The sequence below is a fragment of the Exiguobacterium sp. genome (assembly GCF_020832205.1).
Lineage (GTDB): Bacteria > Bacillota > Bacilli > Exiguobacteriales > Exiguobacteriaceae > Exiguobacterium.
The window spans coordinates 1-44027 of sequence record NZ_JAFIFD010000009.1; the positions used below are offsets into that span (position 1 = coordinate 1).

The 44027-nt window shown below is 52.8% G+C and carries 49 protein-coding genes; 9 read left to right on the forward strand and 40 right to left on the reverse strand.

Annotated features, from left to right (window positions below):
* The 12 genes from JJU47_RS01535 to JJU47_RS01590 all read right to left on the reverse strand — a co-directional run.
* The coding region (locus JJU47_RS01535; RefSeq protein ID WP_228615797.1) for a UDP-N-acetylglucosamine--N-acetylmuramyl-(pentapeptide) pyrophosphoryl-undecaprenol N-acetylglucosamine transferase at nucleotides 1-526 on the reverse strand (526 nt) is incomplete at its 3' end.
* Complete coding sequence (gene murD / locus JJU47_RS01540; protein ID WP_228615798.1) at nucleotides 523-1860, reverse strand: UDP-N-acetylmuramoyl-L-alanine--D-glutamate ligase; 1338 nt, start codon at nucleotides 1858-1860, stop codon at nucleotides 523-525. The genes murD and JJU47_RS01535, both read right to left, overlap by 4 nt.
* 15 nt (nucleotides 1861-1875) lie before the next feature.
* Complete coding sequence (mraY, locus tag JJU47_RS01545) at nucleotides 1876-2835, reverse strand: phospho-N-acetylmuramoyl-pentapeptide-transferase (protein WP_228615799.1); 960 nt, start codon at nucleotides 2833-2835, stop codon at nucleotides 1876-1878.
* Nucleotides 2836-2857: 22 nt separating this feature from the next.
* Nucleotides 2858-4162, reverse strand: coding sequence for a UDP-N-acetylmuramoyl-tripeptide--D-alanyl-D-alanine ligase (locus tag JJU47_RS01550; RefSeq protein ID WP_228615800.1), 1305 nt, complete (start codon nucleotides 4160-4162; stop codon nucleotides 2858-2860).
* A gap of 58 nt (nucleotides 4163-4220) precedes the next feature.
* On the reverse strand, nucleotides 4221-6329 hold the full coding sequence (locus tag JJU47_RS01555) for a penicillin-binding transpeptidase domain-containing protein (RefSeq protein ID WP_228615801.1): 2109 nt from the start codon (nucleotides 6327-6329) through the stop codon (nucleotides 4221-4223).
* Between the two features lie 38 nt (nucleotides 6330-6367).
* Entirely contained in the window at nucleotides 6368-6730 is a 363-nt protein-coding gene (gene ftsL / locus JJU47_RS01560) for a cell division protein FtsL (protein WP_024370022.1), read from the reverse strand.
* A gap of 23 nt (nucleotides 6731-6753) precedes the next feature.
* Nucleotides 6754-7686, reverse strand: a complete 933-nt coding sequence (gene rsmH / locus JJU47_RS01565; RefSeq protein ID WP_228615802.1) for a 16S rRNA (cytosine(1402)-N(4))-methyltransferase RsmH — start codon at nucleotides 7684-7686, stop codon at nucleotides 6754-6756.
* Nucleotides 7687-7853: 167 nt separating this feature from the next.
* Nucleotides 7854-9410, reverse strand: a complete 1557-nt coding sequence (gene bshC, locus JJU47_RS01570; protein ID WP_228615803.1) for a bacillithiol biosynthesis cysteine-adding enzyme BshC — start codon at nucleotides 9408-9410, stop codon at nucleotides 7854-7856.
* 24 nt (nucleotides 9411-9434) lie between these two features.
* Complete coding sequence (locus JJU47_RS01575; RefSeq protein ID WP_228615804.1) at nucleotides 9435-9794, reverse strand: DUF3397 domain-containing protein; 360 nt, start codon at nucleotides 9792-9794, stop codon at nucleotides 9435-9437.
* Nucleotides 9788-10627 carry a ketopantoate reductase family protein gene (locus tag JJU47_RS01580; protein WP_228615805.1) on the reverse strand — a complete coding sequence of 280 codons (840 nt, stop codon included), beginning with the start codon at nucleotides 10625-10627 and terminating at the stop codon, nucleotides 9788-9790. Before JJU47_RS01580 ends, JJU47_RS01575 begins: the two co-directional genes overlap by 7 nt.
* A gap of 103 nt (nucleotides 10628-10730) precedes the next feature.
* A complete protein-coding gene (gene rpmF / locus JJU47_RS01585; RefSeq protein ID WP_081338944.1) occupies nucleotides 10731-10904 on the reverse strand; it encodes a 50S ribosomal protein L32 in 174 nt (57 codons plus the stop codon).
* Nucleotides 10905-10926: 22 nt separating this feature from the next.
* Complete coding sequence (locus JJU47_RS01590) at nucleotides 10927-11454, reverse strand: YceD family protein (RefSeq protein WP_228615806.1); 528 nt, start codon at nucleotides 11452-11454, stop codon at nucleotides 10927-10929.
* Nucleotides 11455-11611: 157 nt separating this feature from the next.
* Between JJU47_RS01590 and JJU47_RS01595 the strand changes: the two genes are divergently transcribed.
* Entirely contained in the window at nucleotides 11612-12742 is a 1131-nt protein-coding gene (locus JJU47_RS01595) for a tRNA(Met) cytidine acetate ligase (RefSeq protein ID WP_228615807.1), read from the forward strand.
* Here JJU47_RS01595 and JJU47_RS01600 read toward each other — a convergent pair.
* Genes JJU47_RS01600 through JJU47_RS01620 form a run of 5 tightly spaced genes read right to left on the reverse strand, consistent with a single transcriptional unit; the run spans nucleotide 12721 to nucleotide 15535 of the window.
* Nucleotides 12721-13713 (reverse strand): SepM family pheromone-processing serine protease, encoded by a 993-nt coding sequence (locus JJU47_RS01600; protein ID WP_228615808.1) that lies wholly within the window; start codon nucleotides 13711-13713, stop codon nucleotides 12721-12723. The genes JJU47_RS01595 and JJU47_RS01600 overlap by 22 nt on opposite strands.
* The gene (coaD, locus tag JJU47_RS01605) at nucleotides 13710-14207 is read right to left on the reverse strand and encodes a pantetheine-phosphate adenylyltransferase (protein WP_228615809.1); all 498 of its coding nucleotides are present in this window, start codon (nucleotides 14205-14207) and stop codon (nucleotides 13710-13712) included. Before coaD ends, JJU47_RS01600 begins: the two co-directional genes overlap by 4 nt.
* A gap of 6 nt (nucleotides 14208-14213) precedes the next feature.
* The gene (gene rsmD / locus JJU47_RS01610) at nucleotides 14214-14780 is read right to left on the reverse strand and encodes a 16S rRNA (guanine(966)-N(2))-methyltransferase RsmD (RefSeq protein ID WP_228615810.1); all 567 of its coding nucleotides are present in this window, start codon (nucleotides 14778-14780) and stop codon (nucleotides 14214-14216) included.
* 55 nt (nucleotides 14781-14835) lie between these two features.
* Nucleotides 14836-15099, reverse strand: a complete 264-nt coding sequence (locus JJU47_RS01615) for a DUF2129 domain-containing protein (RefSeq protein WP_228615811.1) — start codon at nucleotides 15097-15099, stop codon at nucleotides 14836-14838.
* Nucleotides 15083-15535, reverse strand: a complete 453-nt coding sequence (locus tag JJU47_RS01620) for a YlbF/YmcA family competence regulator (protein WP_024370011.1) — start codon at nucleotides 15533-15535, stop codon at nucleotides 15083-15085. The genes JJU47_RS01615 and JJU47_RS01620 overlap by 17 nt, the downstream gene beginning before the upstream one ends.
* Nucleotides 15536-15647: 112 nt before the next feature.
* Here JJU47_RS01620 and JJU47_RS01625 point away from each other — a divergent pair, with 112 nt between their 5' ends.
* On the forward strand, nucleotides 15648-16421 hold the full coding sequence (locus JJU47_RS01625; protein ID WP_228615812.1) for an ATP-grasp domain-containing protein: 774 nt from the start codon (nucleotides 15648-15650) through the stop codon (nucleotides 16419-16421).
* Nucleotides 16422-16521: 100 nt separating this feature from the next.
* The gene (locus JJU47_RS01630) at nucleotides 16522-16881 is read left to right on the forward strand and encodes a YugN family protein (protein WP_228615813.1); all 360 of its coding nucleotides are present in this window, start codon (nucleotides 16522-16524) and stop codon (nucleotides 16879-16881) included.
* Nucleotides 16882-17010: 129 nt separating this feature from the next.
* Here the strand turns inward: JJU47_RS01630 and JJU47_RS01635 are convergent, their stop codons facing one another.
* The 10 genes from JJU47_RS01635 to cyoE form a co-directional block, all read right to left on the reverse strand.
* Nucleotides 17011-17502, reverse strand: coding sequence for a cysteine hydrolase family protein (locus tag JJU47_RS01635; RefSeq protein WP_228615814.1), 492 nt, complete (start codon nucleotides 17500-17502; stop codon nucleotides 17011-17013).
* A 131-nt stretch (nucleotides 17503-17633) separates the two neighbouring features.
* Nucleotides 17634-17906 carry a hypothetical protein gene (locus JJU47_RS01640; RefSeq protein WP_228615815.1) on the reverse strand — a complete coding sequence of 91 codons (273 nt, stop codon included), beginning with the start codon at nucleotides 17904-17906 and terminating at the stop codon, nucleotides 17634-17636.
* 5 nt (nucleotides 17907-17911) lie between these two features.
* Nucleotides 17912-18526 carry an SCO family protein gene (locus tag JJU47_RS01645; protein WP_228615816.1) on the reverse strand — a complete coding sequence of 205 codons (615 nt, stop codon included), beginning with the start codon at nucleotides 18524-18526 and terminating at the stop codon, nucleotides 17912-17914.
* A gap of 20 nt (nucleotides 18527-18546) precedes the next feature.
* On the reverse strand, nucleotides 18547-19008 hold the full coding sequence (locus tag JJU47_RS01650; protein WP_024370005.1) for a DUF420 domain-containing protein: 462 nt from the start codon (nucleotides 19006-19008) through the stop codon (nucleotides 18547-18549).
* Nucleotides 19009-19031: 23 nt separating this feature from the next.
* Nucleotides 19032-19955, reverse strand: coding sequence for a cytochrome c oxidase assembly protein (locus JJU47_RS01655; protein WP_228615817.1), 924 nt, complete (start codon nucleotides 19953-19955; stop codon nucleotides 19032-19034).
* A gap of 133 nt (nucleotides 19956-20088) precedes the next feature.
* Entirely contained in the window at nucleotides 20089-20418 is a 330-nt protein-coding gene (locus JJU47_RS01660) for a cytochrome C oxidase subunit IV family protein (RefSeq protein WP_228615818.1), read from the reverse strand.
* Nucleotide 20419: 1 nt separating this feature from the next.
* Nucleotides 20420-21046: a cytochrome c oxidase subunit 3 gene (locus tag JJU47_RS01665; protein WP_228615819.1), complete on the reverse strand. Its 627-nt coding sequence runs from the start codon at nucleotides 21044-21046 to the stop codon at nucleotides 20420-20422.
* Nucleotides 21047-22885, reverse strand: coding sequence for a cytochrome c oxidase subunit I (ctaD, locus tag JJU47_RS01670; protein ID WP_228615838.1), 1839 nt, complete (start codon nucleotides 22883-22885; stop codon nucleotides 21047-21049).
* A gap of 68 nt (nucleotides 22886-22953) precedes the next feature.
* Nucleotides 22954-23931, reverse strand: coding sequence for a cytochrome c oxidase subunit II (gene coxB / locus JJU47_RS01675; RefSeq protein ID WP_228615839.1), 978 nt, complete (start codon nucleotides 23929-23931; stop codon nucleotides 22954-22956).
* A gap of 110 nt (nucleotides 23932-24041) precedes the next feature.
* The gene (gene cyoE, locus JJU47_RS01680) at nucleotides 24042-24971 is read right to left on the reverse strand and encodes a heme o synthase (RefSeq protein WP_228615820.1); all 930 of its coding nucleotides are present in this window, start codon (nucleotides 24969-24971) and stop codon (nucleotides 24042-24044) included.
* A 332-nt stretch (nucleotides 24972-25303) separates the two neighbouring features.
* Between cyoE and JJU47_RS01685 the strand changes: the two genes are divergently transcribed.
* The gene (locus tag JJU47_RS01685; RefSeq protein ID WP_228615821.1) at nucleotides 25304-26203 is read left to right on the forward strand and encodes a COX15/CtaA family protein; all 900 of its coding nucleotides are present in this window, start codon (nucleotides 25304-25306) and stop codon (nucleotides 26201-26203) included.
* A 52-nt stretch (nucleotides 26204-26255) separates the two neighbouring features.
* On the opposite strand, the gene JJU47_RS01690 is transcribed toward JJU47_RS01685, so the two are convergent.
* From JJU47_RS01690 to JJU47_RS01705, 4 genes are all read right to left on the reverse strand, one after another.
* Nucleotides 26256-27611, reverse strand: coding sequence for a cryptochrome/photolyase family protein (locus JJU47_RS01690; protein WP_228615822.1), 1356 nt, complete (start codon nucleotides 27609-27611; stop codon nucleotides 26256-26258).
* Nucleotides 27612-27665: 54 nt separating this feature from the next.
* Nucleotides 27666-31115, reverse strand: a complete 3450-nt coding sequence (locus JJU47_RS01695) for a pyruvate carboxylase (protein WP_483298111.1) — start codon at nucleotides 31113-31115, stop codon at nucleotides 27666-27668.
* 21 nt (nucleotides 31116-31136) lie between these two features.
* A complete protein-coding gene (locus JJU47_RS01700) occupies nucleotides 31137-32372 on the reverse strand; it encodes an FtsW/RodA/SpoVE family cell cycle protein (RefSeq protein WP_228615824.1) in 1236 nt (411 codons plus the stop codon).
* Between the two features lie 86 nt (nucleotides 32373-32458).
* Nucleotides 32459-32737, reverse strand: coding sequence for an Fpa/YlaN family protein (locus JJU47_RS01705; protein ID WP_034805704.1), 279 nt, complete (start codon nucleotides 32735-32737; stop codon nucleotides 32459-32461).
* Between the two features lie 172 nt (nucleotides 32738-32909).
* On the opposite strand from JJU47_RS01705, the gene JJU47_RS01710 reads away from it, so the two are divergent.
* Nucleotides 32910-33377 carry a hypothetical protein gene (locus JJU47_RS01710; RefSeq protein ID WP_228615825.1) on the forward strand — a complete coding sequence of 156 codons (468 nt, stop codon included), beginning with the start codon at nucleotides 32910-32912 and terminating at the stop codon, nucleotides 33375-33377.
* A gap of 95 nt (nucleotides 33378-33472) precedes the next feature.
* The gene (locus tag JJU47_RS01715; RefSeq protein WP_483298112.1) at nucleotides 33473-34669 is read left to right on the forward strand and encodes a multidrug efflux MFS transporter; all 1197 of its coding nucleotides are present in this window, start codon (nucleotides 33473-33475) and stop codon (nucleotides 34667-34669) included.
* Nucleotides 34670-34697: 28 nt separating this feature from the next.
* Here JJU47_RS01715 and JJU47_RS01720 read toward each other — a convergent pair whose 3' ends face one another.
* A complete protein-coding gene (locus tag JJU47_RS01720) occupies nucleotides 34698-36014 on the reverse strand; it encodes a PhoH family protein (protein ID WP_228615827.1) in 1317 nt (438 codons plus the stop codon).
* 32 nt (nucleotides 36015-36046) lie between these two features.
* The gene (locus JJU47_RS01725; protein WP_228615828.1) at nucleotides 36047-36496 is read right to left on the reverse strand and encodes a PNPOx family protein; all 450 of its coding nucleotides are present in this window, start codon (nucleotides 36494-36496) and stop codon (nucleotides 36047-36049) included.
* A gap of 110 nt (nucleotides 36497-36606) precedes the next feature.
* On the opposite strand from JJU47_RS01725, the gene JJU47_RS01730 reads away from it, so the two are divergent.
* Nucleotides 36607-36807: a YlaI family protein gene (locus JJU47_RS01730; protein WP_228615829.1), complete on the forward strand. Its 201-nt coding sequence runs from the start codon at nucleotides 36607-36609 to the stop codon at nucleotides 36805-36807.
* Between the two features lie 38 nt (nucleotides 36808-36845).
* On the opposite strand, the gene JJU47_RS01735 is transcribed toward JJU47_RS01730, so the two are convergent.
* Both JJU47_RS01735 and typA read right to left on the reverse strand, forming a co-directional pair.
* On the reverse strand, nucleotides 36846-37190 hold the full coding sequence (locus JJU47_RS01735; protein WP_228615830.1) for a YlaH-like family protein: 345 nt from the start codon (nucleotides 37188-37190) through the stop codon (nucleotides 36846-36848).
* 85 nt (nucleotides 37191-37275) lie between these two features.
* Complete coding sequence (typA, locus tag JJU47_RS01740) at nucleotides 37276-39120, reverse strand: translational GTPase TypA (protein ID WP_228615831.1); 1845 nt, start codon at nucleotides 39118-39120, stop codon at nucleotides 37276-37278.
* A gap of 162 nt (nucleotides 39121-39282) precedes the next feature.
* Here typA and JJU47_RS01745 point away from each other — a divergent pair, with 162 nt between their 5' ends.
* Nucleotides 39283-39459 carry a DUF5325 family protein gene (locus JJU47_RS01745; RefSeq protein WP_228615832.1) on the forward strand — a complete coding sequence of 59 codons (177 nt, stop codon included), beginning with the start codon at nucleotides 39283-39285 and terminating at the stop codon, nucleotides 39457-39459.
* A gap of 39 nt (nucleotides 39460-39498) precedes the next feature.
* On the opposite strand, the gene JJU47_RS01750 is transcribed toward JJU47_RS01745, so the two are convergent.
* From JJU47_RS01750 to JJU47_RS01760, 3 genes are all read right to left on the reverse strand, one after another.
* Nucleotides 39499-40752 carry an inositol monophosphatase family protein gene (locus JJU47_RS01750; protein ID WP_228615833.1) on the reverse strand — a complete coding sequence of 418 codons (1254 nt, stop codon included), beginning with the start codon at nucleotides 40750-40752 and terminating at the stop codon, nucleotides 39499-39501.
* Between the two features lie 78 nt (nucleotides 40753-40830).
* Nucleotides 40831-41019, reverse strand: coding sequence for a hypothetical protein (locus tag JJU47_RS01755; protein ID WP_015881266.1), 189 nt, complete (start codon nucleotides 41017-41019; stop codon nucleotides 40831-40833).
* Between the two features lie 245 nt (nucleotides 41020-41264).
* Nucleotides 41265-41531: a UPF0223 family protein gene (locus JJU47_RS01760; protein WP_228615834.1), complete on the reverse strand. Its 267-nt coding sequence runs from the start codon at nucleotides 41529-41531 to the stop codon at nucleotides 41265-41267.
* A gap of 185 nt (nucleotides 41532-41716) precedes the next feature.
* On the opposite strand from JJU47_RS01760, the gene JJU47_RS01765 reads away from it, so the two are divergent.
* Entirely contained in the window at nucleotides 41717-43198 is a 1482-nt protein-coding gene (locus JJU47_RS01765) for an aminotransferase class I/II-fold pyridoxal phosphate-dependent enzyme (protein WP_228615835.1), read from the forward strand.
* A gap of 107 nt (nucleotides 43199-43305) precedes the next feature.
* On the opposite strand, the gene JJU47_RS01770 is transcribed toward JJU47_RS01765, so the two are convergent.
* Together JJU47_RS01770 and JJU47_RS01775 are read right to left on the reverse strand one after the other, a co-directional pair.
* On the reverse strand, nucleotides 43306-43629 hold the full coding sequence (locus JJU47_RS01770; protein WP_228615836.1) for a DUF3055 domain-containing protein: 324 nt from the start codon (nucleotides 43627-43629) through the stop codon (nucleotides 43306-43308).
* 118 nt (nucleotides 43630-43747) lie between these two features.
* The coding region (locus JJU47_RS01775; protein WP_228615837.1) for a transposase at nucleotides 43748-44027 on the reverse strand (280 nt) is incomplete at its 5' end.

The window sequence follows — 44027 nt, forward strand, 5'->3', positions numbered from 1 at the left end:
CCGGGTCCACGACAGTCTTCAACACTTCACTGCCGCGCGGGTTTCCGATGACGCGGACGTTCGCCCCAGGGAAATGCGATTCTGACCCCGCGAAAGACAAAGCGACCCGGTCTGCTTTTTTCGATAAGAACTTGTTCGTCAGTCCCGGGATGCTGTTTTGTTCATGCAAGATGGTCGGAATCCCAAGTTGTTGGGCCGTAAAGACGACCGGACCGGAAACGAAACCGCCCGTGCCGATGACGACGTCCGGACGGAACGCCTTCATCTCTTTTCGAAGCTCCAGGACCGCTTTCAAGAACCAAAAGCCTGTCTTGACGTTCTCGAGCGATAACGACCGTTTCAAACCCGCGATTCGAATCGATTTGAACGGAATGCCGGCCCGAGGTACGAGATCAGCCTCGAGACCGTTCTCCGTACCGATATAGAGCACTTGTAAATCAGGATGGCGTTCTTTCAACGTGTCTAGTAGCGCGAGGGCCGGGTAGATGTGTCCACCCGTCCCGCCGCCTGAAATGATGACTTTCATCGGTTCGCCTCCTCGTATTTGCGGACGAGGTCCACGAAATGCTCGCCCCGCTCCTCGAACGTCTTATACTGATCCCAACTCGCGCATGCGGGTGACAGCAAGAGCACATCATCTTCTGCCGACTGTCGAAATGCGAGCGGCACTGCCGCCTCGAGCGTGTCGACTGCGAAAGATGGGATCCCTTGTGATTCGCCGAGCGTCTTAAACCGTTCAGCCGTCTCTCCATAGGCGACGACCGCTTTGACACGCGCCATCGCCGGGATGAGTGAGGCGAGATCGGCGCCGCGCTCAAGTCCGCCGCAAAGCCAGACGATCGGCGATGTGAAGCCGGCCAGCGCCGCTTCTGTCGCCACGTTGTTCGTCGCTTTCGAGTCGTTGTAAACATTGCGGCCGAGGATGCGACCGACATTTTCCGTGCGATGGGCCACGCCGCCGAACGTCCGTAAGACGCGCTCGACGTGCGAGCGTGGGATGTCGAACGGCTCAATGAGTAGTAGCGCCGCCAATACGTTCTCGACGTTATGGGCGCCGCCTAAGGCAAGCTCTGACACCGGTATGACGGCGTTCCCGTGCAACGTGATCCAGCCGTCTGTGACGCATGCATCTCCGGCCTCATAACCGAACGTTTGCGCCGTCAACTGTTCCGGCACTCGTTTCATCACTTCCGCATCGGCTCGCTTGACGACGAGTCGGTCGGCATCGGTCATATTGCGGAACAAGTTCCCTTTTGCGTCGGCGTATGATTCAAAGTCGCCGTGGTAATCGAGGTGTGCTTCTGACAAATTGAGAAGCGCCGCCGCTTTTGGATGGAACGCCTCGACACCCATCAATTGAAAGCTCGAGAGTTCGATGACGATGATGTCATCCGCTTGCGCTTTCGACGCGACTTCGATTGCCGGGAACCCGATGTTTCCGGCCACATGCACAGGACGCGTCCCACCTTTTAACAGCTCGTGTACGAGTGTCGTCGTCGTCGTCTTTCCGTTCGAACCGGTGATGCCGACGAACGTCGCATCTGTCGCCAAATAAGCGAGCTCGACTTCGGTATAAATCGGCATGTGACGTGTCAACGCTTCTTGGAGCAACGGGATGTGATACGGAATCCCTGGGTTTTTGACGATGACGTCCGTCTCATCCAACAACGTGAGCGGGTGAGACCCGAAAATCGACCGGACTCCGAGCGTCTCGATTTTTGCCCGTTCTTCCGCTGTCGGCTCGGAGCCGGCATTGATCGTCACGATCGCTCCGACGTCGTTTAAGTAGGCGGCCGCGGCGATTCCGCTACGGGCGGCGCCGAGGACGAGGACGCGCTTACCTTTCCACTGCTTTTGCATCTGTTCCACCATCCATTACATGAGTAGTAACGACAAGACTGCCGTGATCAAGCTGATTCCACCAAACGTCAAGACGATGCGCCATTCCGACCAACCGACCATTTCGAAATGATGGTGAATCGGGCTCATCTTGAAGATGCGTTTCCCAGTCGTTTTGAACGAGAGGACTTGCAAGATGACACTGAGCGTCTCGATGACGAAGATGATACCGACGAAGACGAGCAACAGCTCGAGCTTCAGCATGAGTGCAAGTCCGGCGACCGCACCGCCAAGGGCGAGCGATCCCGTGTCACCCATGAAGATTTTCGCCGGGTATTTATTGAAGACGAGGAATCCGAGAAGTGCCCCGACCGCACTGAAAGCGAACCAGGCGACACCGACCTCGTCTTGCCCGAGCGCGTAAATTCCGAAGAATGCGAACGTCGGGATGGCCGAAAACGACACGAGGCCGTCGAGGCCGTCCGTCAAGTTGACAGCGTTCGAGAAACCGACAAGCCAGAAAATGACGATAGCGACATACAACCAACCCGTATCAAACGCAATCGAAGTGAACGGGATTTGAATCGTCGTGTCCAACCCTTCTCCGAGTGAAAGGAACCACACGAACAAGACCGAGACGACAATTTGTCCAATCAATTTTTGAAGCGATGTGAGACCGAGGTTTCGTTTGTTCACGACTTTAATGTAGTCGTCTAGGAAACCGATCACCCCGAATGCGAGCGTGACGAACAAGAGTGTCCCGAAGCCCGCTACCGCGTCCCCGAAGATGAGGGAGACGATGAAGCCGATGACGAGCGCGAGCAAGATGACGATGCCGCCCATCGTCGGCGTCCCAGATTTCTTTTGATGCCAATCCGGGCCTTCATCGCGGATTTCTTGTCCGAATTTCAATTGGCGCAATGCGGGAATGGCCCGCGGCATGACGACCAATACGGTCAATAATGAACTGATTAAGACGATTAAACTGATTAACATGTTCGTACCTCACTACTCTTTATTATTGAACTAGACGCTCGAGCGCCAGTCCTCGCGATGCTTTTAACAATATCACAGTCTGTGGTCGTTGATAACTGCCAAGGAGCGGTTTCGCCTCCTCGACCGTGGCGACGCAAGTCACGTTGACGCCGTCGTCCGTCACTCCGTCTCGGATCCATTTCGCTTTGTCTCCGATCAAGATACAGTCTGTGACCGGTGCCGTGATGACGCGGCCGACTTGAACGTGTTGATCGACCTCGTCGGCGCCAAGTTCGTACATGTCCCCAAGGACGAGCACACGGCGGCTGAACCCCTCGAGCGATTTCACGGTCTCGATGGCAGCGATCATCGATGTCGGACTCGCGTTGTAGGCGTCGTTGATCAAATGCGCGTCGCCGAACATTTGCTTTTCCATCCGCATCGTCGTCAGCTTGACGCGGTCGAGACCGCGCTGGATTGTCGCCTCGTCGAGTCCGAAATGGCGTCCGCAGGCGATGGCGTAGGCCGCGTTTCGGATTTGATGGGCGCCGAGCACTTTCAGCTCAAACAACTCGCCGTCGTAACGGAAGATGGACGCATCGAACGTCGTCTCGACGACCTCGATTTTCCCGTCAGCGTCCGCGGCGTAGCCGACACGGAAGCCTTCCCCGGCAAGAAGCGGCTCGTCCGCATCGACGATCAGCACGCCGTCCGGTTTCAAACCGGCATTAATTTCAAGTTTCGCCTTGGCGATGCCTTGACGTCCCCCGACTTGCTCGCCGTGCGATTCACCGATGTTCGTGACAAATGCGACGTCCGGTTTGGCGATCTTCGATAACAATTCGATTTGACCGAAGCCGTTCATGCCCATCTCAAGGACCGCAACTTCCGTATCGCGCGGCATGCGCAACACCGTGAGCGGCAATCCGACGTCGGAGTTGAAGTTTCCGGCCGTCTTGTGCGTCTTGAACTTCTCTTCGAGCACGACCGCGACCATGTCTTTCGTCGACGTCTTTCCGTTCGATCCCGTAATCGCGACGACGAGCGGGTTGATGTCCGCCAAGTAACGGGCGGCCGCCTCTTGAAGCGCCTTGAGTGGAGACGGCACCGGAATCGTCACGATCCCTTCCGGCTGTTCACGCCCTTCTTCCCAAAACGTGACGATGGCGCCTTGCTCGATCGCCTTGTCGATGTAATCATGTCCGTCGACACGCGCCCCGATGATCGGGACGAACAACCCGTCTTGATTGTCGTCTCGTGAATCCGTCGCGACGTTCCGCACTTCCCGCACGTCGTCCGACTCGATACCGAACCAGCTTGCCAATGTTTGAATCGTCAATTGTTCCATCCGTTATTCCTCCTGTGACAAAGGAAAAGAGAGCCGAGGCCCTCTTTATCCCTTTGCGTTAGTTCGACGGAGACTCGAGTCTCACTTTCAACGTCGCCCCGGTTTTGACTGGCTTGTCTTTCCCGATCGACTGGGAAGTGACAAATCCGGTCCCGTCTATCTCTAAATTCAATTGGTACAAAGTAGCCAAACGTTTCACGTCACGCAGCGACCATCCGGACAAGTTCGGCATTGCGAACGTATCCGCCGTTTTTAACAGCAGCCGCTCGCCGACGACGTACGATTGTCCTTCGACCGGGCTTTGAGCGGACACCGCCGCCCCTCCGCCGAGTAAGATCGGGGCGAATGAGGCCGTTTTCGCTTTCATGACCGCTTCGTCACGACCGAGGTCGACGTAAGACTCCGTCGTCTTCGTTGACGCGTCGACCGCCTTCTCTTGCTTTTCAGGTTCGACGCTCCGGTAACGGAGCGCCACGTCCATCACGTCTTTGAACAGCGGTGCCATGATGCGCGGCCCTGTCGTCGACGAGTCGCTGTTCGGACGGTCGACGGCGATATACATGACGAGCTCCGGGTCGTCTTCCGGCGCCATGCCGACGAACGAGTGAATGTACTGACCGCTCAAATATTTGCCGTTTTCAGCGATTTGGGCCGTACCCGTTTTTCCGATGACCCGATAATTCTCAAGGGCGTACAGTTGACCGGTACCGAGGTCGCTGTTGACGACCCCGTCGAGTGCCTCACGCGTCAATTTGGCCGCTTCGGCGGTGATCGGTTGACCGACGACTTTCGGATTCGTCGTCCGAATCGTCTCGCCGGTCTCTCGGTTGACAACTTTTTTAATGACGTGCGGTTGCTTCATCGTCCCATCCGTCGCGATGGCTGACGTCGCTTGCAAAATTTGCATCGGCGTCACCGCGGTCGATTGGCCCCATGCCGTGATGAGCACGTTGAGCGGGCTTTCAAAGTCGTATTGACTGTTGACCTCGCCCGGCAAATCGACGCCGGTGCGTTGGTCGAATTTAAATGCGTTGAAATAGTCTTCATACCGGCTCAAGCCGAGACGTTCATTGGCCATGATGGAGAACGCCACGTTTGACGAATGCCAGACGCCTTCTACCATAGGAATCGTACCCCATCCGGTAATGTTGTAATCATTGAACGTCGTCCGTCCATACGTATAGGAGCCCGACTTGTACAGTTCGTTCGGGTCGAATACCCCTTCATTGATCGCCGCGGCGAGCGTAAAGATTTTCATCGTCGACCCCGGCTCGAAACGAGACGAGACGGAGAAGTTGCTATACGACGTGATTTCGCGTGTGTTCGGGTCAAATGACGGCCGATCCGACAGCGCCACGATTTCTCCCGTCTTCGGGTCCATGATGATCGCCGTCGCATTTTTCGGCGCATACTCTTTATACATCTCGTCCATCTTCGTATCGAGCAGCTGTTGAATGCGGTGATCGATCGTCAACTGGACGTCCGCGCCGTCTTCCGGCTCGATGCGCAACTGTTCATCGCTCGCGATGAGCTGACGGCCGGCGAGGTCTTTCTCGAACCGGTTCAAGCCGTACGATTCACTTAAAATATCGTTTAACGACTTCTCGATCCCAAGTTCTCCGACGAGCTCGATCCGTCCGTTCTGGTCAATCTTTTGGGCGTAGCCGATGACGCTTGAGGCGAACACTTTATTCGGATAATACCGCTTCGGTTCTTCGACGAACGTGATGCCCGGCAGTTCGAACGCCTCGATCTCTTCTTTTTGTTCAACCGTCAAATCGCGTCCGGGGACACCGAATTCGATTTGACCCCGGTCGACGTTTTGCTCGAGCCGCTTCAAAATATCGGCTTCCGTCATTGGAATGACGGTCGCAAGCTCGCGTGCCGCTTCCGGAAACTCTTCCGGCAACAGCGTCTTCCCTTCGACTCGCTCACCCCCGAGTTTTAAGACGGCGACGACGCGATACGACGGAATGTTGATGGCGATCGGTTGACCGAAGCGGTCAAAGATCTCACCACGTTCCGCTTTCAGCGTGCTGACCGCTTTCCACCGTTCTTCTTCGGCAAAAGCGAGCATGTTCTCCCCTTTGTACGTTTGGAAGACAGATAGATAAAAAAACCAACCGACAAAAAATAAAAAGAGCGGTGTGAAGCAAACAATCGCCACCCACGCCACTCTTTTTTTACTCTGTTGTAGAGAGTTCATCAGTCAATCACCTTGACGTTCTTCTCATTGAACTGCATTCCGAGCTTTTCAGCTATCGCATAGATTCTCTCTGGCGAGCTAAGTTGGGCGATCTCATACTTCAGTTCTTCGTTTTCTTTGGCAATTGTGTTCGTCTCTTGAGTAATCAAGGCCGTATCACGCATGATGTTGTACGCTTCATTATGTTTCGACACCGTGATGCCACCGAACAAGACGACAGAACCGATCATCGTCGGGTACAGGATGGATTCGAACAAAGTCAACGTACGTCGTTTTGGAGCAGGTATCGGTCGTTCTTGCGGAATCGGATTTCGATTCGGTGAAACGTGAGGCTGCAAAGCCTTGCGGGCAGCTTCTGGCATCAGGTATCCCTCCTACGTACAGTCTATTTTTGTTTTTCGGCGACCCGAAGCTTCGCTGAGCGGGCACGTCGATTATCTTCAAGTTCATCGCCGCCGGCCGTGATCGGCTTTCGGGTGATGAGCTTCAATTCTGGCTCGAACTCTTTCGGGATGACCGGCAGCCCCGGTGGAAGCTGAGGATGCTGGCTCTTTTCTTTGAACACTTGTTTGCAAATCCGATCTTCGAGCGAGTGGAACGTGATGACACAAATCCGTCCGTGAATGGCGAGCATGTCGATCGCATCTTGGACAGCGCGGTCGAACACGTTCAATTCATCATTGACAGCGATGCGAATCGCTTGGAACGTCCGCTTGGCGGGATGACCGCCTTTGCGTCGCGCCGGCGCCGGGATCGCCTCTTTGATCAAGTCGACGAGTTCAAACGTCGTCTCGATCGGCTTTTCGGCACGGGCTTGTTCGATTTTGCGGGCGATTTGCTTCGAGAACTTCTCTTCCCCGTATGTAAAGAAGATGCGGGCCAAGTCCCCGAACGCCCATTCATTGACGACATGATAGGCCGAAAATGGGTTTGATCGATCCATGCGCATGTCGAGTGGGGCATCATAGTTGTAACTAAACCCGCGCTCCGCCTCATCAAGTTGCGGTGATGAGACACCGAGGTCAAACAAGACACCATCAACTTGTGTGACGCCACGCGCGTGTAGCTCGTCTTTCAAGTGGACGAAGTTGCTCTTTATGAACGTAACCCGATCCTCATATGGAGCCAAGCGCTCTTTCGCGTGCGCGAGGGCGACGTCATCTTGGTCGAAGGCGTATAGATGGCCTGTCGTCAATCGTTTGACAATCTCTTCACTGTGACCGGCTCCTCCTAACGTGCAATCGACATAAATTCCGTCCGGTTGGATGTTCAACCCTTCGATGGACTCCATTTTTAAAACCGTTTCGTGCTCAAACATACAAAAACCCTCTCACCCTACATTTTTCAACTGTTTTATTACACTTACTTTATCATAAAAATGTCAAGCTCCGCATTCGTTTTTAACGAAAATAGGAAACAAAAAGGTAACAAACAAAAAAGATTCCCCGATTGCACGGGGAACCGTCCAAAACGACTGTATTTTTTTTACAATTTAATTAAACATCGCTCTATATCCGTCTGTTCATAGGCGGCACGCAAGCGCGGGAACAAGTCGAGCCCGTGCCGATTCAATAGCGGCACCATCGACCATATCCGTTCTTGCGGGGCGCCCATCGGCAACAAGCGCGCCGACAGATGGATCCGGCGCCGGTTCAACCGGTACTGTTCACGTTTCGCCTCGGCACGCATCTCGTCTGCCAAACGGTCGAGAGCGTGAATCGCGCTCGAACCGAAGCGTTGACCTCGACGGCCGGCCTCTTCGCCGATGGCGGCCGACAACGCCCGATATGCGTATAAACTTTCATCGAACGCCTCATCGTCGAACGCATGGTCCGGGAGCGGATTCGTCAAATACTCGTCGAGCGACACACCTTCTTGTTTCAGCTTTTTCTCATCATTCGCCGAGAGAAGCACCGCCCCGAGACGAGGAATGACGAGCGGCATCTTCCAGCCGAACGTATGAAACAGCGGTCGGAGTTGAAGCCAATAGGCGATCTCACCCGGACCGGCGACATACGCGAGCGTCGGGAACAGATGATCTTGCATGAGCGGACGGGAGACGACGTTGTTCGAGAAGCGCTCCGGATGGGCATCGATCTCCGAAAGCAACTCGGCTTCCGAGAAGCGATGTCCGCGCTTCGTCGTGAAGGCATCCCCTTCTTTCGTGAGCAGTTCGCGCGTCCCGTCATGATAAAACACGTGGGCCGCTTCACGATTGAGCTCGACATGAGGCATTCCGTCCTTATGCGCGTCCGCGAACGCCGCATTCAGCAACTCGCTTTCAACGATCAAACGCTTGAACACGTCGCGTCCGAGGGCACGTACGTCCGGTTGGTGCGGGTCGAACAAAAGAAAGTCTTCTCCGACGAATCGGCGCATCATCTTGCCGAAAAATTGAGCGAACGACTTCGACCGATGCAACAACTCGACGAGTTGATGGTACAGCGACGACGTATGCTCGGTTTCCGTCTCGGCGAGCAACATGCGTTGCAACATTTGAACGAGTTCGATTTTCAACCGCTCGAATTCAAGCTCCCCGACGGACGCTTTCCCGGCGAGCGGGACGGCCGAAAGCGCCTCTTTGCGGAACTGCCGAGATAGCGGCTGAGGGATGAGGACGTGATTGATCTCGGCGTAATCGTGATCTTCCGTCGCCATCCAAAAGATGGGCAAGACGGGCTTGTCGAGCGACGCTTCTGCTTGTCTCGCCCGCTTCAACACGGTCAACAGCTTGTACACCGCAAACAGCGGTCCTCCGAACACACCGACTTGCTGTCCGGTGACGACCGTGTATGCCTCGCCCGACGCGAGCGCTTCAAGCTTACGGTCGAGCGTTTCTGACAACGGACCGTACGCGGCTTGCTGGTCGCGTAAAATCGCCGCGAGCGACTTCAGATGCGGATATGTACGTCCGTCCAACTCTTCGGCTCGCAGTCTAACCTCGCCCATTCCTTTATAATCAAGCCAGTGCGTATACCCGTCTTCGATTTGAAGCATCGGAGACGACGGGGCATACATGGCGTCAAGCGACTCTATCCTCACGTATAACGACTTCCTTTCGATCGATCAATGAATCATGTGTTTGGCAATGCCAATCGCAAACAAGATGGCGTGGGCCGGCACGAGAAACAAAAACAACAATCGCCAACCGTGCACGAACATCTTCGTGAACACGACTTCCTCGTGGCGGACGCGTTGCCAAATCGCATTGATTGGAAAAATTGCGCAACAAACGGCGAGCAGGAGCCAAACGACGTTCGACTCGACAATCGACTCCAACAGAACCGCACACGCATAAAACCAAAGCACGACGCCGGCATCGCACACCAGCTTGAACGTATTGACCGACTTCGGCATAATTTTTCTAAGTATCATATACACCATAAACCAAATGACGAGTGGAAATGAAACGATATACACTAGCACGATGCGCTCGCTCCTAAAATTAGTTTTTGCATGAGCGGGATGACGGTCAGTTCGACGCCGCGATCCTCGGCTCGCTTCAACAGCGGGGTCAAAATGGCATCAACCTCGGTCGGGCGATCTGCTTCCACGTCCCGGAGCATCGATGAACGGTTCGTTGCCGTCTTCTCGATGATCGATTCGATATATGTAAACGGTACGGCCTCATCAAACAACGACGTCAATTCCTCGTAGATCGCGAGTGCGACGTCTCGGCACGGTGGTTGCAAGACGACACCGTTCGGCACGCGGCAAAGCGCCGTGATCGGGTTGATGATGGCGTTCGCGAACAGCTTTTCGATGACAACGTGCCTAATGTCCGACTCCCACACGATGTGGAGCGGTGAATCGATGAACGAGATGCCTGCCACGTCCGACAGTCCGCCGATGCGGACTCGGCCGAGACCGCTATGGTGAATCCGGTTCCCGTCCCGGGTCACGCCGTGTTCGATGACCCCGAGGTGAAACCCTCGCTCAAGCGCATAGTCGAGATGACTGATACCGTTCGAGCAGATGAACACAGGCACGTTGCCGCTGAGGCGCGCGGTCGCAGCCTCGACTTGATGCGCTTTCGTCGTCACGAAAAAGATGTCGGCCTTCGTCTCGTCGAGAGTATGTACTGGCTCGAGCGTCACGTCCACCGTGCCGTTCGTCATTCCGTCCCGCTCAATCGTCACAACGCTCGTTTCCTCGACTCGGCCATACAACGTGACCGTATAGTCGTTTGCAAGTAACGACGCCATCAGCATCCCGACGGCCCCGTTACCGATAATCCCAATCCGTTCAATCGGTTGCATCCGCAACCCTCCTTCTCCATTGTGCATAAAAAATTTTACCACAATCCGATTCGATGACCATAAAAAAAAGAAGCGCTCTCCAGAGAGAACGCTTCTTCCAGCATTATTTGCTTGTTACTTCTTTACCGTTGTAATGTCCGCAAGATTTGCAAACACGGTGTGAAAGTTTCATGTCGCCACAGTTCGGGCACTCGTTCATACCAGGTACGTTAAGTTTGAAGTGAGTACGACGAAGACGTTTGCGAGTTTTCGACGTTCTACGGAATGGTACTGCCATCGTTGTCCACCTCCTTGAAAAGTTAGCCGTTCTCGTCCTCTTTTTTCGAGAACAAGTCGGCGAGTCCCGCGAGGCGCGGGTCAATTTTTGGTTGGTCGTCCAGCTGATCCTCTACGAGGGCCCAGCCTTCCCCTTCAACCTGAGTTTTGTCTGTTTCGTTCCCGAAAACTTGCATCGGGACGTCTAACATGATGAGCTCACGTACGATCGGTCGCAGATCAATCGTATTTCCCTCTGGCAAATTGACGTCATCGAATTGCTCCGTGTAACGCCCGTTCTCCAAAAAGAAAGGCTCGAGCGATTCAATATCGAATTCATACATGACATCGTCTAACGTTCGCGCATCTGGCAACGTCAGGTCACCTTGAATCTTCAAATTGAATGTAACTTGATTAGATGTGAACGACGCATCCCCGTGCACATGCACCGGGCGAATCGAACGGATATCCGGATGGAGCTGAGTCAGCTCCGGAAGTTCAACCGTCTCATCGACGGAAAAACTGTCACCTTGGTTTCGAAGCTTAAGTAGCTGTGCAATAGACCATTTCATCCGAATCACCTCAATTGCAACAATATGAATTATAGATAGGCCAACTTGTTTTGTCAATGTTTTTTCTTTACACTAAAAGCAGTTGACGACGGCGCTTTGTCAAAGCGTACTTATCCATCTTACACCAATCCAATCGACAATGCAAAGGAGTAATTTCATGCAAAAGACGGCCATCATCGCCGAGTACAATCCGTTCCATAACGGCCACCTCTATCAAGCTAAAACCGCCCGCCTCGAAACAGGGGCTGACGCCGTCATCGCCGTGATGAGCGGACAGTTCACCCAACGCGGGGAACCGGCCGCATTTAACAAATTTAGCCGGGCAAGGGCTGCAGTCGAGACGGGGGCGATTGACCTCGTCATCGAATTGCCGACCCGGTTCGGTGTCCAACGCGCCGACCGGTTCGCAAGCGCCGCTGTCGCCATCGCCGAACGTGTCGGGTGTCAAACGTTGTCGTTCGGAAGTGAGAGCGGTGACGTATCGGCGATTCGGCAAGCCGCCAAGGCCGAGGTCGAATCGATGCCGGCCTATCGAGACGCGCTCCAATCCGCGTTGAAAGACGGGGTCTCGCCAGCGAAGGCGTCGAGTACCGCGTTCGCTTCAGTGTATCCGGATTTTGACTTGACGCTCCCGAACAACATCTTGGCCTACCACTATGCGCAAGCGGCCACTTCGATCAACCTCCACACCGTCCGTCGGCTCGGAGCAGGTTATCACGACACCGGACTAGCGGACATCATGTCAGCGACAGGCGTCCGTGCCCATTACATCGAAGAGGGCGTCGTCCGCGCCGTCCCTGAGGCGACGCGCACCTTGTTCCACCAGCATACGATGGCCCACTGGTCACGCTATTGGCCCGTCCTCCAGTACAAGTTGCGGACGACGCCTCAACCGGTGCTTGACGAGCTTGTCGGCATCGACGCCTCCTTGTCCCCTCGATTAATCGAGGCCGGGCTTGAACCGACGTTCGAGCGGGCCCTATCCAAGATGCTGACGCGCCGCTATACGCGGACGGCGATTCAGCGAGCGCTCGTCTCTGTGCTCATTCATTTCGAGCGGGCAGAGCTGCCGGCCCGTTTTGATGACGTCCCTTACGTGCGACCGCTCGCCTTTAACAGCATCGGTCGGCTCGCGTTAAAAGACATAAAAAAAACGGTACCGCTTCTCAGCAAGTACCATCCCGACCTCGCGTTCGAGGCGCGCGTCACCGAGGCGTACCGCCTCCCTCTCGGCGACGAATCGCTCCGCGAACACGTTCAAACGCCTCAGTTCATCGACTCCAAATAACGGATCGCGTCCTCGACCGTCTTGACCGGCACGACTTCGATGTCGGACTCAAGCCGGTCGAGTGACGTTCTCGCCTCGTCGTAGTTCGGACCTTCCGGCACGAAAAACACGGTCGCCCCGGCTCGGTCGGCGGCGACAATTTTTTGCCACGCCCCACCGATCGGACCGACGTTGCCTTCCTCATCGACTGTCCCCGTACCAGCGATTTTTTCACCGTTCGCTAAATCGCCAGGCGTCAACTGATCAAAGATTTCAAGCGTGAACATCAGTCCGGCCGACGGACCGCCGACATTCGTCAATTCAAACGTGACGGTCGGCTCCGTGACGACGTCTTGCACCGGCAACGGCTCGTAAATACCGAGTCCGACCCTTGACTGCGAACGGTCGAGCGGTTGAATGAGCGTCTGGACGACACGCTCACGCCCATCTCGTTCAAGCGTGAGCGTCACTTCGTCACCCGCCTCATAGGCGGCCACTCGATCGAGGAAGTCAAGTCTTGACGCGAAGGCACGGCCGTCGATGGCGGTGATGACGTCACCCGGCTTTAAGACGTTCGCCGCGAGCGACCCTGTGATCGGTGCGGACACGTACATCCCATCGAACGAGACGGACACTTCCGCTTCGGCAAGGTCGTAAGCGTATTGAATCGCCGCTTGTTGGGACGACGACATGAGCAGCTGTTGTCTCCGTTCATAGTCCGCCTCGCCTTCCCCGTCATACAAGTAGCGGCTCGATGGACTCGCTTCCGTGAACGGTGTGAACCAGCTCCCGACGAGCCAGAGCGGCGTCGCCCGGCGCTGCGAGATGGTGACCATCATCAGCTCTCCCTCTTCTTTGTCGCCGTCCTCGACGGTCATGAACCGTTCGATCGACGTCGCCTCGCCCGGATAGGTGATGTAGTATGGCAACGGCACGAACAAGAAAATGAGCACGGCGACGAGCAGACCAAAACCGATTTTCAACGACTTCATGGTTGCCGGCTCGTTTCGTACTTCCTCCGCAGCGCCGCTTCGACTTGCTGCGGAACGAGTTCGTTAACCGAAGCCCCGTATTTGGCGACTTCTTTCACGATCGAGGAGCTGAGGAACGAGTATTGGCTGTTGGTCATCATAAAGAGCGTCTCGACGTCCTCGTTCAACTTCTTGTTGATCGAAGCGATTTGAAGCTCATATTCAAAATCCGAGACGGCTCGCAAACCGCGTACGATCGTCGCCGCTTCTCGTTTTGCCGCATATTCGACGAGCAGACCCCCGAAAGCATCGGCCGTGACGTTTGGCAAATGCGTCGTCACGTCACGGATGAGAGTGAGGCGTTCTTCGACATCAAACAATGGGGCCTTGCTCGAGTTTTCAAGGACGGCGACGATCACTTCGTCAAAGATGGCGGCCGCGCGCTCGATAATATCTAAATGGCCGTTCGTAATCGGGTCAAAGCTCCCCGGACAAATCGCGATACGTTTTGACATAGTCTCTCACCCCTCAGTCGACGCGTACTCATAAAAACTGATCGTAATCACATCTGAGTAGCGCTGCACTTTTATTTTTTCCAGTCGGCCGACTTGTTCTGGCAATTCGGCCTCACTTCCATGCTCACAGACGACGACACCGTTATCAGTCAACAACCGGTTCATCTCGATGGTGTGCAAGAACGCCTCATGCTCTTCAGCGTGATAAGGCGGGTCCATAAAGATCAGTTTGAAGACGCGCCCCGACCCGGCAAATTGCTCGAGCACGCTTTTCGCATCTTGTCGATAGACCGTCGCCTGCTCTTCATACCGCGTGACGCGCAAGTTCTCTTGAATCGTCTGGACGGCCTTCGCGTGTTTATCGACGAAGACGGCGTGGTCACAGCCGCGCGAGAGCGCTTCGATCCCGAGGCCACCGCTCCCCGCATATAAATCGAGCGCATCACCGCCGGCAAAATAAGGTCCGATAATATTGAATAATGATTCTTTCACTTTATCCGTCGTCGGCCGTGTCGCCGATCCCGGTACGGCTTTCAACCGTGTCCCTTTACGTTCTCCTGAAATGACTCGCATCCTTCTTCTCCTTCACCAGAAAAGATGAAGGCGTCACCACCTTCATCTTTTCTGTTTATTTCTGTTTCGGCGCATACGTCTCGGCGATGAACGGGCGTTCGCTCCGGACGACGGATTCGACGAACGGCAAGGCGCCGATCGCCTCGACGATCGTCTCGTGGCCTTCCAAGTCCGTATATAGGAAGGCATACTTCTCTCGTTTCGAGACGTAGTACAAATTCGCGTAGCGTCGCAACGCCTTCACTTGTTTAAGCGATTGCACGTAAACGACGAGTCCGATCCGACCTTTTAACTCGAATGATTCAGACAGCACATCCACAGCTTCCGCCTCCTCCGCCGCAACTTCCCCCGCCAGAACAGCCGCCTTCATCGAAGAACGGGTTGCCGGTCGGGACTTTGATTTTCGGAGACACCGAGTGCGCGAGCAGCCCGCTCACTTCTCCGAGCAGTTTGTCCAAGCTTCGTTCCGCTTTTTTAAATGCGGCCACTTCTGGTTGGACGTCGAGCCGGCGTTTGACGAGATGCATCTCTTTTTTGATGCGGTCATGGTCCGGGTGATGTTTGCCGAACCGTTGCACGTACTCGTAATCTTCTTTCATCCGTAAAAACTCACGTTCGACTTCCTGCGCTTCCGCTGAGACGGCACGCTCTCGTTTCGTCGTGATATATGTTTGGAACGATTCGCTCGACTCGATCAAGTCGGCCAACGCTTCGGCCTCATCGAGAAGTGCGATCGTTTGTTCAGTAATAATCATGGCTTTCACCCTTTCTGACATGATTTTACCACAATTGATTCCCTCTGTGAGCAATCGGCCTTATAATTGAACGTGACCGCAACGCGTTATAAAAGAAAGGAAGTGAATCACCGTGTCCGCACGGTGCCCGATGAAGAAAATCTCATTCAACATGATTCGCTCGGCCGGCATTAAAACCGATTATGCGAAACCTGAATACTACTATGACCAACTTGATAAAGTGAGAGGGGCCGACCTCGTCTTGTTCCCCGAGTATTGGATGGTCAACTCCATTATATACGGATTGAACAAATCGATCTTCCCTTCCCCAGCCACGTATCACCTCGGCCACGATAAGATCGAAATGACTCGCGCCTTCAAAGCGACGTTCCCGCACCGGATCCCTAAGACACTCATCTATGGGAAAAATCCGTACACGATCGAACGGGTGATCGAAGAGTTCACGTATCCGTTCGTCGCGAAGACGGCGAAGTCATCGATGGGACAAGGGGTGTGGCTCATCAAAAACGAGCAAGAATGGCTTGAGTATGTAGAACGCCACGATACGTTTTACGTGCAAGAGTATATCCCGAACGATCGCGACCTGCGTATCATCGTCATCGGAGAAGAAGTCGTCGGTTCGTATTGGCGTGTCAGCGAAGCGTTTTTAAACAACGTCGCCCAAGGTGCCAACTTCTCGTACGAGGATATCCCGGACGATGTCGTCGAGGAAGTGCGCACGATCGCGAAGACGCTCCACATCAATCACGCCGCGTTTGACGTCATCGTCACAGAGGACGCGTTTTACATTCTCGAGTTCAACGTCTTCTTCGGGTCAGAGGGACTCATGCCGCTCGGCGTCCGACTCCCGCAAAAGATCGAAGCGTACTTAGAGACGCTCACTTAAGCGTTCATCTTTTTTTCACAATTTGAACACACGTTATTCCAAGAATGTTTTTGAATATGATATGATGACATATGAGGTTTATTGAAAAAGGGGGATTATGATGAAATTTGAGCAGTTCCACATCGAGGGAAAAGAAATCCGTTTTGGTTTGCTCGAGACGATCATGGATCATCATCATTTCATCCGTGAAGGCGCTTGGGATTACGAGCGTGCGACGTATGATATGAAATACGAGAAGCAATCGACGGGCGAGACGTTTTATCTTCGCTTACCGGTCTACGCCATTGAAGGCCAAATCGAGGACCGTCATGCTGTCGTGAAAATGTTGACACCGATTCTCGGGAAACATTACTATCCGCACGGCGTCGAATACGACGAAGAGTTCCCGGAAGAGATCGTTCGCGACTGCGAACGCCGCCTTGCAGCTCTCGCGGAAACGTTAGAAGTCAAACCCCTTTAATCGAAGGGGTTTTTTATTTTGGCATCATATCAGGCCCAGTCCTTTCATCTTTCCTGAACCTCAAACGAGGACGCTCAGCACGTCCTCGCATCATCCTTCTATCGTTGCCCTGGTTGCTACAGACTTAGGTCACGCTGGCAAGTCCGGCAAGCGAATGATCTCGCATCCTTTGCTCTCATAATAGTCGATCATCGCTTCAATCTTCGTTTGATCGTAGCTCGTGATGCAATCGGATAAGACGCGGACTGTATAGTTGGACTTGCGCATGTTGTAACACGTCGACTTCACGCAAGCGATGGCATCTGCCCCGGTGATGTAGAAGCCGTCGATTTCATTCAGATGAATGAAGTCTGTGAATTCTTGGCTCGTCAACGCGTTCCCTTTGTACTTCGTGAAGACATGGTCCGAGACGATGTTCAAATCAGGAACGAGTTCAGCACCTCGCGTACCCGTTTTAAACGTCCTCGTACCCGCGGACAAATTCTCATGTCGGATGTAGACGACATGAATTTGATGGTCGACCGCCCACGCAATTGCCTGGTTGATCTGATCGATGATCGTTTTGTAGTTCTTCGTGATATCATTTTGAATGTCAATGACGACTAAAGCTTCCTTTCCCATGATCTTTCCCCCTCATCAAAAAACGGATATGTTGCTGTTCGTCTTCTTTCATTTCCATCATATCAGAATTCGTTTTTGGAAAATATAGACATGACTAAAAAGGAGGACCGCTACGCGGCCCTCCTTGTTCATTACGTCGCAATGACGTTCAATGTCACATCTACTTGTCCGAGCAACAAATCAAATTGGTCTCGGATGTAACGGTACAGCCGTTCCGCTTCACTGAGCGAGAGCGGTGCGATCACTTGGTAATCGTACCGGTCTTTCGACAGCGACACGACTTTCACTTCGGTCAAGCCGAATTCGATTGCGCTACAAGCGATCAAATCTTCGATCGCTCGTTCCGCGATCGTCACATCCCCGTATGAATAATCATTCCCGATGACAGCCATCGTATCATTCATCGTCTTCACTCCTTTTCTGCAGCGAGCACGCTCACGTCTTCCATAATGGATTCGATATCGACCGGTTGATCTCCTGTCGTCGCCATTTGTGCAACCGCCCGTACGTCATGGTGACGGTCGATGATATACATCGTCGTCGCGTGCGTGACGAGACCACTGTTCGCTTTCGAGTAATAGAACTGAAGCTGACGGGTGATGCGGTCGATGTCGGCCTTCTCACCGGTCAACACTTTCCATCCGGTCGGTTCGGCCTGGAACGCCGCCCCGTAATTTTCAAGCACCGGGACCGTATCGACGTCTGGGTCGACCGTGATGGCGACGAGTTCAACGTCCGTGCCGTAAAGCCCTTCCGCTTTCAGCTCTTGTTCGAGCTTCATGAAGTCCCGCAACGTCAACGGACAAATATCAGGACAGTTCGTGTAGAAGAACGTGACGATCTTTACTTTTCCATTGTCGGAGTTGTACGTCTCTCCATCGAGTGCGTTCGTGAGCGTGAACGGTGTCGGTTCTTGAATGACCGGCAAGTCGTCTTGTTTGAAGAATAAGAAGTAAGACGCCACTCCGAGAGCGACCAAGACGGCTACTGTCAAACCGACCGTCATATAACTGTTCCGTTTCATCCTCATCCTCCTCTCTCGGATCACCCGCCGATAATGGCACGGAAGACGTTCGTCGTCTCACCCGGTTCAAACGCGACGTAGAGGAGCACGTATACTGTGACTCCTGTGATGGCCGTGAAGAACCAGACGACAGACGCTTTCGGCCCGATTTTCCGGTGTTTCTCGATTTTATTTTTATAACCGAGATACAAGGTGATCAGTCCGAGAACACCGCCAGTTGTCGCGAGCAGGATGTGGAAGATCATGAACGCCAAATAGTATGGTTTGATGCTGTCCGGACCACCGAACGCCGTGTTGCCGACGAAGATAGTGCGTGACACGTAAAGAATGAAAAACGTCGTAGCGGCCACGGCGGCGGCTGTCATGACTTTCTTATGCTTCTCAATGTCACGGCGATCGCGTGCGATGATGACCCAGCCGATGGCGACTAAAATCGCACTGAGCACAATGAACGACACACTAATCAATGCAAGATAATTCATCGTTGTTTCCCCTTTGACTTAACTCATTTTTTCTCTTGTTGGTCGTGCGGTGTGAATGACATTCCTTCATCGAGCGCGAGCGACTTCGTGCGGCGCACCCAGCCGAAGAACGTCCAACCGAAGAAGAAACCGTAGACGACTTCTTGACCGAGCTTCATGAGGACCCCGCCGAAGCGTTGATCTTCAAGAGCGCTGTTCGTCGCTCCCATGAGCGCATTCAAATCTAGTCCAGACACGTCCCCGTTCGGCATGCAGTATCCGAGCACGGTCGCAAACGTCTCCACGTCTGTATACGCGTCATAAAGGATGTTATGACTGAAGATGATGAGCGCACAAGCAGGCGTGAGCAGCACCCCGTTCGCGATGATGTACACCATCCGCTTCAAATCGGACAACCCTTCCTCTTCTTCCGAGATAAACGGTGCGATGACCGGATACCACATCGTCAAACTGAAGACGACGAGGGCGCCGTGGAAGATGCGGTGTACTTCATAATTCGTCAACACGTAATCAAAGATGAATGGCATGTGATATAACGTGAACAACGCGTTGAACAAGATGAGCGCGATGAGCGGCTTCGTCATGAAGCGGAACGCCGGCCCAATAATTTTATAACTGAATAACTTTTCAAACACCCAGTAAGGCATCCCGTAAATGATGAGCGCCGGCGCGAGCACATACACGAGCACCATTTGGAACATGTGCACCGAGAAGATGATGTGTGCGAGCACGTCGACCGGACTTCCAAAGCCGATATAATAAAGCAAAATCCCAAACAGCATGCTGAATTTTTGCAGCAACGTGGTCGACTCGTATCCCCGCTTCGCCATTTTCTCTGTGACGACCGCGTACAGGACGTATAGCCCTACCATGAGCAATCCGAACAATGGACTCCAAAGCGTTATCCAATCGAACTGCCTGAGTAGCTCTGATGTATTCCAGAGCATCCCTTCACCCCTTTTCTGTCTCTCCCAAACAATGAAACCGTTCACTTCAAGATTACTATTCCTTTATTTTTGAAGTAAAGCAAAAAGGACCGAATCATCTGTGTTTCCACAGATGTTCAATCCTTTGTCACATTTACCAAATGAGCAAACGAAGTGCCGCGACCGTGATGATGGCGACGAAGATGCCGAGCCACATCATCCCGACGATCCACGTGTTGCCACGGTTGTTCATATGCATGAAGATATACAACTGCAAGAACACTTGGATAATGGCGAGGATGATCAAGAAGCCACCCGCCGCCCAAACCGGCATAAGTTCAGCATAGACAGCGCCGAACGCTACGAATGTGAGTAAAATCATCATTGCGAAACTGATCAATTGAAGTTGATACTCACGTCTCGACTCTGCTTTCACTTCGAGCTCTAACTGCTTGTGCGATTCGTTCATTTGACGTTTTTCCATATTAGCTCACCATCCCTAAGAGATAGACGATCGAGAAGATGAAAACCCAGACGACATCGATGAAGTGCCAGTATAGACTCGACACATAAAACTTCGGTGCGTTATGAACATCGATCGGACGGTTCCAGTTACGGATAAGCAACGTCGTGATCCATAGAAGACCGAACGTCACGTGCGCCCCGTGGAAGCCGACGAGCGTATAGAACGCAGAACCGAACGCGCTCGACGTGAACGTGTGACCGATATGGTAGTAGTGGATGAACTCATAGATTTCAGCCGCAAGGAATCCAGCCCCGAGGACGAGTGTGACAATCAACCAAAACTTCATACGGCCCGGATTATTCGCTTTCATGTTCATCATCGCGAGCACGCTCGTAAGCGAACTCGTGAGGAGGAGCATCGTCATGAAGAAGACGAGCCCCATCTCGAAAATGTTGTAAGAACGGAGTTCCTCTGGCGCACCAGAGTTCAAAAGACCGACATACGTTCCGAATAGCGAGGCGAAGAGGACAGTCTCTCCACCGAGGAAGAACCAGAAGGCCACATATTTATTTTTCCCTTCCAGTGTGGCTTTCTCTGGATTGGCCGGAATACCGGTTACCGGGTGTTTTTCAACTGCATGTGCCATTTATTGTTCTCCTTTCTCACGAATCGCTTTCAAATCCGCTTCGACTTGTGATTTTGGAATGTAGTAGCCGTGATCGTCGATCCATGAACGGAGGAACATCGATACGAACGTCATGAGCAGACCAAATCCGATGAGTGACCAGCCGAGAACCGGGTTATCCATTTGGAAGATCGCACCGAGACCGGCGATGAACAATCCAAGTGACATGAAGAACGGGATGAGCGAGTTGTTCGGCATATGGATATCTGCTACCGGTTCGGCGACAGAGACCCGTTTGTTGCCCGCCATCTTCTCAAGCCAGAACGTGTCGAGGCCTTTGACGAGTGGTGTTTGGGCAAAGTTATACTCTGGAGTCGGCACAGGAAGTGTCCACTCAAGCGTACGTCCGTCACCCCAGTGGTCTGGTTTGACGACTTCTTTCGACAGGAACGCCTTGACGACCGCGATGAGCAAGATAATCGTTGACACACCCATGAAGAAGGCTCCAATCGTCGATAGCAAGTTCATCGTCTCAAAACCTTGGTTCGGAAGGTATGTGAAGACGCGGCGTGGCATCCCGAACAATCCGAGGAAGTGTTGCGGGAAGAACGTCAAGTGGAAGCCGATAAAGAACAACCAGAACTGCCAGTATCCGAGCTTCTCAGAAAGCGCTTTGTTGAACATGAGCGGGAACCAGTAATACAATCCAGCGAATAGGCCGTAGACGACCCCACCTACGATAACGTAGTGGAAGTGGGCGACGACGAAGTAACTGTCGTGGTACTGATAGTCAGCCGGTGCGACCGAGAGCATGACCCCAGTCATCCCTCCGACGAGGAACGATGGAATAAACGCGACCGAGTAGAGCATCGCAACGTTGAACTTGATTTGACCGCCCCATAGCGTGAACAGCCAGTTGAAAATTTTGACCCCGGTCGGGACCGCGATTGCCATCGTCGCGACCGCGAAGATCGAGTTGGCGACCGGTCCGAGACCGACCGTGAACATGTGGTGGACCCAAACCATGAATCCGAGGAAACCGATGAGCATCGTCGCGAATACCATCGTCGTGTAACCGAACAGGCGTTTACGCGCGAACGTCGGAATAATTTCCGAGAAAATACCGAATGCCGGTAAAATCAAGATGTATACTTCCGGGTGACCGAAGATCCAGAATAGGTGTTCCCAGATGATGACGTTACCACCCATTGCCGGGTTGAAGTAAACGGCACCGAAGAGTCGTTCGAACATCAACATTAACAAGCCGACCGTAAGTGGCGGGAACGCGAAGACGATCAATGCCGATGCGACGAACGTCGTCCACGTGAACAGCGGCATCCGCATGAGCTTCATACCTGGTGCGCGCATGTTCAAAATCGTGACGAGGAAGTTAATCCCTGCCATGAGTGAACCAAAACCTGAAATTTGAAGACCGAGCGCGTAGAAGTCGACGCCTGTCGCTTCCGGCTGGGTTGATAGTGGCGCGTAAGCCGTCCACCCTGCGTTCGGTGCAGCTCCGAAGAACCAGCTCAAGTTGAGCATGACTCCCCCGAAGAAGAACAACCAGAAACCGAGTGAGTTGATGAACGGGAACGCGACATCGCGCGCCCCGATTTGAAGCGGAACGACGGCGTTCATGAAACCGAATAGCATCGGCATCGCCGCTAGGAAGATCATCGTCGTCCCGTGCATCGTGATCAACTGGTTAAACGTCTCACCGCTGACGAAATCGTTCATCGGGCGAACGAGTTGCCATCGAATGAGTAACGCTTCAATTCCACCGAGAAGGAGGAAGAAAATCCCTGAGAACAAATACAAAATACCAATCTTTTTGTGGTCAACCGTCGTAATCCAATCCATGATGCCATTGTATTTACGCGATTGCTGCAATGCAGTGGTCTGTGCCACGTGAAATCCCCCTTTTCCCGTTAGTCAAGCTTCTGATCGTACAAGAAGTCAACGAGTGCGTCTAACTCTTCATCACTGATTTGGCCTTCACTGAAGCCAGGCATGAGTGCGCCTTGTTTCAAACTTTGCGGGTCACGAATCCATTGTTTCAAGTCTTCCTCGTTGTTCTCGAGGTAGCCGATCAACCATTCGCGATCACCATAGTTCGTTAAGCTCGGCGCGACTTTCCCGCCCCCGTGACAGCTCAAGCAGCTCTCGACATACACTGCTTCGCCGACTGTGAGGTTTTCGTTGTTCGCTGTGAGACGTTCCGCGTCTTCATCTTGCTTCGCTTTCATGTCCTCAAGCCACTGATCGTAATCAGCTTGGTCGAGGGCGATGACTTTGAAGTCCATGAGGGCGTGTGACGGACCGCAGAGCTCGGCACATTTTCCGTAGAACGTACCAGGTTCGTTCGCATGGAGCCACATCTCATTGTCGAGTCCTGGGTTCGTATCCGTTTTACCAGACAAGGCCGGTACCCAGAACGAGTGAATGACATCTTTAGACGTTAAGTTGATGCCGACACGTTTGCCTGTCGGGATAACGAGTTCTTGACCAGTGACGACACCGGCGTTCGGATATTCGAACTCCCACCAATACAGGTTAGCCGTGACGTTGATTTCTTCTTCTTTTTTCGCTTCTTTCGCTTTCGCGAGCTCGACGGTCGTCGTGATCGTCGGTACAGCGAGAATGATAAGTAAAATGATCGGGACGACTGTCCAAATCAATTCGAGCGTGCTACTTCCTTCGACTTGCTTCGGAATCGAATCATCTTTCCGACGGAACTTTAGAAGGACGTACACATAAATGACCGTAACGATGACGAGTACGAAGAGCATGATTGCCAAACTGATGAGAATGATCCGGAGCTGAATTTCAGCGCCTTCCCCCATCGGGCGCAAGGCCGACAATCCCTCAACGCCGCAACCTGATAATAAGATTGCGAACATCATCATCGGGACGATGCCAAACAGAAGCTTCTTAAATGATTTCACAACAATCCCCACTTTCTCCCAAAATGATGTGCAAAGGTTTCTATATAGTGAGTGCGACTATCAAAGTGCCGTCATGACGAAGGCAGAGCCGTCAGCATGAGTGCGACAATCCACACGACTAAATAAATTAATGAATAGAAGAACATTTTGTTCGCCCACTTGATCTCATCTTCGGCTTTAAATCCTTTCAAACCGAGATACAACCAGTAGCCCCCGAGACCGGCCGTGATGATCACGTAGACCGTACCGTAGTGCATAAAGAGGAGCGATGCCGGAATGAGCGTCGCGATCCACCAAATGATTTGGCGCTTCGTAATGGCGAAACCGTTGACGACGGGCAGCATCGGAATGCCGGCCGCTCGATATTCTTCAACGCGTCGCATCGCGAGCGCGAGGAAGTGCGGCGGTTGCCACAAGAACATGACGAGGAACATGAGCCACGCATCAATATGAAGCGCGGGATCGATGGCTGCCCATCCGATGAGCGGCGGGACCGCTCCGGAGATACTGCCGACGACCGTGTTCAACGTGTGTGTCCGTTTCAGCCACATCGTATAGATGACGACATAAAAAAATGCCCCGATTAAACCGAATACCGCTGCCACATACGACACGATCAACAACATGAATGTCCCGACCGCAAGTTGCGTCAATCCGAGGAGCAAGATGCGCTCTCCTGAAATCTTACCGGTGACACTCGGTCGATCGTCTGTACGTCCCATCAAGTAATCGATATCACGGTCCACGAAGTTGTTTAGGTAACAACTCCCGGAAATGACGAGTGCGCTGCCTAACATAGTTAATAAGAGCTGTGGCCAGACTTCAAATAAATAAAGTACCGGCGTATCACTCTGATATGTTGCTGCCACGAAGAAACCTGCGAACACCAATAAAAGATTGGCTCGCACGATTCCCATTTTTGCGAGAGCAACATAGTCACGGAATGAGGCGGATTCTGTATATTCTACTTCTGCCATCATTCCTGGGTTGACTTTTGTCATACTGACCCCCCCACATAATCACGAAATCCTCGTATTCTTTTCACAGAAAAAACACAATATAAGCAAAGTACACCTAACTCATAACAAAGATACCATATTTTTAAAAAGAATACGTCGTTTATGCTTGTAAAATAGCGAGTTTTTTGTGACGAACGTGTGATAAATATCACAGCAAATCCGCTTTGCTAATACTAGAATAACGATTTTGATAGCGATTGCAAGCTTTTCCGTTTCGTTTTTCTGAACGAAAGCCGTATAATAAGTATGGCGAAAAAAATAAGAACTGACAAGGCGCAATTGTTGTGATTTTTCTCAAAAGCAGGTGGTAACGAATGCATAAAAAACTCGCACTCTTCTCAGGGTTTGTCACCCTCGGAATGATGCTCGTCCTCATCATGGGTGGAACCGTGACGAAGACAGACTCAGGAGACGGTTGCGGCACCGATTGGCCGCTCTGTCACGGGAAGCTGATCCCGACGAACCCGAGCGTCGAGACGATGATCGAATACAGCCACCGGGTCGTTTCCGGGATCGAAGGGCTGCTCATCATCGCCTTGACGATTTGGACGTTCGCGGTCGTCAAAAACCGGTTCGACGTCAAAGTGTTCGCGTTTCTCGCGTTCATCTTCATGTTGATCCAATCGATCATCGGCGCCGGTGCCGTCATCTGGCAACAGTCGGACGCGATTCTCGCGCTCCATTTCGGAATCTCGCTCGTCTCGTTCGCTTCTCTCCTCATCTTGACGATACTATTATTTGAAGGAGAACGGGTCCATCGTGCCGTCTCTGAACGGTTGAAAGTCCATCTTTACGGATTGACGATCTACACGATGGTCGTCGTTTACACGGGCGCTTACGTCAGACACCTCGGCGCCACGTACGCTTGTGTCGGTTGGCCGATTTGTGCGCAAGACGTGTGGACGTTCGAATCATGGGTTCAGATGGGCCACCGCATCATGGCGGCCCTCCTCGTCTTCTACACGTTGTACGTCCTTTACTTGGCGCGTCGGGAAACGAACCGTCTCGTCGAACGCGGCATGTGGGCATCTTTATTCTTCATCTTGCTCCAAGTCGGGACCGGGGCGTGGATCGTGCTCGGCGGACATGCGACTTACGTTCCTTTGTTGCACGCGTTCTTGATCACTTGCTACTTCGGCATCGTCTCCTACTTGGCGTACCATGCGTATCGGAGTACAAAACGTGCCGGCCTCGCTAAGCGAGATATCGGTTAATCGGATAGACGAAAGGACGGCCTTCTCGTGTGATAAGGCCGTCCTTTCGCATTCATTGAGCATCTTTGAAGCGTTCGAGTGCCCGGGCTCGTGCCGCCTTATGGTCGACGACCGGATCGGTGTATCCGTCCCGCTCGGCCGCGTCCGGGAAATGAATCGCTTTCCCTTCGACGCCGGAGAGTTCTTTCACGTACTTGCGAATGAACGTCCCGTCTTTGTCGAACTTTTCCGATTGAATCGTCGGATTGAAGATCCGGAAGTACGGCACGGCATCCGTCCCGACCGAGGCGGCCCATTGCCATCCGCCGATATTCGAGGCAGCCTCATAATCAATCAACTTCCGCTCAAAGTAACGCTCCCCTTTTCGCCAATCGATCAAGAGATGCTTCGACAAGAACGAAGCGACGATCATGCGGAGCCGGTTGTGCATCCAGCCCGTCTCATTCAATTGGCGCATCGCCGCGTCGACGATCGGATAGCCCGTCTCGCCTCGGCACCATTTCTCGAACTGCTCCTCGTTCTCTTCCCAATCGAGATGTTTGTACTTGTCATTGAACGGTCGGTCTTTCAGTCCCGGGAACTGCACCATGATCATGTAGTAGAACTCACGCCACAACAGTTCATCGTAGTACGTGTCCCGCCCGTTTGACTTCGGTGCCGAAAGCACCGCTTCGGCGACGGTACGAATCGATAACACGCCGGTCCGAAGATACGGTGACAACCGGCTCGTCCCAGCAATCGACGGGATATCGCGGTCTTCATCATAGGCGTCGATGCGTTGGTCGACGAAATCGTTCAGCCGTTTATGAGCTGCCGTTTCACCGAGCGCTTTCCATTGCCGCTTGCAGCGGTCGAACTGTTTCTTCAGTTCAGATGGGACCTCGTTTTTTGTCGTAACGAGTCGTTTCAAACGGTCACGATTCACTTCATACGGTTTTGGCGGCATCTCTTCGTAGGCTGCCTTTTTGAACGGTGTATACACTTTGTACGGGTCGCCATCTTTTTTTGTAAAGGCGTTCGGTGCGAACAAATGGCGATCGAGCAACCGTACGACAAGCACGTCGTCTCCGAGTAGACTGATGACTTTGTCGTCTCGTTGTTTGAACGGTTCGACATACTCCGCATTAAAATAAAGTGCACCCACTTCTCCGAGTTGATCGACGAACGCCTCCGCCGTATCGGCTACAATGACTCGAAGACCGAGGCCGTGTTCTTCTAAGTCGTCCATGAAACGCTTCATCGTCGAGAAGTAGTAGTCATGGCGCGTATCGAACGGGTCGCAGTATTTCGGGTTAAGCCAAAATACGAACGCCGCCTCGTCCCCTTCCTCTACGTCTTTCAAAACCCGATGCAACATATGATTATCACCCAGTCGAAAATCCGACCGGAACCAACATACTCGTCTCATTTTTCTCTCCCCTATCTAAAAAAAAGAAGCATAGCCCTGCTATGCTTCTTCCCATTATACAAACTCGATTAACAAGTCGTCACTTTGGAGTGTGTCGCCTTCTTTAATATGGATTGCTTTGATTTCTCCGTCTTGAGCGGCTTGCACCGTCGTCTCCATCTTCATCGCTTCGGTGACGAGGAGCTGTTCACCGCGGTGAACCCGGCTGCCCGGCTCGACGAGTACTTTCAACACCGATCCCGGCATTGACGCGCCGACTTGTTTCGGGTTCGAGCGGTCCACTTTCGGACGGCTCGTCGTCGCCGACTTCACGTTGACGTCTTTGATCTCGATTTCACGCGGTACCCCGTTCATCTCATACGAGACGAGGCGGATGCCGTCCTCGTTCGCCGCGCTCACTTGGACGAGTTTGATAATGAGCGTCTTCCCGGTCTCGATTTCGACTTGGACCGTCTCACCGACATTCAATCCGTAGAAGAACGTCAACGTATCAAGTACCGACACATCACCGTACGTGTTCGTGTGCTTGATGTAATCGTCGTACACTTTCGGATAGAGTGCATGGGCGAGCAACTCAAAGTCCGTGACCGGACGTTCGAACTTCTCGAACAGTTCGGTCCGTGCCGCCTCGAAGTCGTACGGCTTGATCAACTTACCTGGACGGACATCGAGCGGCGCATCGCCTTTCAAGATGGCTTGTTGCACGTCAGTCGGGAAACCGCCCGGAGGCGTTCCGAGTTCGCCGCGCATCATCTCAACGACCGAATCCGGGAAGTCGAGCTGGTGGCCGCGCGTGATGACGTCTTGCTCCGTCAAATCGTGTTGGACCATGAAGAGCGCCATGTCCCCGACGACTTTCGACGACGGCGTCACTTTGACGATATCGCCGAACAACATGTTGACGCGGGCATACATCGCCTTCACTTCGCCCCAACGGTCGCCGAGACCGACCGCTTTCGCTTGCTGTTGCAAGTTCGAATACTGTCCACCCGGCATCTCATGTTCATACACGGATGGGTGCGGGGCACGCATGTCGCTCTCGAACGGTTCGTAGTTGTGGCGCACGTCTTGCCAGTAGTCGCTGATGACTTCAAAATGCTTCACGTTCACTTTCGGTTGACGCTCATGATGATCGAGCGCATAGATCAAACTGCCACCCGAAGGTTGTGACGTCATGCCCGACATCGAGCTCGCCGCGACGTCGACGATGTCGACGCCCGCATCCGTCGCCCGGGCGTACGTGAAGATCCCGTTTCCTGACGCGTCGTGTGTATGCAAGTGAATCGGTAAATCGACGGCGTCTTTTAACGCCGAGACGAGCGCGTACGCTGACTCCGGCTTCAAGAGGCCAGCCATGTCTTTAATCGCTAAAATATGGGCCCCGCTCGCCTCGAGTTGTTTCGCCAAGTCGACATAGTATGGCAAATGATACTTCGGACGGTTGCCGTCATATAAGTCGCCCGTGTAACAGATGGCGGCCTCGGCGACTTTTCCGGTCGGCAGTGTCGCATCGATCGCGAGTTGAATCGATTCGATGTTGTTCAAGCTGTCGAAAATACGGAACACGTCGACACCGGCATAGGCCGCTTCATGGACAAACTTCTCGATGACGTTGTCGGCGTAGTTTTTATATCCGACGGCGTTCGCCCCGCGAAGAAGCATTTGAATCAACACGTTAGGCATCTTCTCACGGAGACGCATGAGACGGACCCACGGGTCTTCTGACAGGAAGCGATAAGCGACGTCAAACGTCGCCCCGCCCCAAGCCTCGACCGAGAACAGTTCCGGCATGAGTTTGCTCGTCGGCTCCGCGATGTTCAAGATGTCTTGTGTCCGCATGCGGGTCGCGAGCAACGATTGGTGGGCGTCACGCATCGTCGTGTCGGTCAAGAGAAGCTCCGGTTGACGCTTGATCCAGTCAGCCAAACCGTCCGGACCGAGTTCTGTCAGGATTTGTTTCGTGCCTGGTTTCGCCTCGGCCGGGAGGTCGTGCGGAATGCGAACCGAGCGGCTGATCGGCTTGTCTTTCAAACCGACGCCCGGGAAGCCGTTCACGGTGACGTCTCCGATATAGTTCAGCAGTTTCGTCCCCCGGTCTTTCCGTTTCGGGAAGACGAACAGTTCCGGTGTCTCATCGATGAACGACGTGTTATAGTCGCCGCTGATGAAGTTTTGATGTTTCATCACGTTGATCAAAAACGGGATGTTCGTCTTGATTCCGCGAATCCGGAATTCGTTCAAGTTACGGACCATCTTCGCTGCCGCTTGTTCAAACGTCATGCCATGCGTCGACAGTTTGACGAGGAGCGAGTCGTAGTATGGCGAGATTTCAGATCCGACATAAGCGTTCCCGCCATCAAGTCGGACACCGAAGCCGCCCGGCGAACGGTACGCCATGATTTTCCCTGTGTCCGGCATGAAGTTGTTTGCCGGGTCTTCCGACGTGACACGCGACTGAATCGCGTAACCTAGCAATTTGATGTCTTCTTGCTTCGGCATATGGATGACGTCGCCATGGAGTGACTCTCCTTGAGCGATCATAAGCTGCGTTTGAACGATATCGAACCCGGTCACCATCTCGGTGATCGTATGCTCGACTTGGACACGCGGGTTGACCTCGATGAAATAGAACGACTCATCTTCCGTGACGAGGAATTCAACCGTACCGGCGTTGATGTAACCGACGTGACGCATCAATTGGACCGCCGCATCACAGATCGCTTGCCGCGACTGTTCCGACAACGTCACACACGGTGCGACCTCGACGACTTTTTGATGACGGCGTTGGACCGAACAGTCACGCTCGAATAAATGAATGATGTTGCCGTGGTCGTCCCCGAGAATTTGCACTTCGATATGCTTCGGACGTTCGACCAATTTTTCTATGTACACTTCGTCTGATCCGAACGCTTGCTTCGCTTCCGACTTGGCCCGCTCAATCAAATCTTTCATCTCAGCTTCTGAGCGGATGACACGCATCCCGCGGCCACCGCCGCCCATTGATGCCTTGACCATGAGCGGGAAACCGTGCTCATTTGCGAAAGCGAGTGCGTCCTCATACGAAGTGAGCGGACCGTCAGAACCCGGGATGACCGGGAGACCGGCCGCGATCGCGCTTTGACGCGCCCGGACTTTGTCACCGAACGCGTGCAAATGCGATTCGTTCGGACCGACGAAGATGATTCCTTCTTCGCGGCAGCGACGGGCAAGGTCAATATTTTCCGACAAGAACCCGTATCCCGGGTGGATCGCGTCAGCCCCCGACTGTTTCGCAATCCGAATCACGTCTTCGATGTCGAGATAAGCATCGATCGGCTTTTTATCGAGCCCGATCAAATACGCCTCGTCGGCCTTGAAACGGTGCAACGACCCGCTGTCTTCCTGTGAGTAGACTGCGACCGTGCGCATTCCTAATTCTGAGGCTGCCCGGAATACCCGGATAGCAATCTCGCCTCGGTTGGCTACAAGCAACTTAGTAATTGGTTTCAAACTAAATCCCCCCATTTTAGTAGTTGTATACAAGACTTACCTTACTACATGCAAAGATGAGCTTTGAACGTTTTGTTCTGACTTTTCCCGGACCTCCGCGCGTCTCGTCGCTTCCCGATGCCGATTTCGCATCGAGATGCTACTGAGCACGCCGAGAATCCCCATCGTCATGACGAGCGATGTCCCGCCGTAACTGACGAGCGGGAGCGTCACCCCGGTCCCAGGGAACCAACCCGACATCGCCCCGATATTGATGGCGGTTTGCACCATCAATTGGGCCGCGATACCGAACGAGACGAACATCGCGAAATGATTGTCCGTATGGTTGGCGATGTTGATGGCCCGAAACGCGATGAAGAAGAGCAAAGCGAGCACGACGAGCACGCCGATAAACCCTAACTCTTCGGCAATGATGGACATGATATAATCCGTCTCCGGTTCGGGCAAGTACCCGTATTTCTGATAACTATTCCCGAGGCCGACACCGGTCAATCCTCCATGGACGATGGAGATGATTGACATGAGCAGCTGATGGCCGTATCCTTCCGGGTCCATGAACGGGTTGAATACGACATTGATTCGACTGACTTGGTTCTCTGTGAAAAAGAACGTGTACATCACGTACACAAGACCGATTCCGGCAAGGATGGCCGGGACGATGATACGCAACGGCGCACCGACCGCGAGCCAAATCATGAACATGATCGCCCCGAGGACGAATAACCCGCCGTGGTCCGGTTGCCCGTTGATGGCGATGGCGTACGGGAGAAAGAAGTAAATCGACGGGATCAAAAAGAACGCCCCGACTTGGGCACGCCACCCTTTCTTCACGATGGCCGCCCGTCCGATCCGTCCAGGCAAACCTTTCAATTCATGGTTCCAGAGCTGATGATAGTAGTTCGCTAACAGCAAGATGAGTGCGAACTTGGCAATTTCGACCGGTTGCATCGTGAATCCGCCGATCACGAGCCAAGCACGGGCACCGTTCAGCGGCGGCATCGCCCACGTGACGAACAACAGCACGACCGTCAAAAAGTAGAGACCGTACAAAATGTGGGTTTTACGGAAATTCTCATAGCGGAACATCGTCGCGATCAAATAGGCGAAGATCCCAATCCCGACATAGATGAGCTGTCGGTAGAACAGGCTGCTGTTCGCATAGTCTCCTCGATTCCACACGCTCGCACTGTAAATCATGACCGAGCTGAGCCCAACGAGCATGAGCACGGCGATAAACAACGTAAAATCAAAATACTGAAATCTCGTTTTCATCTTTTCACTTCCTTATGTACAGCAATCCGCAACCTGTTATAAAAAAATACTCAAACAGCGCCGCTTGCACAGTTTGAGTATAAGGTTCATAATTCTGAAGCTTCCGCTAACGCAGACAGCTTTTGTTCCAATGAATCGAGCAGTCCCTTACCTTCAATGTCTGAAATGAGTCCGAGACGGACCGCAAAATCGATTTGGCGTGATAGACCGAACATATGTGTATCAAGCACCTCTTCATAAAGCGGGCACTTCGGCATTTTTAGGTTTTCTAACTGCACTTCAATCAAACAACGGATTTTTTCAGCATCGGCCTCAAGTAATTGAAGCGCTTGCTCCCGTTGGACTGCAGCCAAATTTGTCGCCACTACGACCCCTCCTCCGTACAATGACAGACTGTTTGTCATAACTCAACTGTACATTATATTTCATCATAATTCAATGTACAGTCTGGATTCGAAGCGAGTTTCTCGCATGTTCCCTTTTTCCTTGCAAAACTTGTATAATGTACAGTGTATCGTGAATAAAGGGGGAATACCAATGATTTTTCCGCTAGATGGAGCCGTTCGTCACGCACTGACGATCGACCCGACCGTTTGGATTTTCGACGACCGGAAACGGAACATCGACGAACTCGACCGTGAAGCCGAGAGCGATCACGACGCCTACTATGCCAAGATGGGGAAAGCATGGGATGACGGGTTGACCGAAGGGACGCGTGTCGATCACAACAAGCCGATGTCACGGGCTGATAAAGACGCCGCGCTCCGCGACTCGTTCGCGATGCCGTTCGCTCCGTTCTTGAAGAACGCAGAACCGCTCGCCTCGGCGACACATGTCAGCTTTTACGGGGAGACGACGTTGACGATTCCACTCGCTGACGCCGCACTTGTGTATTTGCAGTTCTCTAAAGATGGCAAAGTGCTCACGGACGGTCCGGTGTATGTGCTCTATGACGATCAATGCATCCGCGCCGTCGACCATATCGTCGTCCGGAACGAGATTTGAGAAGGCTCCGGCCTTCTCTTTTTTTAGACTTTTTACTTCACAAAGTGTAAGATATTAAATATGTATTTTTAGATAGAAAGGTCGTGACGCTTACGATACCGTTATGGAAAAAGAACTTAATCATCGTCTGGGTCGGGAGCTTTTTGACGGCAGCTTCGATGAGCCTCGTCTTGCCGTTCTTGCCGTTGTTCATTGAACAGCTCGGCGTGACAGACCCCGACCACGTCGTCACGTGGTCGGCGATCGCGTTCGGGGCCACATTCCTCGTCGCCGCCCTCGTCTCCCCGCTATGGGGTCGTCTTGCGGATCAAAAAGGCCGTAAGCTCATGCTTATCCGGGCCAGCCTCGGAATGGCCATCGTCATGACGCTCATCAGCTTCGTCCAAGATGTTTACCAACTCGTCGGGCTCCGTCTCGTCATGGGTGCCGTCTCTGGATTCATCTCAGCGGGGATCACGCTTGTCGTTTCACAAACACCAAAAGAGAAAAGTGGCTGGGCGCTCGGCACCCTGTCGACCGGTGGCATTACCGGCGGCCTCCTCGGTCCGTTGATCGGAGGACTGCTCGCCGACTGGATTGGGCTTCGATCCGTTTTTCTCTTTACCGGAAGCGCACTCTTCGTGACGTTCTTGATCACGCTCTTGTTCATCAAAGAAGATTTCGTTCCGGTGGCGCGCGAACGACTCGATTCGACGAAATCGATCATTCGTTCGCTCCGCCATCCCCGGCTCATCCTTAGCTTGTTCTTGACGACATTTTTAATCACGTTCTCGACCCAGTCGATCGGACCGCTGTTGACGCTTTACGTCCGTGAACTGAATCCGTACACGACATCGCTCGCCTTCTTGGCCGGCCTCGTCGCCTCGGCTCCAGGTGTCGCCGCCCTCGTCTCGGCACCGCGGCTCGGTCAACTGTCCGACCGCTACGGTGCGGAGCGAATCTTGTTTTGGGCGCTCATCATCTACAGCACGTTGTTGATCCCGCAAGCTTTCGTGACGTCGACGACGCAACTCATCTTGCTCCGGTTCGGCCTCGGTTTCGCGACCGCTGCGCTCATGCCATCGGTGCAGTCACTTCTGCGTCAACATACACCTAGCTACGCGACAGGGCGAATCTTTTCGTACAACCAGTCGGCCCAGTTCATGGGAAACCTGCTCGGTCCGCTCTTCGGTTCGCAAATCGTCGTTCATTTCGGATTTTCGGCACTGTTCATCGTGACAGGGCTCATCATGTTGACGAACGCCTTTTTAGAAAAGTCGAACGTTCAAGTGCTTCATCCAAACCCTAAATAAACGCCGAGCAGCCGCTCGGCGTTTTTCTTTATAACAAGTCGGCGGCCAACCGGGCGAGCGAAGAACGCTCCCCTTTGATGAGTTGGACGTGACCGAACACGTTTTGTCCTTTGAATCGTTCGACGGCGTACGTCAAGCCGTTCGAATACTCGTCCAAATACGGGTGGTCGATTTGATACGGATCACCGACGAGTACGATTTTCGAGTTTTCCCCGACCCGGGTCAAAATCGTCTTAATTTCATGTTTCGTCAAGTTTTGCGCTTCATCGATGATGATGAACTGATCCGGCATACTGCGTCCGCGAATGTACGTGAGCGCCTCAAGCTGAATCGACTTGATGCCGGCCAAAATGTTGCCGAGCTCATCTTTCGAATTGGCGTTGAACAGGAATTCTAAATTATCGTAAATCGGTTGCATCCAAGGCCGAAGCTTCTCTTCCATCTCGCCAGGCAAGTAGCCGATATCATTCCCCATCGGGACGACCGGCCGGGCGACGACGAGTTTGTTGAAGCGATGCTCGTCTTCGACGAGCGAGAGGCCAGCTGCGAGAGCGAGCAACGTCTTCCCGGTTCCGGCCTTGCCGAGCAAAGTCACGAACGGGATGTCGTCACGGAGCAGCAAATCGAGCGCCATCCGTTGCTGAACGTTTCGAGGATGGATGCCCCATACGTGCTCGGCGTCGAGCGACAACGGCCGGACGATCGGTTGCAACGCATCGACGACGGCGAGCGCACTCGCTTTTGAGACGTTGCTTTTCAAGACGACGAATGAGTTCGGGTAAAGCGGATTTTTAGACAGCGCCGACACCGGAAGTTGACGGACTTGATAAAATTCGTCGATCAGCGCTTGATCGACCTCGATTTCCAAATAGCCGGCGTACAAGTTCGTCGTATCGACGATATGGTCGGTCAAGTAGTCTTCGGCCTCGATCCCGATGGCGTCCGCTTTAACACGGACGAGTATATCTTTCGAGACGACGACGACTTTCCGGGTCCGGTCGTGCTCATATTGTTTCATTAACCCAAGTGCGACGGTTAAGATACGATTGTCGTTCGTCATGACGTCGAACGGAAAATCAACCGTATGTTCATGTCCGATTTCGACGAACAGACGACCGCCGTTCTCAAGCGGCACCCCATCATGGAGTTTACCGGTCGTCCGGAGTTGGTCAAGGACACGCGCCGTCTCTCGGGCGTTACGTCCGACCTCGTCCATGTTGCGTTTCTTCCCGTCGAGCTCTTCTAAGACGATCGCCGGGATGACGACATCGTGCTCATCAAACTGGAATAATGATAGCGGATCGTGTAGAAGTACGTTCGTATCGAGCACATATGTTTTTTTCATAGACTTTGCCGCCCCTCGCAAATTGTTGGTGATCAAGAGTTCAAGCTTGCCTTGACTTCACGGTCCAACTTTTCTGCTGCTTCGACATCGTACGTCTTGATGATGTCCGGTTGTCCGAATGTCGCGCCGTAGAACGAGATGTTTCGGACTTCTTCGACCCGCCCTTCGAAAAATCGAAGGTGTAGCGCCGGAACGATACTGGGTTCAAACTCCGCGACCGGAGATAACGTCGCATTGTACGCCGAGCCTCCTTCAATGAAGACGAGACTTGCCGTTTTTTCTTGCCTCAACAACGTGATGAGATGTGAATTTTTCGTCAGGGCGAACCGAATCGTCTGTCGCGCCGGGGCTTGCACCCAACTGATGGCATGTGTCGTCGGCCATCGCTTCGCTTCATCGAACGCGACTAAAATCGATAACGGCATGTCGTTCAATGCGTCTTGTTGCGCGTCAGACAACTCAAACATTGCTTTACTCGCCATACGCTCCCCTCCTCAATCGGGTATATGAATTGGTTTCGCCCTTACCCCTTTCATTCCCTGCTTTTCTATTGTGAAATCATGCTATAATCATAGAAGAGGAAGGTGAGACCATGCGCGTAAAGTGCTCTCTTTGTGACAACATCGAAACGATTGACTCGTGGTCGTTCGAAGCGAAACGACTTCGCAACAAACCGGCCAAAACGTATATGTGCCAAACATGCCACGACCGCATCACCGAACGAACGGCAGAGCGGGCGGCAACAGGCCACTTCAACTTATATCCGTCTTTCCGTCAAAAGCGAAGATGGTAACAAAAATGGACGCCCCGCACTTCCGGGACGTCCATTTTTTAATGCGATTCGATGCCTTGGCGGCGGTTCCACCAAAGACGCCCGCGATAGATCGCCAAGACGACGGCCATGACGGCGAGCACTTCTGGAATCGGCCACGTGAAGAAGACGAGCGCCATCGTTCCGGCACCGAGTGACAACAAGATGTAGACGACGAGTGACTTCCACCACGTCAACTGTTTGGCAAAACCTAGTTTGAACACAAGAATCGTAAGTAAGATGACCGTGATAATCAACGCATTAAATCCGACCGAAAAGTCGTTCGCGTCACTGCCGACGCCGAGGAGCGAGGCGATCCACGGCACATCAATTTGTGTGATGTCCATCGTTTGAGAAGCTTTCAAGCTGATAATCCCCCTTTATTTCTTACACATCCATTCTACACTATCCAAAACAAAAGGGAACGCCGAGGCGCTCCCTTTTTCCCACTTATTCTTTACCAAGTTTACGACGCTTGTCTGCTTTCTCGCGTTCGTTCTTGTTCAAGACTTTTTTACGGAGACGAATCGACTCCGGTGTGATTTCGCAGTACTCGTCATCGTTCAAGAACGTGAGCGACTCTTCGAGTGAGAAGACGCGTGGACGTTTCAACACTTGAGTCGAGTCTTTTGAAGAAGCGCGCATGTTCGTCAACTGTTTCCCTTTAACGGCGTTGATCGCAAGGTCGACGTCACGGTTACATTCACCGATGATCATTCCTTCGTAAACGTCCGTACCTGGCTCGATGAAGATCGTCCCACGGTCTTCAAGGGCACCGATCGAGTAAGCCGTCGACTTACCAGGCTCGATACAAACCATGACTCCACTGCGGCGGCCGCCGATATCAGCAGAGATGAACGGACGGTACTCTTCGAACGTATGGTTCAAGATCCCGTATCCGCGTGTCGCTGACAAGAACTCGTTACGGTATCCGATGAGACCACGTGAAGGAACGATGAATTCCATACGCGTCTGACCGTTGTCGTTCGTGTTCATGTTCGCAAGTTCACCTTTACGGAGACCGATCGATTCCATGACTGAACCCGTGTACTCTTCCGGCACGTCGATGATGACGCGCTCGAACGGCTCGATTTTTGTACCGTCTTCCTCTGTACGGATGATAACTTGTGGTTTCGAAACTTGAATCTCGTAACCTTCGCGACGCATGTTCTCGATCAAGATCCCGAGGTGAAGTTCACCGCGTCCTGAAACGACCCATTGGTCAGGTGAATCTGTATTTTCGACGCGGAGCGATACGTCCGTCTCAAGTTGTTTCATCAAACGCTCTTCGATTTTACGTGCTGTCACGAAATCGCCTTCGCGTCCTGCGAACGGTGAGTTGTTTGTCATGAAACGCATTTGAAGCGTCGGCTCATCGATACGAAGAAGCGGAAGTGGCTCTTCTTTACCGACAGGTGTGACCGTCTCACCGACGTTGATGTCTTCCATCCCGGCGATGGCGATCAAGTCACCTGCTTTGGCTTCTTCGATTTCAACGCGCTTGAGGCCGAAGTAACCGAACAATTTCGTGACGCGAAGTTGCTTGATCGATCCGTCCGTTTTGCAAAGTGACACTGACTCGCCGACTTTGATTTTCCCGCGGAACACGCGACCGACACCGATCCGGCCGAGGTAGTTGTCATAGTCGAGCATCGTTACTTGGAACTGGAGCGGCTCATCCGAGTTATCGATTGGCGCTGGTGTGTTCTCAAGAATCGTGTCGAGCACGTACGTGATTGTATCTTCTTGCTTCTCTGGATCAGGATCGAACGAACTTGAACCGCTGACTGCTGACGTGTAGACGACAGGGAATTCAAGTTGATCTTCATCTGCTCCAAGGTCGATCAACAAGTCGACAACTTCGTCGACGACGTCGAGTGGGCGGACCATCGGCTTGTCGATTTTGTTGACGACAACGATTGGGCGAAGACCTTGGTCGAGTGCTTTCTTCAATACGAAACGTGTTTGCGGCATGCAGCCTTCACGCGCATCGACGACGAGGATGACGCCGTCTACCATACGCATGATCCGTTCAACTTCTCCACCGAAATCGGCGTGACCTGGTGTATCAACGATGTTGATGCGTGTGTCTTTGTAATCGATCGCTGTGTTTTTCGCGAGGATTGTGATTCCGCGCTCACGTTCGATATCGTTCGAGTCCATGGCGCGCTCAGCGACCATTTCATTCGTCCGGAATGTACCAGACTGTTTCAACAATTCATCGACTAGCGTTGTTTTACCGTGGTCAACGTGGGCGATGATCGCGACGTTCCGAAGGTTTGTTCTTACGTTCATGTAGTTAGTCCTCTCTTATTTAAAAAAGTTTCATCTTTTATTCAACTTAAAGAGTATAGCACACGTTCCACTACCTTTGTCGAGTGATATTGCCTGTTACCGTTTCCATTTGCCGTCTTTTTGCATACAATAGAGAAGATTAGAGAAAAAGGGGGAATCTCCATGCAAGCCATGTTCGTACTCATCGCCATCGCTGTCGTTGCCGGTTTTGTCGGCATCGGCGTCGGCGTCGCCGAAGGAAGTGCCGCCATCATCATCGGCAGTCTCGCCTTAAGTGCGGTCGCCACCGTGTTTGGAATCAACTTACGTCGACGCATCCTCTCGAACCGACAATCATGACAAAAGCCCGGGCAGAGTAGATGCCCGGGCTTTTCCGATTCATAAGTCCCGTGTCAAGCAGATTCTGTCGAGGAGCGGAAGACCGTCTTCCTCAATCGCCGGGTACCCGTGGTTCGGGAAGTAGTCCCGTTCGACCGATTCGAAACGAAAACCGGCTTGTTGATAGAAACGGAGCTGGACGACGCTCGAGTTGCCCGTGCAGACGAGTATTCGCTTCGCGCCACTCCCATTCGCCCGACGGATCGCATCTTGAAGCATCCGTTGCCCGATCGTTTGGTTTTGACGATCGGGTTTGACGGCGATGTTGACGAGTTCGACCAACTCGCCGCTGCGTCGAACTAGCATATACGCTCCGACGAGTTCTCCCCCGAGCATCGCCTCATACGTCTCACCCGTCTCGTACTGCTCCCGCACCATCTCTTCATGCGGGTTCGCTAACACGAGCAAATCACGTACCCGGTCATACGATTCATTCGACGCAACCGTCAAGTCCGGTCGCGATTCAAGGGCGGCCCCTTTGGCGATGACGTAATGTTTGACGACGTCTTTGACGAACGTCTCACTGCCGGCGAGCACCGACGTCTTGCCGTCGTAGCGGACCGGTTCCCCATATAAGGAGACGACCCGCCCCCCGACCTCTTCAACGAGCAGTTTCCCCGCCGCATAGTCCCAAGGCATGTTTCGCATCGTAATATAACCGTCGACACGGCCCGCAGCGAGCCAGGCAAGTTCAAGCGAAGCAGCCCCGTGCGCCCGCGTACCGACCGAGTCACGTACGATCGGGGCGAGGATTTCCGGCGCGATTTGTTGATTCGGAGTGACCCACGTCGCGTTCATGCTGAGGAAAGCGTCGCGGACGTGATGTTCATGAATGGACGTGAGCTTTCTGCCGTTCAACGTCGCCCCGTGACCACGACGCGCCACGAACAATTCGTCCGCCATGACGTCGTACACGAAACCGTATTCGATGACCTCATCGACCATGACCGCGACCGAGATCGCAAACATCCGTTTTTGGTGAATGAAATTGAGCGTCCCGTCGATCGGGTCGACGAACCAGACCGTCCCGGCTAAATCGTCGGGCTCCGTGGAAATGCCTTCTTCACCGACGATGTGATGGTCGGGATACGTCTCGCGGATCCGGTCGACGATCAACTGTTCGACAGCGCGATCAATTTCTGTCACCAAGTCGCCTTTCCCTGTCTTTCGTTCGATTCGATAACTCTCATCGATTTGGAGTCGAATATATTCTCCCGCTTGTTTGATCAAGTCGATTGCAAACCATTCCAACATGATAATCACCTCTATATGTATTGTACCAAACAAAAACCAGTATTCGCTTAGAATACTGGTTGAATGAGTGGTTGTGGGTCAGGCTTCGAGACGCAAAAGTTCTTGGCGGTACTTCTCTAACCGATGCTTGCTAGCCTGGACAGTGGCATCATCTTGTGACGCCATCGCATCGAAGAGCGTTGCCAATTCATAATCAATCTCTAAGCGCAGCACCGGAATTCTTTTTTCTGCGTCTTTTCTTTTGAATGCCTCGATCACTTGTTTCATGAGATGCCACACTCCTTTAGTTGGGCTACAAGTTACGGTTTAGTAAGTTGAATTGAGTATATCAGATGAGATTCAAAAAAGAAAGAGAATTGTCTGACTATTTTGAATTTTTTATCTTAGTGGATATATTCCCACTTCAACCAGTCCTAAACCTGAATTAACTGTTAGTGATATGTACCCTATTCCTGCAAGAATTAACAAAAAAAGCATAAGAAAACGACGCGGTTCTCTCATGCTTTCCTGATTCATACTTTTAGAATCTTCGTATTTGATTTTAACGCTGCTTGGACCGTACGATAGGTAGAGTATCCGGTCTGTTCGTCGTGTACCGCACTCAATTGTTTCTCTTCTGACTTAGATGTCACGATTTGTTTGAACGACCGATACGCGTCCATGAACGCTTCACGATCGACGCCACCTTCATTCGCGAGCGCGACTTGATTGTAGAACTCGACGACGTCGATGAGCTCTTCTGTCGTCCAGTCTGGATTGATCGGATAGTTGATTTGCATATTGTTCACCTCGACACCCATTGTATCAACAAAAAAAACTATTGCAAGTTGAGTTGGAAATCTCTATAGTTTTTTTGTTGCATCGTTTTTTTATGACCATCCATGAACAATAATTGGGGAAAGACATATAGCATGATTTGAAGGACCGACCTCATACACAACCTGATTATAAGGAGGACTTACTATTGAAACTTAAAGCTGCTACTCAGCTCGAGACACCGTTATTTGACACGTTGCTCACGCACGTCGACACGAACCCGATCGCATTCCACATTCCTGGCCATAAAGGCGGAAAAGGGATGGACCCGGAATTCCGTGACTTCATTGGCGAAAACGCGCTTAAAATCGATTTGATCAATATCGCCCCGCTCGATGACTTGCATCATCCGAAAGCAGCGATCGCTGAAGCGGAGCGTCTCGCAGCCGAGGCGTTCCTGGCCGACGAGACTTTCTTCTCGGTCCAAGGGACATCAAGCGCCATCATGGCGATGATTATGGGAGTCGTCGGACCGAACGAGAAGATCATCGTCCCGCGCAACGTCCACAAATCGGTTATGTCGGCACTCGTTTTGACGGGCGCCCATCCGGTGTTCATTCACCCCGAGTTTGATGAAACGTACGGCATTGCCCACGGGATCACGGCGAGCGCCGTTGAACGCGCGCTCGAGCTGCATCCGGATACGAAAGCCGTGCTCGTCATCAACCCGACGTATTTCGGTGTCGCCGGTGACCTCGAACGGATCGTCGCTGTCGCCCATGCCCAGGACGTCCCCGTCCTCGTCGACGAAGCGCACGGTGTCCATTTGCCGTTCCACGATGAACTTCCGCTCTCTGCGATGCAAGCAGGCGCAGACGTCGCGGCGACGAGCGTGCATAAGCTCGGTGGCTCGATGACAGGTAGTTCGATCTTGAACGTACGTCGTGGTCTCGTCTCACCCGAACGAATCCACGCGATGCTGTCGATGATCACGACGACGTCGACGTCTTACTTGCTCCTCGCTTCACTCGACGCGGCCCGCCGTCAACTCGCGACAAAAGGTGAGGCGATGAACGAACGTGCCTTGACGCTCGCACGAATGGCTCGTACAGCCATCAACGACATGCCGCACTTGTCCGTCTACGGTCATACCGAACTCCATTCTGAGTCGACGTATGCGCTCGACGAGACGAAAGTGCTCGTCTCTGTTCGTGATCTCGGCATCACTGGATTTGAAGTCGAGAAGTATTTGCGTGAGACGCACCGGATCGAAGTTGAAATGTCCGATTTGCTCAACGTCTTGTTCATCGTGACGAGCGCTGACGACGAATCGACGATTCAAGCGTTGATTGACGGCATGTGTGATGTCGTGTCGGTCTACAAGCGGTCTGGCAATGACTCGTTGTCGATCATGTTGCCAGAGATTCCTCCACTCGCGCTCAGCCCGCGTGACGCTTTCTATGAAGAGACGGAAACGATTCCGCTCGAGAACGCTGTCGGACGAATCTCGGCTGAGTTCATCATGGTATACCCTCCTGGAATCCCGATCATCATCCCAGGAGAACTCATCACGGCCTCGACGCTCGAGTATATCACTGCCAATATCGAAGCCGGCCTCCCGGTCCAAGGACTTGAGGACGAATCGCTTCAAATGATCAAAGTGATTCAGCAAACGAAAGCAATCCGTTAAGACGAAAGCGATCCGGTCCATGGACCGGATCGCTTTGTTGTCATCAAAAGAAAAGGTGGCTTATGATGATCGAATTGCTTCCCCTATCTCTCATTATAAGAAAACGCTTACATTTTTTCAAGAGAAGATTTTTCAGTTTCATCGTGATTGACATCTCGTTCTCCCAGACAGAGTCGCAAAAACTCGGCGACGTGATCGGTATCACGTAACGCGATGCCGAGCATCGGATAGAGCTGTCTCGGCTCTTCTAACGCGTGCATGTCGAGAAGGGCGGATTGGCCGGTCTGCATGCAGACGACGAGCACTTTACCCATAAATTGATGTGTATAGACAAAACCAAAATCGTAGCGTGACATCTCCGTTTCAATACCGGTGAAGCGAACACGGCTCGTTTCGGAGACTGTATATAATAACTCTTCATCGAACGCCATCTCGTAGTCCCTCCTTTCTAACATCTGTATATATTTTTCCTTTATACTCGACGTATGAAACTTGAACTACCTCCACCTACGCTTCGCTAAGAGGTGGAGGATTCCTGGGTCATCCAGTCTAACGACCGGAACCTGGCCAGGCTAGCCCCGTCGTCCCGACGGTTGAAGAAGCCAAGATACGTTCAGCCTCTAATTTCAAGTTCATTCCTGCGTTGATATCTCGGTCATGACGGACCCCGCAATTCGGGCATGTCCACTCACGCAGACCGAGATGCTTCACGTCCTTGTGTCGATGGCCGCAACCCGAACAGAGCTGGCTCGAGGCGAAGGTCTTCCCGACCTTCACGACGGTCTTCCCGTACCAGTCCGCCTTGTATGCGAGCATGCGGAAGAACGCC

Excerpts from the sequence above, each read along its gene's own strand:
- JJU47_RS01620 (WP_024370011.1), bottom strand. The coding sequence starts at position 15,535 with ATGATTATTACTGAACAAACGATCGCACTTCTCGATGAGGCCGAAGCG.
- JJU47_RS01710 (WP_228615825.1), top strand. The coding sequence starts at position 32,910 with ATGATTTTTCCGCTAGATGGAGCCGTTCGTCACGCACTGACGATCGAC.
- JJU47_RS01745 (WP_228615832.1), top strand. The coding sequence starts at position 39,283 with ATGCAAGCCATGTTCGTACTCATCGCCATCGCTGTCGTTGCCGGTTTT.
- JJU47_RS01595 (WP_228615807.1), top strand. The coding sequence starts at position 11,612 with ATGCAAAAGACGGCCATCATCGCCGAGTACAATCCGTTCCATAACGGC.
- JJU47_RS01755 (WP_015881266.1), bottom strand. The coding sequence starts at position 41,019 with ATGAAACAAGTGATCGAGGCATTCAAAAGAAAAGACGCAGAAAAAAGA.
- JJU47_RS01655 (WP_228615817.1), bottom strand. The coding sequence starts at position 19,955 with ATGCTCTGGAATACATCAGAGCTACTCAGGCAGTTCGATTGGATAACG.
- coaD (WP_228615809.1), bottom strand. The coding sequence starts at position 14,207 with ATGTCAAAACGTATCGCGATTTGTCCGGGGAGCTTTGACCCGATTACG.
- typA (WP_228615831.1), bottom strand. The coding sequence starts at position 39,120 with ATGAACGTAAGAACAAACCTTCGGAACGTCGCGATCATCGCCCACGTT.
- JJU47_RS01640 (WP_228615815.1), bottom strand. The coding sequence starts at position 17,906 with ATGAATGATACGATGGCTGTCATCGGGAATGATTATTCATACGGGGAT.
- mraY (WP_228615799.1), bottom strand. The coding sequence starts at position 2,835 with ATGTTAATCAGTTTAATCGTCTTAATCAGTTCATTATTGACCGTATTG.
- JJU47_RS01730 (WP_228615829.1), top strand. The coding sequence starts at position 36,607 with ATGCGCGTAAAGTGCTCTCTTTGTGACAACATCGAAACGATTGACTCG.
- ftsL (WP_024370022.1), bottom strand. The coding sequence starts at position 6,730 with ATGCCAGAAGCTGCCCGCAAGGCTTTGCAGCCTCACGTTTCACCGAAT.
- JJU47_RS01660 (WP_228615818.1), bottom strand. The coding sequence starts at position 20,418 with ATGGAAAAACGTCAAATGAACGAATCGCACAAGCAGTTAGAGCTCGAA.
- coxB (WP_228615839.1), bottom strand. The coding sequence starts at position 23,931 with ATGATGATGTTCGCAATCTTATTATCAGGTTGCGGCGTTGAGGGATTG.
- JJU47_RS01590 (WP_228615806.1), bottom strand. The coding sequence starts at position 11,454 with ATGAAATGGTCTATTGCACAGCTACTTAAGCTTCGAAACCAAGGTGAC.
- JJU47_RS01580 (WP_228615805.1), bottom strand. The coding sequence starts at position 10,627 with ATGCAACCGATTGAACGGATTGGGATTATCGGTAACGGGGCCGTCGGG.
- JJU47_RS01690 (WP_228615822.1), bottom strand. The coding sequence starts at position 27,611 with ATGAGACGAGTATGTTGGTTCCGGTCGGATTTTCGACTGGGTGATAAT.
- JJU47_RS01695 (WP_483298111.1), bottom strand. The coding sequence starts at position 31,115 with ATGGGGGGATTTAGTTTGAAACCAATTACTAAGTTGCTTGTAGCCAAC.
- JJU47_RS01770 (WP_228615836.1), bottom strand. The coding sequence starts at position 43,629 with ATGGCGTTCGATGAAGAGTTATTATATACAGTCTCCGAAACGAGCCGT.
- rsmD (WP_228615810.1), bottom strand. The coding sequence starts at position 14,780 with ATGCGAGTCATTTCAGGAGAACGTAAAGGGACACGGTTGAAAGCCGTA.
- JJU47_RS01630 (WP_228615813.1), top strand. The coding sequence starts at position 16,522 with ATGAAATTTGAGCAGTTCCACATCGAGGGAAAAGAAATCCGTTTTGGT.
- JJU47_RS01645 (WP_228615816.1), bottom strand. The coding sequence starts at position 18,526 with ATGAAACGGAACAGTTATATGACGGTCGGTTTGACAGTAGCCGTCTTG.
- ctaD (WP_228615838.1), bottom strand. The coding sequence starts at position 22,885 with ATGGATTGGATTACGACGGTTGACCACAAAAAGATTGGTATTTTGTAT.
- JJU47_RS01550 (WP_228615800.1), bottom strand. The coding sequence starts at position 4,162 with ATGGAACAATTGACGATTCAAACATTGGCAAGCTGGTTCGGTATCGAG.
- murD (WP_228615798.1), bottom strand. The coding sequence starts at position 1,860 with ATGCAAAAGCAGTGGAAAGGTAAGCGCGTCCTCGTCCTCGGCGCCGCC.
- JJU47_RS01600 (WP_228615808.1), bottom strand. The coding sequence starts at position 13,713 with ATGAAGTCGTTGAAAATCGGTTTTGGTCTGCTCGTCGCCGTGCTCATT.
- JJU47_RS01720 (WP_228615827.1), bottom strand. The coding sequence starts at position 36,014 with ATGAAAAAAACATATGTGCTCGATACGAACGTACTTCTACACGATCCG.
- rpmF (WP_081338944.1), bottom strand. The coding sequence starts at position 10,904 with ATGGCAGTACCATTCCGTAGAACGTCGAAAACTCGCAAACGTCTTCGT.
- rsmH (WP_228615802.1), bottom strand. The coding sequence starts at position 7,686 with ATGTTTGAGCACGAAACGGTTTTAAAAATGGAGTCCATCGAAGGGTTG.
- JJU47_RS01665 (WP_228615819.1), bottom strand. The coding sequence starts at position 21,046 with ATGGCACATGCAGTTGAAAAACACCCGGTAACCGGTATTCCGGCCAAT.
- cyoE (WP_228615820.1), bottom strand. The coding sequence starts at position 24,971 with ATGACAAAAGTCAACCCAGGAATGATGGCAGAAGTAGAATATACAGAA.
- JJU47_RS01700 (WP_228615824.1), bottom strand. The coding sequence starts at position 32,372 with ATGAAAACGAGATTTCAGTATTTTGATTTTACGTTGTTTATCGCCGTG.
- JJU47_RS01635 (WP_228615814.1), bottom strand. The coding sequence starts at position 17,502 with ATGGGAAAGGAAGCTTTAGTCGTCATTGACATTCAAAATGATATCACG.
- JJU47_RS01750 (WP_228615833.1), bottom strand. The coding sequence starts at position 40,752 with ATGTTGGAATGGTTTGCAATCGACTTGATCAAACAAGCGGGAGAATAT.
- JJU47_RS01725 (WP_228615828.1), bottom strand. The coding sequence starts at position 36,496 with ATGGCGAGTAAAGCAATGTTTGAGTTGTCTGACGCGCAACAAGACGCA.
- JJU47_RS01650 (WP_024370005.1), bottom strand. The coding sequence starts at position 19,008 with ATGAATTATCTTGCATTGATTAGTGTGTCGTTCATTGTGCTCAGTGCG.
- JJU47_RS01760 (WP_228615834.1), bottom strand. The coding sequence starts at position 41,531 with ATGCAAATCAACTATCCGATCAATCCAGACTGGACGACAGAAGAGCTC.
- JJU47_RS01685 (WP_228615821.1), top strand. The coding sequence starts at position 25,304 with ATGCATAAAAAACTCGCACTCTTCTCAGGGTTTGTCACCCTCGGAATG.